This is a genomic window from Terriglobales bacterium, assembly GCA_035567895.1.
Classification (GTDB): Bacteria; Acidobacteriota; Terriglobia; order Terriglobales; family Acidobacteriaceae; genus Gp1-AA112.
This window is the reverse complement of record DATMPC010000011.1, coordinates 115344-173014: the sequence shown is the minus strand read 5'-3', so window position 1 is coordinate 173014 and position 57671 is coordinate 115344. Positions and strand designations below refer to the sequence as shown.

50 protein-coding genes and 1 other RNA gene (2 of these 51 cut by a window edge) are annotated in these 57671 nt (G+C 55.9%); 26 read left to right on the top strand and 25 right to left on the bottom strand.

Annotated elements, in window-relative coordinates; all coding sequences use genetic code 11:
• The 4 genes from VNX88_03235 to dprA form a co-directional block, all read right to left on the bottom strand.
• Positions 1-59 carry the 5' end (the start) of an aldehyde dehydrogenase family protein gene (locus VNX88_03235; GenBank protein ID HWY67649.1) on the bottom strand. It extends 1426 nt beyond the left edge of the window, so the window shows 59 of its 1485 coding nt (coding positions 1-59); it begins with the start codon at positions 57-59; the stop codon falls past the left edge of the window.
• A gap of 192 nt (positions 60-251) precedes the next feature.
• Positions 252-731: a hypothetical protein gene (locus tag VNX88_03230; protein HWY67648.1), complete on the bottom strand. Its 480-nt coding sequence runs from the start codon at positions 729-731 to the stop codon at positions 252-254.
• 124 nt (positions 732-855) lie between these two features.
• Complete coding sequence (gene topA / locus VNX88_03225; GenBank protein ID HWY67647.1) at positions 856-3432, bottom strand: type I DNA topoisomerase; 2577 nt, start codon at positions 3430-3432, stop codon at positions 856-858.
• A gap of 66 nt (positions 3433-3498) precedes the next feature.
• Entirely contained in the window at positions 3499-4671 is a 1173-nt protein-coding gene (dprA, locus tag VNX88_03220; GenBank protein HWY67646.1) for a DNA-processing protein DprA, read from the bottom strand.
• A 246-nt stretch (positions 4672-4917) separates the two neighbouring features.
• Between dprA and VNX88_03215 the strand changes: the two genes are divergently transcribed.
• Together VNX88_03215 and VNX88_03210 are read left to right on the top strand one after the other, a co-directional pair.
• On the top strand, positions 4918-5772 hold the full coding sequence (locus tag VNX88_03215) for a menaquinone biosynthesis protein (protein ID HWY67645.1): 855 nt from the start codon (positions 4918-4920) through the stop codon (positions 5770-5772).
• Between the two features lie 17 nt (positions 5773-5789).
• Positions 5790-6431 (top strand): VTT domain-containing protein, encoded by a 642-nt coding sequence (locus VNX88_03210; protein ID HWY67644.1) that lies wholly within the window; start codon positions 5790-5792, stop codon positions 6429-6431.
• Positions 6432-6439: 8 nt separating this feature from the next.
• On the opposite strand, the gene VNX88_03205 is transcribed toward VNX88_03210, so the two are convergent.
• Complete coding sequence (locus VNX88_03205) at positions 6440-7441, bottom strand: beta-ketoacyl-ACP synthase III (GenBank protein ID HWY67643.1); 1002 nt, start codon at positions 7439-7441, stop codon at positions 6440-6442.
• A 69-nt stretch (positions 7442-7510) separates the two neighbouring features.
• An RNA gene (gene ffs / locus VNX88_03200) (signal recognition particle sRNA small type) lies at positions 7511-7608 on the bottom strand.
• Between the two features lie 200 nt (positions 7609-7808).
• On the opposite strand from ffs, the gene VNX88_03195 reads away from it, so the two are divergent.
• From VNX88_03195 to VNX88_03150, 10 genes are all read left to right on the top strand, one after another.
• Complete coding sequence (locus VNX88_03195) at positions 7809-9989, top strand: DUF3488 and transglutaminase-like domain-containing protein (GenBank protein HWY67642.1); 2181 nt, start codon at positions 7809-7811, stop codon at positions 9987-9989.
• A 51-nt stretch (positions 9990-10040) separates the two neighbouring features.
• Positions 10041-11576, top strand: coding sequence for a 30S ribosomal protein S12 methylthiotransferase RimO (rimO, locus tag VNX88_03190; protein HWY67641.1), 1536 nt, complete (start codon positions 10041-10043; stop codon positions 11574-11576).
• Between the two features lie 126 nt (positions 11577-11702).
• Positions 11703-12299 (top strand): phosphatidylglycerophosphatase A, encoded by a 597-nt coding sequence (locus VNX88_03185; protein ID HWY67640.1) that lies wholly within the window; start codon positions 11703-11705, stop codon positions 12297-12299.
• Positions 12300-12345: 46 nt separating this feature from the next.
• On the top strand, positions 12346-13401 hold the full coding sequence (locus VNX88_03180) for an IPT/TIG domain-containing protein (protein ID HWY67639.1): 1056 nt from the start codon (positions 12346-12348) through the stop codon (positions 13399-13401).
• Between the two features lie 34 nt (positions 13402-13435).
• Positions 13436-14677 (top strand): competence/damage-inducible protein A, encoded by a 1242-nt coding sequence (locus VNX88_03175; protein HWY67638.1) that lies wholly within the window; start codon positions 13436-13438, stop codon positions 14675-14677.
• 7 nt (positions 14678-14684) lie between these two features.
• Positions 14685-15224, top strand: a complete 540-nt coding sequence (gene thpR / locus VNX88_03170; GenBank protein ID HWY67637.1) for an RNA 2',3'-cyclic phosphodiesterase — start codon at positions 14685-14687, stop codon at positions 15222-15224.
• Positions 15225-15241: 17 nt separating this feature from the next.
• Positions 15242-15871, top strand: coding sequence for a glycerol-3-phosphate 1-O-acyltransferase PlsY (gene plsY, locus VNX88_03165; protein ID HWY67636.1), 630 nt, complete (start codon positions 15242-15244; stop codon positions 15869-15871).
• A 37-nt stretch (positions 15872-15908) separates the two neighbouring features.
• On the top strand, positions 15909-16904 hold the full coding sequence (locus VNX88_03160; GenBank protein HWY67635.1) for an NAD(P)H-dependent glycerol-3-phosphate dehydrogenase: 996 nt from the start codon (positions 15909-15911) through the stop codon (positions 16902-16904).
• A 114-nt stretch (positions 16905-17018) separates the two neighbouring features.
• Positions 17019-18785: an HD domain-containing phosphohydrolase gene (locus VNX88_03155; protein ID HWY67634.1), complete on the top strand. Its 1767-nt coding sequence runs from the start codon at positions 17019-17021 to the stop codon at positions 18783-18785.
• 130 nt (positions 18786-18915) lie between these two features.
• Positions 18916-19716: an MIP/aquaporin family protein gene (locus VNX88_03150; protein ID HWY67633.1), complete on the top strand. Its 801-nt coding sequence runs from the start codon at positions 18916-18918 to the stop codon at positions 19714-19716.
• Here VNX88_03150 and VNX88_03145 read toward each other — a convergent pair.
• From VNX88_03145 to VNX88_03125, 5 genes are all read right to left on the bottom strand, one after another.
• Positions 19709-20056 carry a hypothetical protein gene (locus VNX88_03145; GenBank protein ID HWY67632.1) on the bottom strand — a complete coding sequence of 116 codons (348 nt, stop codon included), beginning with the start codon at positions 20054-20056 and terminating at the stop codon, positions 19709-19711. The two genes, VNX88_03150 and VNX88_03145, sit on opposite strands and share 8 nt — an antisense overlap.
• Positions 20057-20439: 383 nt before the next feature.
• Entirely contained in the window at positions 20440-20760 is a 321-nt protein-coding gene (locus VNX88_03140) for an MGMT family protein (protein HWY67631.1), read from the bottom strand.
• Positions 20761-20789: 29 nt separating this feature from the next.
• A complete protein-coding gene (locus tag VNX88_03135) occupies positions 20790-21605 on the bottom strand; it encodes an NIPSNAP family protein (GenBank protein HWY67630.1) in 816 nt (271 codons plus the stop codon).
• 231 nt (positions 21606-21836) lie between these two features.
• Positions 21837-22535, bottom strand: a complete 699-nt coding sequence (locus VNX88_03130; GenBank protein HWY67629.1) for a pyridoxamine 5'-phosphate oxidase family protein — start codon at positions 22533-22535, stop codon at positions 21837-21839.
• Positions 22487-22993, bottom strand: a complete 507-nt coding sequence (locus VNX88_03125) for a hypothetical protein (GenBank protein ID HWY67628.1) — start codon at positions 22991-22993, stop codon at positions 22487-22489. The genes VNX88_03130 and VNX88_03125 overlap by 49 nt, the downstream gene beginning before the upstream one ends.
• Before the next feature lie 86 nt (positions 22994-23079).
• Here VNX88_03125 and VNX88_03120 point away from each other — a divergent pair, with 86 nt between their 5' ends.
• The gene (locus VNX88_03120; protein ID HWY67627.1) at positions 23080-24510 is read left to right on the top strand and encodes a PLP-dependent aminotransferase family protein; all 1431 of its coding nucleotides are present in this window, start codon (positions 23080-23082) and stop codon (positions 24508-24510) included.
• 214 nt (positions 24511-24724) lie between these two features.
• Here VNX88_03120 and VNX88_03115 read toward each other — a convergent pair whose 3' ends face one another.
• Both VNX88_03115 and VNX88_03110 read right to left on the bottom strand, forming a co-directional pair.
• Positions 24725-25285, bottom strand: coding sequence for a class IV adenylate cyclase (locus VNX88_03115; protein ID HWY67626.1), 561 nt, complete (start codon positions 25283-25285; stop codon positions 24725-24727).
• A gap of 62 nt (positions 25286-25347) precedes the next feature.
• Complete coding sequence (locus VNX88_03110; protein HWY67625.1) at positions 25348-26247, bottom strand: hypothetical protein; 900 nt, start codon at positions 26245-26247, stop codon at positions 25348-25350.
• 239 nt (positions 26248-26486) lie between these two features.
• Between VNX88_03110 and VNX88_03105 the strand changes: the two genes are divergently transcribed.
• Together VNX88_03105 and VNX88_03100 are read left to right on the top strand one after the other, a co-directional pair.
• Positions 26487-28070, top strand: a complete 1584-nt coding sequence (locus tag VNX88_03105; protein HWY67624.1) for an OmpA family protein — start codon at positions 26487-26489, stop codon at positions 28068-28070.
• A 282-nt stretch (positions 28071-28352) separates the two neighbouring features.
• Positions 28353-30392, top strand: coding sequence for a YCF48-related protein (locus tag VNX88_03100; GenBank protein HWY67623.1), 2040 nt, complete (start codon positions 28353-28355; stop codon positions 30390-30392).
• Positions 30393-30424: 32 nt separating this feature from the next.
• Here the strand turns inward: VNX88_03100 and VNX88_03095 are convergent, their stop codons facing one another.
• On the bottom strand, positions 30425-31045 hold the full coding sequence (locus tag VNX88_03095) for a hypothetical protein (protein ID HWY67622.1): 621 nt from the start codon (positions 31043-31045) through the stop codon (positions 30425-30427).
• A gap of 313 nt (positions 31046-31358) precedes the next feature.
• Between VNX88_03095 and VNX88_03090 the strand changes: the two genes are divergently transcribed.
• Positions 31359-31760, top strand: a complete 402-nt coding sequence (locus tag VNX88_03090) for a helix-turn-helix transcriptional regulator (GenBank protein HWY67621.1) — start codon at positions 31359-31361, stop codon at positions 31758-31760.
• Between the two features lie 124 nt (positions 31761-31884).
• On the opposite strand, the gene VNX88_03085 is transcribed toward VNX88_03090, so the two are convergent.
• From VNX88_03085 to VNX88_03050, 8 genes are all read right to left on the bottom strand, one after another.
• Positions 31885-33597 (bottom strand): hypothetical protein, encoded by a 1713-nt coding sequence (locus VNX88_03085; GenBank protein HWY67620.1) that lies wholly within the window; start codon positions 33595-33597, stop codon positions 31885-31887.
• Between the two features lie 194 nt (positions 33598-33791).
• The gene (locus VNX88_03080; protein ID HWY67619.1) at positions 33792-33929 is read right to left on the bottom strand and encodes a hypothetical protein; all 138 of its coding nucleotides are present in this window, start codon (positions 33927-33929) and stop codon (positions 33792-33794) included.
• 7 nt (positions 33930-33936) lie between these two features.
• Entirely contained in the window at positions 33937-34779 is an 843-nt protein-coding gene (locus VNX88_03075; GenBank protein ID HWY67618.1) for a hypothetical protein, read from the bottom strand.
• 331 nt (positions 34780-35110) lie between these two features.
• Complete coding sequence (locus tag VNX88_03070) at positions 35111-35884, bottom strand: hypothetical protein (protein HWY67617.1); 774 nt, start codon at positions 35882-35884, stop codon at positions 35111-35113.
• A gap of 26 nt (positions 35885-35910) precedes the next feature.
• Positions 35911-36783: a metal ABC transporter permease gene (locus tag VNX88_03065; GenBank protein HWY67616.1), complete on the bottom strand. Its 873-nt coding sequence runs from the start codon at positions 36781-36783 to the stop codon at positions 35911-35913.
• 6 nt (positions 36784-36789) lie between these two features.
• The gene (locus tag VNX88_03060) at positions 36790-37710 is read right to left on the bottom strand and encodes a metal ABC transporter substrate-binding protein (GenBank protein ID HWY67615.1); all 921 of its coding nucleotides are present in this window, start codon (positions 37708-37710) and stop codon (positions 36790-36792) included.
• A 20-nt stretch (positions 37711-37730) separates the two neighbouring features.
• Positions 37731-39080 carry a hypothetical protein gene (locus tag VNX88_03055; GenBank protein ID HWY67614.1) on the bottom strand — a complete coding sequence of 450 codons (1350 nt, stop codon included), beginning with the start codon at positions 39078-39080 and terminating at the stop codon, positions 37731-37733.
• Positions 39081-39549: 469 nt separating this feature from the next.
• Complete coding sequence (locus tag VNX88_03050; GenBank protein HWY67613.1) at positions 39550-41463, bottom strand: cation-translocating P-type ATPase; 1914 nt, start codon at positions 41461-41463, stop codon at positions 39550-39552.
• Positions 41464-41548: 85 nt separating this feature from the next.
• On the opposite strand from VNX88_03050, the gene VNX88_03045 reads away from it, so the two are divergent.
• Positions 41549-41710, top strand: a complete 162-nt coding sequence (locus VNX88_03045; GenBank protein ID HWY67612.1) for a hypothetical protein — start codon at positions 41549-41551, stop codon at positions 41708-41710.
• A gap of 59 nt (positions 41711-41769) precedes the next feature.
• Here VNX88_03045 and VNX88_03040 read toward each other — a convergent pair whose 3' ends face one another.
• Entirely contained in the window at positions 41770-42039 is a 270-nt protein-coding gene (locus VNX88_03040; protein ID HWY67611.1) for a metal/formaldehyde-sensitive transcriptional repressor, read from the bottom strand.
• A gap of 526 nt (positions 42040-42565) precedes the next feature.
• Here VNX88_03040 and VNX88_03035 point away from each other — a divergent pair.
• Complete coding sequence (locus VNX88_03035) at positions 42566-45241, top strand: TonB-dependent receptor (GenBank protein ID HWY67610.1); 2676 nt, start codon at positions 42566-42568, stop codon at positions 45239-45241.
• Positions 45242-45340: 99 nt separating this feature from the next.
• Here VNX88_03035 and VNX88_03030 read toward each other — a convergent pair whose 3' ends face one another.
• Positions 45341-47776 carry an ABC transporter permease gene (locus VNX88_03030; GenBank protein ID HWY67609.1) on the bottom strand — a complete coding sequence of 812 codons (2436 nt, stop codon included), beginning with the start codon at positions 47774-47776 and terminating at the stop codon, positions 45341-45343.
• A gap of 389 nt (positions 47777-48165) precedes the next feature.
• Between VNX88_03030 and VNX88_03025 the strand changes: the two genes are divergently transcribed.
• Genes VNX88_03025 through VNX88_03000 form a run of 6 tightly spaced genes read left to right on the top strand, consistent with a single transcriptional unit; the run spans position 48166 to position 55119 of the window.
• Positions 48166-48765 carry a sigma-70 family RNA polymerase sigma factor gene (locus VNX88_03025; GenBank protein HWY67608.1) on the top strand — a complete coding sequence of 200 codons (600 nt, stop codon included), beginning with the start codon at positions 48166-48168 and terminating at the stop codon, positions 48763-48765.
• The gene (locus VNX88_03020; GenBank protein ID HWY67607.1) at positions 48762-51401 is read left to right on the top strand and encodes a FecR domain-containing protein; all 2640 of its coding nucleotides are present in this window, start codon (positions 48762-48764) and stop codon (positions 51399-51401) included. Before VNX88_03025 ends, VNX88_03020 begins: the two co-directional genes overlap by 4 nt.
• A gap of 8 nt (positions 51402-51409) precedes the next feature.
• Positions 51410-52348 carry an ABC transporter ATP-binding protein gene (locus VNX88_03015; GenBank protein ID HWY67606.1) on the top strand — a complete coding sequence of 313 codons (939 nt, stop codon included), beginning with the start codon at positions 51410-51412 and terminating at the stop codon, positions 52346-52348.
• Complete coding sequence (locus tag VNX88_03010; GenBank protein HWY67605.1) at positions 52335-53225, top strand: ABC transporter permease subunit; 891 nt, start codon at positions 52335-52337, stop codon at positions 53223-53225. The genes VNX88_03015 and VNX88_03010 overlap by 14 nt, the downstream gene beginning before the upstream one ends.
• On the top strand, positions 53222-54265 hold the full coding sequence (locus tag VNX88_03005) for an ABC transporter ATP-binding protein (GenBank protein ID HWY67604.1): 1044 nt from the start codon (positions 53222-53224) through the stop codon (positions 54263-54265). The genes VNX88_03010 and VNX88_03005 overlap by 4 nt, the downstream gene beginning before the upstream one ends.
• Positions 54262-55119, top strand: a complete 858-nt coding sequence (locus tag VNX88_03000; protein HWY67603.1) for an ABC transporter permease — start codon at positions 54262-54264, stop codon at positions 55117-55119. The genes VNX88_03005 and VNX88_03000 overlap by 4 nt, the downstream gene beginning before the upstream one ends.
• A gap of 177 nt (positions 55120-55296) precedes the next feature.
• Here VNX88_03000 and VNX88_02995 read toward each other — a convergent pair whose 3' ends face one another.
• Complete coding sequence (locus tag VNX88_02995; protein HWY67602.1) at positions 55297-55692, bottom strand: hypothetical protein; 396 nt, start codon at positions 55690-55692, stop codon at positions 55297-55299.
• 588 nt (positions 55693-56280) lie between these two features.
• Here VNX88_02995 and VNX88_02990 point away from each other — a divergent pair.
• The gene (locus VNX88_02990; GenBank protein ID HWY67601.1) at positions 56281-56844 is read left to right on the top strand and encodes an ECF-type sigma factor; all 564 of its coding nucleotides are present in this window, start codon (positions 56281-56283) and stop codon (positions 56842-56844) included.
• 302 nt (positions 56845-57146) lie between these two features.
• Positions 57147-57671, top strand: the 5' portion of a protein-coding gene (locus VNX88_02985; GenBank protein HWY67600.1) for an isoprenylcysteine carboxylmethyltransferase family protein. Its footprint extends 288 nt past the window's final position; only the first 525 of its 813 coding nucleotides appear in the window; it begins with the start codon at positions 57147-57149; its stop codon lies beyond the right edge, outside the window.

Here is a 57671-nt window from a genome sequence, read left to right as displayed (position 1 = left end):
GGGGTTGCTAAAAATTGACTGACTGCATCCTGCATCTGCAGCGGAGTTGCTGTTGCCATACTGCCTCCTCAGAAGTGAGGTTGGAAGGAACCTTGGATATTACCACCGGGAGGCGCCACGCGGGGAGGGCAGCCCTGAGAAGAGCGAACACGAAGGACACAAAGTGCTTACGAAAGGCACGAAGTAACGAGAGGTCAAAGTCGTGACCTCTCGCTTTCTGGCCTTCGTGACCTTCGTGTTGTCTTTTGGGGTCAGGCTGCGGCTGTGGCTTTCTTTCTTTGCTCGCGAACACGCTCAACGTTCCGCGTGATGTTCTCAACCTTCTGCTGCGCCTCGGGCGAGCTGGTTAGGAAATCTTCGATTCGTTTCCAGAACATCGGGCTGATGTTCTCGCGCAACGCCGGTAGAAACGGTTTTAGCTTCACGTAGTTGAAGATCATTTCGTTGCAGTTGTCCAGAAACAGATGTTGATCGAGCGCGCCCCGTGCAACGAAAGACATCGCCATGTCCCAATAGGAGGTCACCTGGCGGAAATAAGCGAATTCTTTTCCTCCGGCTGCGAACACTTTGCCGAGCTCTTCGAAACTGTTAGGCCAAAATTCGAATGTCATGAACTTGCGGGCGTCGCGCATCACCGGATCGCAACGCATTTGGTACAGGCGCAAGATAATGTCCACGTCGCCGTGCGTTGCCTTGTTGGTCATACCTGGAGAGAGAGTCTGATCAGCCATTGCGGAACTCCTTTGAAATGGATGGAGGCCGCTATCCTAACCGATTTCAGCTCCGCCGGATGCTCATCTTTGGACTTTTGACTGGTACAAAATTGCCCTAGAGGGCACCCAGACATGAGAAGAGCTATGCGACTGCCACCGGTTCTTTTGTAGCGATCTGCTTGGAGTAATCGCATTTCACTACTGGAGCCGCAGCGGTTTCAGCGGCAGCTTCGCCCTTGGCCTTTGTCGGCTTTTTCTTACGCTTGGGTTGAGGCTCTTCTTCCTCTGCGGCAGTGCGCTTGTTGTTTGGGCACACCAGGAAGGTGCCTGCTTTCAGATTCTTCTCCAGCAGATACGGGCTGCCGCACTCGGGACATTGCTCGGCGACAGGCTTGTACGCCGACGTGAACTCGCAGTTGGGATAGTTCGAGCAGCCGTAGAAGATGTTGCCGCGGCGACGGGCTTTCTTCTCCACCAACTCGCCGTCTTTGCGTCCTTCTGCGGCGCATAGCGGGCAGCTCACTCCAATGAAGTTCTGCTTCACGTACTTGCATTCGGGATATCCGCTGCAGGACACAAACTCGCCATAACGTCCATGACGCAGCACCATGTTGCGACCGCATTTTGGGCAGATCTCCTCGAGCGGAACATCCGGAACCTTCTTGCCCTGATCGAGGCGCCGCGTAGTTTTGCACTCTGGATATCCGGTGCAAGCCATGAATTGACCAAAACGGCCGCGCTTCAGGACCATTGTGCGTCCGCAGTTCTCGCAGTATTCCTCCTGCGTGGTTTCCTGCAGGTCGGCATTCTCGAGATCGGGCAAATCAATTACGTTCTCTTTGGTAAACGTGCAGCTATTGGGATCGTCCTTGTCGTAAGCGCTGCAAGCGAAGAATGACCCGAACTTGCCCCACTTGAGGACGAGCGGAGAGCCGCAGCGCTCGCACTTCTCGTCCGTGGGCTTCTCCATGCGCTTCACATTTTCCATGTGCTTTTGCGCGTACTTCAGGTCCTTCTGGAAGCGCTTGTAGAACTCCGACATCGCGTCGGTCCACTTTTCTTTGCCCTCTTCGATCTCGTCGAGTTCCTCTTCGAGGCGAGCCGTGTACGCCGGATCGAAGATTTCGGCGAAGTTCTTCACCAGCAGATCGGTAACAACCAGGCCGATCTCTGTTGGAATGAACTTGCCGCCAATCTTCTGAACGTACTGGCGCTCCTGGATCGTGCCAATAATCGCCGCATATGTCGATGGACGGCCGATACCACGCTCTTCCAGTTCCTTTACCAACGACGCTTCGTTGTAGCGCGGCGGGGGTTCCGTGAAATGCTGCTCCGGCTTCAATTCCTTCAGCGTAAGCTTCTGACCTTCTTCCAGCGGTGGCAGTTTGTGTTTGAGCGCCTCATCGTCTTCATCTTTGCCCTCTTTCGATTCCTCATAGACCTTGAGGAAGCCCTCGAACTTGAGCACAGAACCGGTTACGCGGAAGTTGTAAGTACGATCGGAGACGGCATCGATGTCAACCGATGTCTGATCGAAGACGGCAGGCAACATCTGTGATGCCACAAAACGCTGCCAAATAAGTTTGTAGACCTTGAACTCATCCTCTTGCAGATACTGCTTTACCGAATCGGGATGACGGAGTGCAGAGGTTGGACGAATCGCTTCGTGCGCTTCCTGCGCGTCCTTCTTCGATTTGTAAATGTTGGGCGACTCCGGGAGAAATTCCTTGCCAAAGTTCGAACCGATGAATTCGCGGACTTCGTCGAGCGCGTCCTGGGCAACACGCGTGGAATCGGTACGCATGTACGTGATCAGGCCCACCGATCCTTCGTCGCCGAGTTCCACGCCTTCATACAAACGTTGCGCAATCATCATGGCGCGCTTCACGCTAAAACGCAGCTTGCGCGAGGCGTCCTGCTGGAATTTGCTTGTAGTGAATGGCGGCGTCGCACTGCGACGGCGTTCCTTCTTCTCAACAGAACGCACGCTCCACTGCGCCTGACGCAGCGCGTTTGTGATCCTTTCGGACTCTTCCCCGTTCGGAACCTCGGTCTTCTCAGCGCCAATTCCGGTGAAGCGCGCATCGAAAGCCGGCGGCTTCGATAAGTGCGCGTCAATCGTCCAGTATTCCTTTTTCTCGAACGCCTTGATGTCGCGCTCGCGTTCCACGATGAGACGCAACGCGACGGTCTGCACGCGACCTGCTGAGAGCCCACGGCGAACCTTGTCCCACAGCAGCGGCGAGATCTGGTAGCCGACGATGCGATCCAACACGCGACGAGTCTGTTGCGCGTCTACTAAGTTCCAGTCGATCTCGCGGGGATGCTCAAACGCAGCCTTGACCGCCTTCGAAGTGATTTCGTTGAAGGTCACACGGTGAATTGGAATGCCGCCACCGCGCTTCTTCTTCGGCTTGGATTCGCCAAGTTCCTCATACAAATGCGCAGCGATGGCTTCGCCTTCTCGGTCAGGATCAGGAGCGAGATAGATCGCCGAGGCGGTTTTCGCCTTCTTCTTCAGGTTCGTCAGAACCTTTTCTTTACCGGGAATGACAATGTACTCGGCCTCGAAGTCGTTATCGAAATCGATACCGATTTTGCTCTTCGGCAGATCTTTAACGTGGCCGAGCGAGGCTTCGACGTCGAAATCCTTGCCGAGATATTTGTTGATCGTTTTCGCCTTGGCCGGCGACTCAACGATGACTAAAGCTTTGGACAATGTTCGTTCCCTTAACGCAAAGTCTGTTGCGAAACTATCACAAGCCGAAACGTACCGGCTAACCGGTCAAAATGTCTTAACGTAATTTTTGCCTGGAAGCGGCTTAATCTTTCCCGCCAGTTCTAGCTCAAACAGTGCGGAAAAAATCTCCGATGAGGAGATCTCTCCCTCCAGCTTTTCAATGATGACATCCAGCTGGGTGGCCTCGTCGGGCTTCAGCAGCGCGTAAATGCGCTTTTCGTGCGGCGACAGTTTCGAATCCGCGAATAGAGATGCTTCAGTAGGCTCGGGGGATTCAACCCGCCAATTTGCTTCGAGTTGCAGCTTCACGTCGGCAGGCAGCTCTTCCCAGACGTCCTCCCATGTCGCAGTGAGCTTAGCGCCTTGCTTTATCAAAGTGTTAGGCCCCCACGAGTTTCTATTGGTGACATTGCCTGGAACTGCAAAAATGTCTCGGCCCTGCTCCAAAGCGCAGCGAGCGGTTATGCGCGTCCCGCTGTATTCGCCAGCTTCTACTACAAGGACGCCCAGGGATAATCCGCTTATAATTCGATTCCGAATCGGGAAGTTCTGCGGTGCCGCGAACGTTCCAACTGGGAACTCAGAAACCAGAGTTCCTCCCGCAGCAACAATTCCCTCTGCGATTCGCCTGTTGTCGCGCGGATACGGAACGTCAATTCCCGTCCCCCAGACCGCGACGGTCTTACCTTTGCCGTTGAGAGCTCCACGATGGGCGTGAGTGTCCACCCCGCGAGCCATGCCGCTGACAATGACCAGCCCGCGCGACGCAAGATCGTTCGATAAACGCTCCGCCATACCCATTCCGTATGGTGTCGGATGACGGGTTCCAACTACGCCCAATCCCGATTCACTCAACAGCTCAGCATTTCCGCGTACGTACAGCACCAGAGGTGGATCGTAGATTTCCTTGAGCCGCGCTGGATAGCGGTGATCCTCGAACGAAATAAGCTCAGCGCTAGCGTCACGCGCCTTCATGAACTCTTCTTCGGCCAGTGAAGAGGACTTACCCAGTGCGATAGATTGCGCCGAAGCCGCTGGTAGTCCCGCCGCCTCAAGCTCAGTGAGAGAGGCAACAAAGACCCGTTCTACGCCGCCAAAGTGTTGGACAAGCCGGTGTCCCCGAATGGGACCCATCCCTGGCGTCAATACCAGCGCGAGCCATTGCAGCGTGGTGACGTCGGGTTGAATTGAGCGGGAGACGGCAGCGGAGTCAGTCATCTGAGCAAACTGGACGCGGAAGATACAGTGAGAAAGGCGCGAGTGTCAAGAAACCAACGGTCATCGGGCCATAAAGAGATCGGGTGATCTGGTCATCGGGTGATCGGGTGAAGTAACAAGCGCATCTCCTAGGTCTTCGCGAACCGTCAACAAGTCAGAAATCAAAATCAAATTCGCCTATCACTTCACCCGATGACCCGATGGCCAGATCACCCGATCCTTCTTTGCCTGTTAGTATTTTTATGAATGTCCTCGCTTCGCGTCTCTGCTATCGGTTACTTAAACACGGCTCCGCTGATGTGGAACTTCGAGCATGGTTCCGGATCACTTGAACTGCGCAAGGACTTCGAAATCGATTACACCATCCCCTCGCGGTGCGCGGAGATGCTGGACAAAGGCGCTGCGGACATCGGGATTATTCCCGTCGCAGCGTACACAGCCATTCCAGGGCTGCGAGTTATTCCCGACGTAGCCATCGCAAGCAGAGGGGCAGTCCGTTCCATCCTTCTGATCAGCCTGCGACCACTGAGCGAAATCCGGAGTGTAGCTCTGGACTCGTCTTCGCGTACTTCGGCTGCCCTGATTCAAGTCTTACTACGGATGCAGAATCGGGAAGTCACCTTTGCTCGCGCTGAACCGAAGCTGGATGCAATGCTAGAGAAACACGACGCGGCTTTGTTGATCGGAGATCCCGCACTACAGGTGGATCGGACGCGATATCAAACCTGGGACTTAGCCGAGGAGTGGCGGAATCTCACAGGAAAGCCTTTTGTCTTTGCGTTTTGGGCAGTCCGCGAGAATGCGGCTCCGGAAGAGGAACTCAGCCGAGTGGCAGACTTGTTCCGCGAATCGCGCGACGAAGGGTTGAAACACATCACGGAAATCGCAGATGAATGGTCATCCAGACTTTCGGTCTCCCAAGAAGCTGTCCGCAGCTATCTGAAAGAGAATATTCACTATTATCTTGACCCAGAGAGCATCTCTGGCATGAAGCTGTTCTTTGACCTTGCGGCCTCCTATGGGATTCTGCCCTCCGCGCCGGAATTGCGGCTGGTCCCAGAGCTCGCTTTCCGCAACTCCACTGGTCAAAGCCGCGTCTAACGAGACAGGTTACATGCGTGTTTTTTGAACTGATCGTCGCGGGAGGAGTGTGGGCAAAGCTGCGTGCGCTCGGTCCCATCGGCGAAATCCTGCTCGGCCTGGCGGATGCGTCTGTTGTTCCAACACCGGGAAGCTTGGATCTGCTGCTAATTCTTCTCGTAGGATCCGCACCGCACAACTGGTGGATTTATGTTCTGGCGGCAACGCTGGGTTCCTCACTCGGCGCTTACATCACTTATCGCATCGGAATCAAGAGCGGAAAAGAAGGCCTAGCGAAACGCATTCCCGAAAAGAAACTGGCGACTATTTACCGCTGGAGTGAGAAATACGGTGTCGGAGCCGTCGCTGTGCCCGCATTCCTGCCGCCACCATTCCCCCTTTCGCCTTTTTTGTTGGCTGCCGGCGTAATGAAAGTTCCCAGAGCTAAGTTCCTTGCCGCATATTCGTCGGGAAGGCTCGTGCGATACGGGGTTGTGGCATGGCTGGGTCGGAGATACGGTCAGTCGATTATTCACGCCATGCAGCAATATTCCCGACCGATCATCTGGACTCTGATCGGTCTTGCCGTGTTGGGAGGAATCGCGGTTGCGGGCTATCTATGGCGCCGGAAACAACAAGGATTACCCATGCTTCATTCGGTCGAAAAGAAAGCCGCGTAAGTCAGCGCCTAGTACGCCCAGCGCAGGAGCGTCGCTCCCACAGTAAATCCGGCTCCCACAGACGCCAGGAGGACAAGGTCACCCTTTTTCAGCTTGCCTTCCTCAAGCGCTGTCTGCATTGCCAAGGGAATTGTGCCTGCTGTCGTGTTGCCGTATTCGCCGATGTTGATGATCACGCGGTCTTCGGACATTCCCAACCGCTCAGCCGTCGCAGTAATAATGCGTTTGTTCGCCTGATGAGGAATGAAAGCGGCTAAGTCAGCCCCGGTGAATCCATTTCGCGTAAGGACTTTTTCCGAGAACTCCGCCATCTTGCGCACCGCGTACTTGAAGACGGCTCCTCCGTCCTGGTGCACGAAGTGCATCTTCTTATCTATAGTTTCGTGCGTTGCCGGATTGAGGCTTCCGCCTCCGGGCATATACAGCGAACATCCGCCAGCCCCATCAACCTCATGCAGAAAGTCGATCAGTCCAACATCCTCACCATCTTTGGCAGGTTCGAGAAGCACCGCGCCCGCGCCATCACCAAAGATCACACAAGTGGCGCGGTCGGTGTAATCGATGACCGCTGACATTACGTCGGCTCCGATCACCAATACCTTTTTATGCGCGCCAGTTTGAATCAGCTGCGCTCCGACCTGCAGCGCGTACACGAACCCGGAACACGCGGCAGACAGGTCGAATCCCCAAGCGCCCGGCGCTCCAAGCTTGTGCTGAATGAGGCAGGCCGTAGATGGAAACAGCATGTCCGGCGTCACTGTGCCGACAATAATGGCCTCAACTTTGGAGGGCGCGACTCCAGCATTGGCGAGCGCTTTCCGAGCAGCCTCGCAGGCGATGTCCGAAGTAGCGACGCCTTTGTCGACGAGATGGCGCTGGCGAATTCCAGTGCGCTCCTGAATCCATTGGTCGTTGGTTTCGACCATTTTTTCGAGGTCTGCGTTGGTCAGAAGTCGGGGAGGAACGTAGGTTCCAAGGGCACTGATCTTGGCCCGCTGAAGCTGTTTCAAACCATTCTCCGGGAGTGAGTCGGCCGCCACAACAGCCCTGACGGTCCGCAAAGCCACGTTAAGGAAGCCAGACACCGGGGAGCCCACTGCACATGCACTGGCCCATTACCGTTGCTTCCTTCCGGACCTGGCGGGGTTCACAGGATTACATCGCGCGGGACCCGGCATCTGACATTTCGATATTAACATCCACGTAAGTTCACATTCTGCACGGCTCTCAGCGCGAGAAGCGCCCTTAGATCACATGGGGAATGGTTGCAGAGATGGTGGAGTAATCGCAGAGTCGCGCAGGCGAGGGGACACAAGCAAACGACGTCCTTAAGGAACTACTTGTCTTGAAACTTCCGGGGTAAACTGAGCCAACCCGATGCCTTCCAACGCGCCAACCATCACGCGCGCAGCGCACCCCGTCATTCAGCGTTTCTTTGATATTTCGCTGTTCTTCCTGCTATTCACCGGCTTCGCCATCCTGGCAGGAACTGGCAAGCTTGATCTGTTATCGCTGCTCTTCGGCATCTCGGCACTTCTGGCAAAGGGTTACCTTCTTGTTCGGAAAATCGATGTAACTCTTCCCGAGCAGTGGACAACTTACTTCACGCTCATCTATCTCGTTTTCTTCGCGCTCGACTACTTCCTGATCTCGCAAACATTCATTGGTTCATTAATTCACATGGTGCTGTTCGCGGCGATGGTGAAGGTCTTTTCGATCCATCGTGACCGGGACTACGTGTACCTGGCTTTGCTGTCGTTTGGGATGGTTCTTGCCGCAGCTGTTCTGACGGTCGACTCTTTGTTCTTCGGCCTGTTCTGTGTCTTTGTGCTGCTTGCGGTGACAACCTTTGTCAGCATGGAAATGCGACGATCCTGGATTGGCGCTTCGGCATCGGCCCCCACCGAAGCGCGTGAACTGCGCGACCTGCGGCGTCTGCCAGGGTCAGTCGTGCGCGCGTGCCTTTTGCTGGTCATCAGTATTGTTTTGGGAACGATCGCACTTTTCTTCCTCATTCCCCGCAAGGCTTCTGCTGGATACCTGAGCGCATTGAGTTCTCGCGGCGATCTTTCTACCGGATTCAGCGAAGAAGTCAGGTTGGGAGAAATTGGACAACTCCAGCAGTCCAACGCAGTGATGATGCACGTTAAGTTCGCGCCCGGCGTGAGGGTTCCTAACGATCTCCGCTGGCGTGGTGTGGCATTCACCACATTCGACGGCAGGCGTTGGAGCACTCCGCATGAGAACATCACCCCAGAACCGATGAACCCCACCTGGGCTCTGGGGCTCGCGGCATCAAACCACCGTCTTTTCGCCGGCAGCGGACAGCGCGTGCGGTACAAGGTATCGCTGGAACCTTTTGGCTCGCGCGTCTTCTTCGTGCTTCCGCAAGCGGAGTCGATCAATGGCAGATATCAAGCGATTCGGATCGACTCTACCGGTTCGATCCTCAATGCCGACAATTCACGGTCAGTTAGTGACTATGTCGTGACATCGGAGATTGCCCCTCCGATGCCGGATCAACTGCCACCCACTCCCGAAGTGGGGCTGAGCGAGATTGTCTATCTGAAGACTCCATCGAATCTCGATCCGCGCATTAGGCAACTGGCCGAGCAGGTAGCGGCGGGTCAGGACACACCATTCCTCAGAGCGGTGGCGATTGAACGATATCTCGCGACCAGCTACAGGTACACGCTACAGCTGCCATCGACGTCGCCGAAGGATCCGGTTGCAAACTTTCTATTTGAACGTAAGGTGGGACATTGCGAGTACTTCGCTTCTTCGATGGCTGTGATGCTCCGCACGCTCGGTATTCCGGCGCGCACTGTGAATGGTTTTCGCGGTGGGGAGTACAACGATGTGACCGGAAGCTACATCGTGCGCGCCAAAGATGCGCATTCATGGGTTGAGGCCTACTTTTCTGGTTATGGCTGGTATACGTTCGATCCCACACCGGCCTCATCCTCTACTTCACCTGATTCCTGGAGCCGACTCTACCTCTACGCAGACGCGATGCGGGAGTTCTGGCACGACTGGGTGGTGAACTACGACCCTGGACACCAGAGTGTCGTGGGTTCGATGCTGGTTCGCCAAAGCCGTCTCCGCCTTGATTTGTTTCGCAACGGCATGCAGTCGCTTTATGAAGGTTCCGTGCGCCGTGCGCGCGCATTGCGAACTCACTTCCAGCAACACCAAGACGCCTGGACCCTGTGGCTCGCTTGTGGACTAACGCTCTCGATGCTTCTCCTAGTTGGGCCAAGAGCGCTGCGGCTAGTTCGCCGGTTGAGGATCACGCAAAAGCCAACACTGGAGCCACACACAGCGGCGACGATCTGGTACACGCGTCTGCTCAAGCTGTTGTCGCGCCGGGGCATACGAAAGCCTCCCTCGCAGACTCCGCAGGAGTTCCTGGAAGCCCTCCGTTCTCACCCTGCCCGCGAGCCGGCGGCGCGATTCACCGCGCATTACGAGCGCGCGAGATTCGGCCATTCTGCAGATGACGCAGAGAAGCTTCCGGAGCTGTACCGCGAAGTGGAAGCCGTCTCAAAGGAGAAGTGACGGGGGTGGCGTGTGGCCATGCAGCCCGGAATGGTAAAATAAAGAGATTGCATGCCAGTAGAAGTTTCCTCTGAGAACCCTCCGGCTATTTCAAATAGCTCCAACTCGAGTTCCTCTAAACCTGCGAAGAAGATCGGCTTTGTCAGCTTAGGCTGTCCGAAGAACCTGGTCGACAGCGAGGTGATGATGGGGCTCTTGAATCAGGCGGGAGCTGAGATTACCACTCGCGCCGACGAAGCCGACATCATCGTCGTAAACACGTGTTCGTTCATCGATTCTGCGAAACAGGAATCGGTGGACACCATTCTCGAGATGGCGCAACACAAAGCGTCCGGAAGAGCGCAAAAGCTGATCGTTGCGGGCTGCCTGGTAGAACGGTACCGCTCTGAGATCCAGAAGAACATTCCCGAGGTCGATGCAGTGGTTGGCACGGGAGAGCTTGAGCGGATCATCGAAGCCGCGGGCATCGCGCCTGCTCCGTTTGCCGAGACACAAGAGAACTCACTCTTCAAGATTCTGATCGATCGCGCCCCAAGTGCCGTCAAGGAGCATTCGCGGCCCGAAGGCACGGCTCGCCGGAGCAATGGACGCTTTTCACGTGCCGATTGGGACGGCGCGATCTCCGATCTTCCAAACTATCTGTACGACGACAGCACTCCCCGGCTCCTTGCGACCGGGAAGACATCGGCGTACCTGAAAATCGCTGAGGGTTGCGACCATCCGTGCAGCTTCTGCATTATTCCGCAGCTCCGCGGAATGTTTCGCTCGCGCCACTTCGAATCGGTGATCGCTGAGGCACGCCGCCTCACCGCCAACGGCGTGAGGGAATTGACTCTCATTGGGCAGGACACGACCTGCTACGGGGAAGATCTGGGAATAAAGGACGGTCTGGCACTGCTGCTGGCTCGTCTTGCAGAGATTGAGGAGCTTCGCTGGATTCGGTTCCTGTATGCGTATCCCAACAAAATCACAGGCAGGTTACTTGAAACCATCGCAGCTCACGAAAAGATTTGCTCCTACATGGACGTTCCTCTGCAACACGCTTCCGCCTCGACGCTAAAGCGCATGAAGCGAGGGGCCGGAGCCGATATCTTTTTAAAAAGCATCGAAAAGATGCGACGGATGATTCCCAATCTGACACTTAGAACTTCCTTTATCGTTGGATTCCCAGGCGAGACGGAGCCTGAGTTCGCGGAGCTGTGCGACTTTGTCCGAGCTGCAGAGTTTGACTGGATGGGAGTATTCGGCTACTCCGACGAGGATGGCGCTGCGGCTTTCAAATTGCACGATAAAGTTCCTGGCACGGAAATCGAGCGCCGCCGCAAGAAGCTGATGGGGATTCAGCAAAGCATCAGCAGGAAAAAGAAGAAGCAACTGATCGGCCGCGAATTCGATCTCCTGGTAGAAGGCGCTTCCGAGGAGACTGCCTTGCTCTGGGAGGGCCGAACTCCGATGCACGCTCCCGAGATTGATGGCAAGGTCTTCATCAACGACTTCGGATCTCATGAATCTCTCGCGCGCGGAGAGTTCTATCGCTGCGAGATCACTGAAGCCCACGACTATGACCTTGTGGCGCGCATAATATAAGTATGGCCGGCAAGAAAGCTCTCAGTCTGCGCTGCCCAACCTGTAAGAACGTCGTTCTGCGTTCAGACGAGTACTTTCCTTTCTGCAGCGATCGTTGTCGGCTGATCGATCTTGGTAAGTGGGCGAGTGGCGGCTACCGAATCAGCTCCCCTGTGCTCGATCCCGAGCTACTCGAAGAAGTCGAGCAACGGCCGCATTCCACGCAAGATCAAGATGAGCATAAGCGCCATTAGGCCGGAATCACTCACTGCGAGAACTAGATGGGCCTGGATCGCAGCCACTTTCTTCGGGATCGGGCGACTCCCTGGAGGCGCGGGCACATGGGCGTCAATAGCGACCGTACTCCTCTGGTGGACGTTGTCCGGTCTGATCTCGAACAGTCATCCATCCGTTATCGCGGCTGTCATCACATGCACAGTCACCGTGATCGGTATCCGTGCGAGCACTCTCGTCGCTCGAGAGAGCGGGATCAAAGATCCGGGCTTCGTTGTGATCGATGAAGTCGCCGGACAGATGATTCCGCTCATCATCGCGCCGCTGCGTTGGAAATATCTCCTAGCGAGCCTTATACTTTTTCGTTGCTTCGATATTTTGAAGCCGCCACCGTTGCGAGCACTTGAGCGCCTACCGGAGGGTATCGGTATCATGCTCGACGACGTTGGAGCCGGCATTTACGCGGCTCTGGTTTTAATTGCCTTAACGAAGTTCTGGCCAGCATTCTAAAAAGGGCGGTTCCGTTGAAGCACGCGATGGACCGGACTGTGCCACTATGGGAATCTCAGAGCGTTTGCGGGGAAAGCACAGCTTGAACGGGAAGCCGCATATTACATCTGTCACTCCAGAGTTCGCGCTTCCCGGAGGCGAAGTACGCATATCGGGAACCGGATTGCGTCCTCAAGAGATGCGTCGCCCCCGGGTACGCTTCGGTGACGAACCAGGCGGTGTGGTGATCTCGTCCGACGATTTTGTAGTCGCCAGGGTTCCCGACGGCGCCAACTCCGGCCCTGTAGTCGTAATTCCAGATGAGGCAACCAGCAACGGCTTCGATCTGAAGGTTGCTGTACCCATCGCGGAAAACCTTCATCCCGTGACTAATCCAGCGCTCGATCACGAAGGCAATCTCTTCGTGACCTTCTCCGGATCTCGCGGACAAAAAGTACCTGTCTCGATTTACAAGATCGACACCAGCTATCACGTAAAACCATTCCTCTCTGAGTTGATGAACGCGCATGGCGTTGCATTCGATCGCGAAGGACAGATGTACGTCTCGTCGCGGCAGAATGGCACCGTCTATCGTGTGGCTCCGAACGGAACGATGTCAGCCTATGCTGAAGGAATGGGAGTAGCGACCGGTATTGCTTTTGATCGCGAACAGAACCTGTATGTTGGCGACCGAAGCGGCACGATATTTAAGATCGCCCGCGATCGCCAGACATTCGTTTTTTCCACGCTGGAACCCAGCGTCTCCGCCTATCATCTGGCCTTTGGTCCAGATCAAAGCCTTTATGTCAGCGGCCCCACAACGTCGAGCTACGACGCAATTTATCGCATCGATCCCCACGGCGACAGCTCGGTGTTTTTCCGCGGCCTCGGACGTCCTCAGGGAATGGCTTTCGACGCCGCCGGAAACCTCTACGTCACAGGGTCATTCGCTGGTAAGCGCGGGATTGTGCGCATTACTCCGGACAAACAAGCAACCCTCTGCGTCTCGGGTCAGAATCTCGTTGGCTTGTGCTTCGCGCCTGGCCGCGCTGCCGTTCTTGCCACTACGTCAGCTGTGTTCCATCTGTCGTGGAACATCCAAGGGCTTCCTCTTCTGCCCTGATTGAGCCGGAACTTCCGAAAGCTATACTGCCAAAGTGAACGCTGAGATCGTAGCCGTTGGCTCGGAGTTACTGACTCCATTTCGCCAAGACACAAATTCTCTTTTTCTGACCGAAAGACTGAATGAACTCGGCGTGGAAGTTCGCTTCAAAACGGTGGTGGGCGACTCACGCGCCGATCTGGTTGCAGTCGCGCGCACTGCCATCGCTCGCGCGAGCATTGTGATCTTCATGGGAGGCCTTGGCCCCACCGAAGACGATCTCACCCGGGAGTCCGTTGCCGAGGCGCTTGGGATCGAGGTGCATCGTGATCCTCAAATCATCACTGAGCTGTATAAGCGGTTTGCGGAACGTCGTATGAAGATGCCGGAGAACAACACTCGGCAGGCAGATGTCTTGGATGGAGCTATTCTCCTGCGCAACGCGAATGGAACTGCGCCCGCACAATGGTTGCAGACTAACTGGGACGGTGACCGTCGCTACGTCATGCTTCTTCCTGGTCCACCACACGAACTCAAACCGCTTTTCGATACTCAGTGTTTCCCCAGACTGAAAGAAGTGCTTCCCCCGCAATTCATATCGAAGCGCGTTCTAAAAATTGCCATGGGTGAGTCGGCATGTGATGCTCGCATTGCACCCATCTATACAAAAGTTCCTGAGGTGCAGACCACAATCCTTGCCCATGGTGGCGAAGTCGAAGTTCACCTCCAGAGCCGCGCAGGTACGCAGGAGCAAGCTGAGCATCAGGTTGAAGAACTAGCCGACAAGCTCGAGGAAGAACTAGACGACTCTGTCATCTCCAGCGGCGGTGAGTCGATCGAACAGATTGTCGGCTATTTTCTGCAGATGCGCGGCGAGACACTCGCTGTGGCTGAGTCCTGTACCGGCGGGATGATGTCCGAACGCATCACATCAGTTCCGGGCAGCTCCCGCTACTTTCTCGGCGGAGCCGTCGTGTATTCGAACGAGTTGAAAACCAAGTTGGCCGGAGTTCCTGCAAAGTTGATCGCAGAACACGGCGCCGTGAGCCGTGAGGTCGCGCTCGCTTTAGCGGAAGGGATCCGCGAGCGAACCAAAGCGACTTTCGGAGTTGGAATAACCGGCATTGCAGGTCCAAGTGGTGGCACTCCCGAGAAGCCCGTCGGTCTCGTGTACATCGCGATTTCCGATGGCAAGGAGCACGAGGTAGTTGAGCGAAGACTGCCGGCAGACCGTGAACGCATCCGGCTCTGGGCAAGCTTCATCGGACTCGATCTCGTCCGCCGAAAGCTCATCTGAGATGCGCTTGTTTGTTGCAATCGAGATTTCCGCTGATATTCGGCGGCGCATCACTGAGTTCATGAACCGCACGCAGCCACAATTGACCAATGCTCGCTGGGTCCGGCCAGAAGGACTGCATATCACCCTGAAGTTTCTCGGCAATGTCGCCGACCAGCAAGGCGGCGCGATTGAAGCAGCGTTGCGGGGAATTGAGGCGCCGCAGTTCGAAGTATCTCTACAGAACATCGGTGTCTTTCCCAATCCGAGATCACCGCGTGTGTTGTGGGTCGGCATTGAGTCCGGCCCAGACTTGTGCAGCCTGGCGAGAACCGTGGATGACACATTAGCCCCTCTGGGCTTCGAGCGTGAGAAACGTGCCTTCGCTCCTCATGCGACGCTGGCGCGCTTCAAAGAAGGAAGCAGGACCCAAAATGTGAGCTCAGCACTGCCGGAGTCGAACCCGAGCTTCGGTACAATGAGCGCGACGGAATTTCACTTGTATGAAAGCAAACTTTCGCCGAAGGGTGCCTCTTACACCAAGTTAGCCAGGTTCGCGCTCATATAGAGTCGAGCTGACGCCGCATGAACACGCTCATCTATCTCGCCTTAGCCGTGATCGCTTACCTGTTAGGCTCAATACCATTCGGATTGATCATCGTCCGCATTGTGCGCGGTGAGGACGTGCGCATGACCGGCAGCGGCAACATTGGCGCGACGAACGTTGCCCGCTCGGGAGGTGCAAAGCTAGGCATCGCAACCCTCGTGCTCGATGCACTGAAAGGTTATTTCGCAGTCTTGATCGCTTCGCTGACGAGCCATCGGAATCCCGGAATCGATTTGGGATTGGCGACTTCCCTCGCCGCGCTATGCGCCATTTTGGGACACGTCTTTCCTGTTTGGTTGAAATTTCGCGGCGGCAAAGGCGTCGCGACGGCCGTTGGCGCATTCGTCGGGTTGGCACCGCGGGCGGTTCTCCTGGTTCTCGCCATCTTTCTTCTGATCGTGTTGATCTCCAGATATGTCTCGCTGGGATCTATCGTCGCCAGCGCAGTGTTCCCTCTGCTCGCCTTCTTTCTCTATCGGAGCGAGTCCTCGCCGGCCGCCTTTGCTGTGATGTTGAGCGCTTCGTTGCTTATCATTCTCAAGCACAAGGCCAACATCAGACGCTTACTGGATGGAACGGAAAATCGCTTGCAGTTCTACAAGAGCTAATGTCCAGATCCATCCGCCCGCAAGCAAGGAGTAGCGCGTGAGCCGCATCGCCGTGATCGGCGCCGGGGCATGGGGCACCGCGCTTTCGATAGTGTTTGCGCGCGGTGGTCGGCATCAGGTTCAACTCTGGGCCTTTGAGCGCGAAGTGCGCGAATCTATCGAGAGCACGCGCAGCAACAACTTATTCTTGCCCGGATGCAAGGTTCCCGAAGCGGTACAGGTTACCAACAACCTTCACGACGCTCTTAGCGGCGCAGAAACTATTCTCACGGTGATGCCCTCGCACCATGCGCGGCGTCTGTACGAGCAGATGAGGGGGTCGCTGTCTGGGGAGGTGGTCGTGGTTAGCGCAACCAAGGGAATCGAGAACGGAACCTACAAGCGTATGACCGAAGTTGCGGCCGATGCTGCCGGAGTGAGCCGAGTCGCCGCGCTCAGCGGGCCCACGTTTGCAAAAGAAGTAGCGCGTGGAGATCCAACAGCGCTTACGGTCGCCTCGACAGATGCAAATGTCTCGGCGACCATCCAGCGCGAATTCAGCGATCCAATGTTCCGCATTTACACGAACGACGACGTCGTTGGAGTGGAGCTCGGCGGCTCACTCAAGAATGTAATCGCGATCGCTGCGGGTGTCGTGGAAGGTCTCGGGTTTGGTCACAACACCGCGGCAGCGCTCATCACACGCGGCCTGGCCGAGATAACGCGCCTTGCGGTCGCTTGCGGGGCTCGCCCACAAACGCTTTCCGGCCTCGCCGGTATGGGTGATCTCGTTCTGACTTGCACAGGCGGACTTTCAAGAAATCGCACGGTCGGCGTGGAATTAGGGCGTGGACATAAGCTGAGTGACATCATGGCGGGTATGCACGGCATGGTTGCCGAGGGCGTGCTTACTACCGATGCGGCTTTAGGCTTGGCGGCACGCCACGGCATCGAGATGCCGATTACCGAGCAGATCCATGCCCTTCTGCATGAGGAAAAGTCTCCTAAAGATGCAATCCGCGAACTCATGAGTCGCCCAGGCCGAGAAGAGTGACGCCATGCGTGCTCCTAGGACCGAAGTAATCAGTAAAACGCCTGAGAACGTAGTTAGACATCCGGAGTTTCGGGATAATCGGGATAGAATTCCGTTCAATTCCCAAAACTTTCAATGCGCCTGCCCAACCGCATACCGCTGCTCTATCTGATTTCTGGTGTTTTGATCCTTGTAGGTGTGGTGCCGCTGTACTTTTACGGTACTCAAGTTGTTGCTGTCAATCGCGAACGCCTGAAAATCAACGAGCAGCTCCTGCAGAATACCGTTACGAAGTCCCTGAGCGATGACGTTGAACACCGCCAAGCTACCCTGCAAGCGTCCCTCGGAAATCTGTCAACCGCCGTCTTGGTTACAAGCGGGGGGAATCTCACCGGCGATCACGTAAACACGCCGGAATTGCGAGCTCTGGTTGAGAGATTTACCTCCTCGTCTGACATTCTCGCCTACGCCACACTCTTGAATGATGAAGGGAAGGGTGTCTCGGCAGGACGCATAGCTCCCGACGCATTTGTACAGCGCGAACTCGAGCATGCTTTTATGGCAGCTCGGGAAGGGCGTGTCTACAACGGTCAAGCTCTCACCGTTGGCTCCGGCAAAGAACAACATACAACCATGCTGGTAAGCACTCCCGTGCTCAGCGACGATCATTTTTTGGGAATGATTGGAGCCGTGGTTGATCTGCAATACCTCATCACCAGTCTGAAGACCGCAAGCCAGGGAGGCCTTGACACCTTTGTTGTTGACCATCAAGGCCGATTGGTGGCCGGTGCAAATAGTGAATATGCAACCGGTCAGGACATGACCGGGAACCAGTTAGTGAAGGCTTTTGTTGACCAGGGGACTCGCGCCAGACTCGTTGCCACTAGCTCATTTGGAATGAAGCGCGGAAAATATGTCGTCGACATGCTAGGCACCTTCAGCCCAGTCCCGTCCTTACGGTGGGCGGTTATTGCAGAGAAGACGCAGGCAGATGCATATCAAAGCGTCTTCGAGATGCAAACCAAGGCGAAACAGTTCGCGTTGCTGGCGATTCTGCTGAGTCTGGCTTTTGGAATCTCCGCCGCGCGTCAACTTGCCACCCCGCTACAGACGCTGACGGAATCAAGCCGAGCCATTGCCCGGGGCGATTTTTCTCAACGGGTCCAGGTTAAGAGCCGTACGGAAATTGGCGAACTTGCCGATACGTTCAACAGCATGACTTCGGATCTGGAGCGTTTCGTTCTGGATTTAAAGCGCGCTGCCGAAGAGAACCGCACGTTGTTTCTTAGTTCCATTCAGATGTTGGCGGGCGCCGTCGACGAAAAGGATCCGTACACTCGAGGCCATTCCGATCGCGTAACTCGCTATTCAATGCTCATAGCCAAAGAATTGGGTTTGCCTGAGGATGAAGTCGAGAAAATCCGCATCTCCGCTCAACTGCACGATGTGGGCAAGATAGGAATTGAGGATCGAATCCTGAAAAAACCCGGAGCCCTTACTCCCGACGAATACGAGATCATGAAGACGCACACAACTAAGGGTGCGGCAATCCTTCGTCCCGTAGAGATGCTCAAGGAGATGATTCCCGGAATTGAACTGCACCACGAGTCACTCGACGGTCGCGGTTATCCTCATGGTCTTAAGGGAGAGGAAATTCCGCTTACGCCGCGCATCATCATGGTCGCCGACTGCTTTGACGCGATGACGACGAACCGTCCTTATCAGGCCGCAATGGATCCGGAGTACGTAGTGCGCATCATCAACTCGCTGGTAAACACCAAATTCGATCCGCGCGTTGTAGCCGCGTTGAGCACGGTGTTCGAGCGAGGAGACTTCCGCCTTCGCCGCGCCGCAGCCGTAACTCCGGAAGCGCAGACGGCAGTGGCGGGCGAGAGCGTTTAAGGTTTCGCAAGAACCACATGCGAAAGTTTCGCGGCCCTTCTCTTGATGAGCACACACTCTCATTAGCACTCACTATCGGCTGACCTTGCTACACTACTTCGCCACCTTAACGTGACAAAGGAGCGGATCTTTGAGTCCGAAACCGACATTAGTAGCGCAGCTGATCGCGGAGTTTCTTGGAACTTTTGTCCTAATTCTGTTTGGCATCGGCGTAGTTGCAATGGTCGTACTGTTCCCAAGTAAGAATGCCGGGGAGCTCATTCATGGCGGATACACGAACATCACACTGGGTTGGGGACTGGCCGTTACGATGGGAATTTACATCGCGGGGAAGATCTCTGGCGCGCACTTAAATCCCGCCGTCACGGTGTCCCTGGCCGTTTTTCGAGGATTTCCCTGGCGACACGTGATCCCATATTCAGTTGCGCAGATTGCCGGCGCATTCTGTGCTGCCGCAGTGGTGTATCGCAATTACCTCCCAGCCTTCCGTCAGGTTGATCCGTCATTCGATCACACGGCAGGCGTCTTCACGACGTTTCCCACGTTCCCGGCATTGCCGGGAGCGGGATTTCTTGATCAGGTAATCGGCACTGGACTTCTTCTGTTGCTCATTCTGGCAATCACTGATGAATTCAACATGCCGCCTGGCGCGAACTTGGCACCTTTGATGATTGGACTCGTAGTCGTGGCTATCGGCATGAGTTTCGGCGGAATGCACGGGTACGCTATCAATCCAGCTCGCGATTTTGGACCACGTTTGTTCACCGTCGTCGCGGGCTTCCGCAACAACGGTCTCACCGATGGAAGCGGTGCGTGGCTCGTTCCGATCGCAGGGCCATTGTTGGGTGGTTTGCTGGGGTCAGCGCTGTACGACTTCGGTATCCGCCGTTTCCTGCGCCCCACGCAGCACATGTCTCAGACGGTCAGGTGATCTTGAACACCATAGCGCGTCCCTCGCGCTTTTTCAGTTTGCGCGCCTTGCCGAGAGCCACCATCACGTACAGAGCGTTGAGACGATCGAAGTACTCCTTAAACAGGTCAGGTCGATGGGCTCCAGACTTCAGGCTGTTCACGGTGATCTCTTTGCCCTTGAACTTGCGCGCAATCACATCGGGCGAGTCTGATTGAATGGCTGTGACGGAATAATTGTTGCGCCGTTGGGCAGTGGCAACCAGATAAGCGTTGGCAGTTCGATAGACGTAGTAACTTCGCTTATCGCCCTCTGCCTGGCCCACGAATTTTGCGTCGGTGAACAAGTTTTTGGCACTCATGTGTTCCTTCCTTTTCTGGGAAGTTTTCAATGCCAAGAGCAAGACTAACGTGGGAGTTTATAGGCACTCGGACGGCTGGGCAAGATTTGAATTTCGACACAGTTTCGCGTTCGGGTCAGGCCGAACTCCTCGCCCCTACTTGAAGTACTCTAGCCTCCCTTGTCCAGCGTATTGGCTCCAAACGTCCTACGCCGAAGGTCCAGGCCAGGGCACCGGTCAGCGAGAGGGCAGCAGTAATCGCGAATGCGGCCTGAAAATTACCCGTCCAATCGACGATGTATCCCGTGAGCGCCGGACCAAAAATTCTCTGTCGGCGGGCGATGGTTTGCAAGGCTGCGGGGAACTAATGTTCTGAGTGCATACCTAACTGGTGAAGGCTGGCGTCAGCCGATTCGCTTCGCTCGCGCAGGAGCAATACGCGGAAACTTGTATTCATGCTGCGACATATCCACGCGGCGACCGCGGAAGCGGACGCCTTCGGCTTCCAAGCGGAAGCGCTGCTCGAATGCGGAGTTTCCACGCAGCTTGATTGCTCCACCAAAGCCGAGGACCCGGTGCCACGGTAATCCGACTGCCGTGCGAAGGGCGGCGGCAGCTTGACGCGCTCCTCGGGGCAAACCTGCGGCGCACGCAACAGCTCCGTAGGTAGAAACCATGCCGCGTGGAATCTGGCGTATGGCAGCGACAATTTTGGTGCGGTTCATTGCTGCGCGGTTTTTGCTTTGCGACTTCTTCACTGCTGCCATTCAGACAACCAGCGTAAACGGGAGCGGTGCGCAGGGTCCATCACCACTAACTCCGTGGTGCCTCGCAGCAGGCCGCCCGCAGAAAGCGATTCAGCCGAGCGATTGGCGAGTGCCCGAAATCGGGTTTCGAGGGCTTTGTCGTCCTTGAGCACTCCCAGCCAGACAAGAAAAGGGCCATCGGTGCGGAAGGGGAGTTTGGGAAAATTATTTGGCACGTCGAGGGTGACCAGCACGCCTGCCTCGCGAGCTCCCGCGGACCGATATCCGTTAAACGCGGTTTCCGCCTGCCGCGTAAATGCTTCGATGCCGTTCGGCTTTACTGCGAATATCTGCGCTACTATCACGCCTTGAGCACCTTTGGGCTCATACACAGGATCGACTGCGGGAAGAACGGTAATTCCTCTTTCGGGACTTAACGGACGGAGCAGGAGCACATTGTCGCTATCGAGCATAAGGTGATTCATTGTGTCGCGATGTTCTCTCCACAGAGGCCCACCGTAGAGGGCGCCATTGGCGCTCGCGCGACCGTCCATGTCGTGGAAACCTCGAATCCAGGTAAATCTGGAAGGATCGGCGCGCTCAAAGAATTGGCCGACGGCGATTGCGCCAACTTGCTGAATGGCTTCCGGGAAGTAACTTTCGAAATACCGGGCAAAGTGTTCTCGCTCGCCTGCCTTGATGGTGTAACGGCGAAACTCGATGACAGGAAAGTCCTGCAGGTGAGCGGTGTGCTCGGTGGATTTGGTCTGCGCTTGGGTGAGTGTTGTAGCCATAGTCAGGAGTACAAATAAGAGTAGGTTCATTTGCAACTCGTGCCAGTCTGAAACTGTCATCCGGCCCTCTGTTGGCCGAAGGATCTCCCGGAATGTTTCGGACTGGAATCCACTGTCCCGGCTCTTCAGCCCAGGCTCTCGTGAAAGAGCCAGGACGAACCAAAGCAGACCGATGCATCGGGGAGATCCTTCGGCCAACAGAGGGCCTGAGGATGACATTCTAAGAATCAACGACTGGCAAGACACCGTCGCCCTTCAAAGCTAGGTTCTAATGCCATTACCGTAATGCCGAACGTACCCAGGCACTGCGGTTCCTTCCGAGAGTCTCGAATCAGGAATCGGCCTGTTTGGCGTCAATGTCAGAGGCAGCACTCCGGCCCACACTGGTAATGCGTAATCTTCTTCATCGTCCAATGGCGGGCCCGTGCGTACCTTGGCGGAAGCTTCCTCAATTGTGAACTCCAGCACCGCAGTTGCTTTGAGCTCTTTTTCGGTGGGAAGGCGAACCTCGTTCCAGCGGCCACGGATCACGTGTTCGGAAATCACTCGGAGTGCTTCAGTTTTCTGTTTGGGATCGTTGACTTTGCGCGCGGTTCCAAATGCCACTACGGAGCGGTAGTTCATGGAATGATGAAAAGCGGAGCGCGCCAGAACAAGGCCGTCGACAAGCGTGACATTCACGCAAGCAGGAATGCCACCATCCAACTCACGCAACATGCGGCTGGCTGCAGAGCCGTGCAGGTAAAGCGCCTCTCCTTCGCGTCCATACAGCGTTGGGATCACGAAAGGCTGACCATCCACATTGAAGCCGACGTGTGCGAGGAAGCCGGCGTCGAGGATCTGGCACACCGCCTCGACCTCATGCGACCCGCGGTTGGGAAGACGCCGGAGTTGCGTGCGCTCCGTAACGTTCATCGTTGTCTGTCCCGTGTGAAGGTCACCATCCAATTTGTTTCCCAAGTCTTGCCTCCGTCGGCGGAGAATGCCTGTTCCCATTTCGGTGCATCAGGGTTCGTGCGCGTCCAACGGAAGCGGCATAGTACTTTCTTGCCATCGACCTCTTCGTCTCCAAAGAATTCGCCGTGGTCACCGTGGAATTTGCCGACCATTGGCGGCTGCAGGATGCCGGCGCGCACATTGTCTGCCCAATAGAGCGACCACTCCTGAGTTGCGGGATTAAACAGCCGTAAAGTCGTGCCCAGGATGGTTCGTCCATTGCGGACAGCGGCATAACGATCGATATTGCCAAGGCCATTTAGCAGCGGCTCGGCCTCCAAGGTTCCATCGAAATCGATCCAGTCATCGGATCCGCGCAAGCGGCCGTTTAAGAAGTGGTTGTGACTCTTCCACGAACCAAAGAGGAAGTCGAAATCGAGCGATATCGCCGGATCTGTGTTCACTTGTGCCAAAGCAGACATTGTTGACACCACCAAGATGAGAATTAGCTGTTGCAGCACAGCTACAGGATGCAGCGCACAATGGTATTCTCAAAGCACCACTTTATATGGCTCTAGTAATACCACTATCTAGAGGAGCTGGGCCGATCTCACGCCAGGTATACCTGGCTCTTCGCGGCGCCATCGTGCAAGGAACATTTCGCCCTGGAGATCGGCTTCCGGCGACGCGCGATCTGGCGGAGCAGCTTGGGGTTTCACGGACGGTGGTTCTGCTGGCATACGATCAACTGCTGTCTGAAGGGTTCGTCGAAGGCCGTTCCGGATCGGGAACCTATGCCTCCAAAGTTTTCGGTGCGAGCCCAAGAGCGGCCGCCGATTCCGCCCAGCTGCGCCTGTCGCGGTTCGGGACTTCAGCCGCGACGGCTGCTTCGACCGTTGACTTTCCGCGACGACGGTCGGCAGCGCTGCGCTACGACTTCGCGTACCGGCGCAGCGGAGTGGACGAGTTTCCATTCGAAGTGTGGCGGCGGATATTAATGCGGCGCGCGCGGAAAGCGTCTGTGCGCCACTTCGACTATGGTCCAGCAGCGGGAAGCCTCGCCCTGCGCGAAGCGATCGCAGTTCACCTGCGGCGTTCCCGCGCTGCGGTTTGCGACGCGTCCCAGGTGATCATCGTGAACGGCTCGCAGCAGGCGCTGGATCTTGCAGCCCGCGTTCTCATGGAACGTGGCGATCGCGTTGTGGTGGAGGACCCGCAATATCAAGGTGCGAGAGAGGTGTTTCGAGCTGCAGGAGCACGGCTGCATCCGGTGCCTGTGGATCGTGAGGGTTTAAATCCTGCGAAGCTGCCGCGCGGCGCGCGCATTGCTTTTGTGACTCCGTCCCATCAATTTCCCACTGGAGCGATTTTGCCGTTGGCTCGGCGGTTGGCTCTGCTGGAGTGGGCGAAGAAGGAGGAGGCCGTGGTGATTGAAGACGATTACGACGGCGAGTTCCGTTATGAAGGACAGCCCGTCGAGTCGATGCAGGGGCTGGACACCGAAGGGCGTGTGATCTATTTAGGAACGTTCTCGCGCACGATTTTTCCCGCACTGCGAATCGGTTATCTAATCGCGCCGAAGTCACTGGTGCCAGCATTTACGTCAGGCAAATGGCTTTGTGATCGCCACACCGCTACTCTCGAGCAGGAGACGTTGGCGGAGTTCATTTCCAGCGGAGCCTATGAACGGCATCTGCGACGCACGCGACGCGCCAACGCGGTGCGTCGCGCTGCGTTGCTCGAAGCGATTCACAAGCAGCTACGAGGATTTGACGTGACGGGCGACGGCTCCGGAACTCACGTAGTGCTGTGGCCCGGCAAACCGGCTTCGGAGGAAGATCTGATCGCACGTGCAGCCTCGCAAGAGGTTGGCGTTTACGGCATCGCGAAATACTTTTTGAGGACGCCCGCAAGGGCGGGGCTCATGCTGGGATATTCGGGAATGAATGAGCAGCAGATTCGTGAAGGAATCCGGTGCCTCGGAAAGGCCATAGCCTAGATTTTTCAACCAAGCACAAACGGCCGCCGGGCGGCAGCCGTTTGTGTGTCGTTTCCCCTTAAGTTCCAGGAGACATTGCTGTGTCACAAGGAGGAGCCTTGTGGCGATGGAGACAACATCTCTCCAAACAACGCTCTAAACATATAGACGATATTTTCGACAAGAAGTTTCGGGTCTTGAAGAAAAATCATCGATGGCGGCTTCCACTCGCCAGCTACTTTGCCACTTCTTCCCAAGTCATATCGCGTGCTTTACTGCGCGTGCGCTCGCGCCAGGTGGTGAACATCTGGGCGTAGCTCTGAGTAATGTATTCCGACTCCTTGATTCCAAGACGGGCCGCCGTGCGGTCGATCCACTTTGGCGATCCTTCGAGTTCGGCAATGTTGCCGATGGGGGTCTCGTCGAGCACCACGTGTCCTTCGCCGTCGCTCCATTCGGCGCGGTACTTCTCGTAACGAAATGACGGAGCGAGTCCAATGGCGATGAAGATGTGCGCAAGAGCCTCGCCGTCGTCGACCTGAGTTTCAGTCTCAGAGCGCGACTTATGTTTCCCTGAATTGCCCTTAGTTTTGTGAGTGACGGTCCATTTGGACCCATACTTGCGAATCCGCAGAACCTCCCCGCGTGCGCGCAAGCGTCGATCGGGAAAGTCGTACAGCGTATTCATCTCGTGGGTGCGCGGAGTTACGAGCCTGAATTGGGATGCAGCGAGCTTGCCTTTAAGGGTTTCTAGATCATCCGCGCGCAGTTTGACTTCGACTTCCTCGGCCGGCATGGCTCGATTTTACGGCCTTACAAATAGAGGCGCAGCATGCTGTGCGTCTAGCTTAACCGCGATCAGTCAAAGTCGCGCTCGTTGATCGATACAGGTCCATTCACAGTCGACAAGCGAACCACTGGCGTGCCGCTTCCGAACTGAACGCTCTTGTTGTGGTCGTCGAAATCTTTGTGCGCCCCTTCGCAGCCGGAGCACGAGAACGGAGAGTACCCGCGCGCCTGTACGAGCACTCCCGAACGGTAGTTGTTTGGCAGCTTAAGCGCCATAGGACCATTCATTGACTCGGCGTCCAGGCCTTTGCCGCTCCAGGAAGTACCTATAAGCTTTATTGCGATAGGGCCGTTTTGGGCATGCAAGTGAATATCCCCGCTGTTGCCGGCATAGTCGATCGGTCCGTTCACGATTTCGGCATTGACCTCTCCCGCCGAATTCTTAATGGCAAACGGTCCATTGGTGCAATGGACGTCAACCTTACCTGCAAGATCTGAAATTGAGATGGGGCCATTCATTCCCGCCAGCGAGAGCGAACTGCTGCGAGGAGCATGAATGATGAGATACGACGTCCAGTCACTCTCGTCGGGACCACTTACCGTGAGGCGCCCGTCATCAAATGACATTTTTATCTGTTGTAGTTTGCGTTCCGCTGTTGTGCGCTCGTCGGATAGCGCTGCTTTGCAATTCAACACTCCGAAATCCTGACGATCCCAGCCGTACACATACATTCCGCCGTTGTCTGCGGCATTAATACGAACAGGAGAGGAGGTCTGCGGCAGCGTAAGCCGGTCTTCGGAGCGTGCGATTTCCCGATTGCCTGAACGAAATTGTAGTTGGTCACATGAGGTGACGTCGCGGTCATCGGTACTCACGCTGATTCCGTGATTATGGCCGTGATAGGCGTGGGCAAGGCTAGTGGCCGCAAAGAAACCTGCCAGAAGAAACAGTTGAAGCGTGTGTCGCATCGGACACTACTCCTGATCAGTCAGATAGACTGGTGGCCGAACTGGCGGTTAGCAGGACTTTTTCGGGAACTCGGAATGGGAAGCTGGCGTTCAGAGGCGTTCTATGACGGTAGCCTAACTTTTCAGCACCATAACTGATGCGATACAATCCTCGTCTGCTGTTCCGGCCTTAGACCCGTCTATCTGTACACCGTAGTTTTGTAGTTCTTGTGTTGTGTGGTTTCTCGGAGGAAACGCGCATGTCACCTCGCTTTGTAAGTTTTTTAGGTCGTGTGTTGCTGACGGTTGTAGCTGCGGCTATTTCCGTAATGGCACAAGCTGCACCACAGTCATCCTCGGCGGATGAAACCCAACCATCAAAGGTGGATGTCTTCGCCGGGTACTCGTATCTGAGTCCCAACGGCGCCATTAACGGTAATAAGGGGATTACCAAAGGTTTCACGGTAGCCTCTTCTTATTGGCTCAATAAGTACTTCGGTGGCGTCATCGAAACTGGCACCCATCTCGGAGACATCAACACCTTCAACACCCTGACTGCTGGCCCAACCTTCCGAATCCCGCTGGAAGGACTCACGCCATTTGGACTCGCCACATTCGGGATGAATCGCGAAGCTCCGGCTGGCATTAACTCCTCGACTGGCTTCGGCTTTGTGGGTGGTGGCGGTTTCGACTTGCATTTCCTAAAGCGAGTTGACATTCGTCTGATTGAAGCCGAGTACGAGTACGCACATCACAATTTCGGATTTATAGGCGGCTCCCCGGTCAGCGTTCGCGACAATATGGGCGGAGCCAAAATCAGCGGTGGTTTGGTTTTCAAGTTCGGCAGCGTTGGGCCACCTCCGGTTCCGCCGTCGGCTTCCTGCTCGGCTCAGCCTACGGACGTGTTTGCGGGTGAGCCTGTACAGGTCACGACGCAGCCTTCGAATTTCAATCCGAAGCGCACGCTAACCTATGCGTATACCGCTACGGGCGGGAAGGTGAACGGGACCGGACAGACGGTGAACGTCGATACCGCTGGCATGGCTCCGGGCTCGTATACCGTCAGTTCGAATGTGAGCGACGGCAAGAAGGGCGCGGCGACGTGCTCTGCGACATTTAATGTGAAGCAGCAGCGCGCACCTACAGTTACCTGCTCGGCCAATCCAACCACGGTGCGCCAGGGCGATACTGCCACTATCACTGCCGATGGAAAGAGCGAAGACAATCGTCCGCTGACTTACAAGTTCGACACGACAGCTGGAACGATGTCTCCCAACGGCGCACAGGCAACTCTGAGCACGCAAGGTGCACAGCCGGGTCCGATTACCGTAACCTGCACAGCGACCGACGATCGCAATCTGAGCGGAAACGGACAGACCACTGTGACGGTTGAGGCGCCACCACCTCCGCCGCCACCACCACCGCAAGCCAGCAAGATCAACCAGATCGAGTTCCCGAACCTGAAGAAGCCGTGGCGCGTGGACAACACCGCGAAAGCTGTGTTGGACGATGTCGCTCTGCGCCTGCAGCGTGAGCCCGACTCTCGACTGGTGATCGTTGGGTCGACAGATCCAAGTGAGAAGCGGCCGAACCTCTCGGCAGAACGTGCCGTGGATGCTAAGTTCTATCTCACCAACGATAAGGGCATCGATCCAAGCCGTATTGAGACTCGCTCGGGCGGAACCGGCGGTAAGATCGCCGAGTTCTGGATTGTTCCCCCTGGGGCTACTTACCAGGGTACTGAGCCAGTTGTGGATGAGACGAAGATCAAACCGATCCCGGATCATCCGGCTCCGAAGGCCCCGGCCCGCAGAAGGGCTGCGGCGCCAAAAAAGCCTAGCTAGCAGCGCCCACATCAACCCACTGGCCGAAGGGAAATTTCCTTCGGCCAGTTTTGTTTTCAGCTTCTAAGCTACTAAGGCTGACAGTTACGAGCTGCTGGTTTGCATCTAAACACATGATAGGGAGTCGCTTAGGGCTCCCTGACGTGCAAATCGAGATTCCCATGAATAACCAGGCCAAGCTCCCGGATAAAATCAGAAGGCGCTTTCCTCGCAGCTGGAGCCAGAAACGTGGATGTTTGGAAGCTCCAGCAGCCTAGCAGCTCTCTTCAGGTGATTCATCGAATGCGATTTCGTGCTTTGCTGACAGCGATTCTCATAATTGGCGTAACTCTCGCGCCTGCCCAGACCACCTCAACTGCGAGCCAGTCGTGGATCTCGGTTGGTCCCGACGGCGGTGATGTGCGTACTCTTTCCGCCGATCCCGCGAATGCTTCGCGAGTCCTGCTCGGGACGAGTGCCGGACAAATCTATCAGTCGGAAGACGGCGGCAAGATCTGGCAGCGTTTCGTGCGAATTGGTAAGGGCAATGACTACGTTGTCGATCACATCATCTTCGATCCGCAGCAACCTGGTGTGATCTACGTAGCGGCGTGGACGCTCGAGAGTGAAGGCGGTTCAGTCTTTAAGACCACCGACAATGGACATTCTTGGCAACCGCTTTCCTCCCTCGAAGGCAAGTCGGTGCGCTCGATGGCGATCGCAGCCTCTGATCCGAACGTTCTGGTCGCAGGCACACTTGATGGTGTCTACCGCACACGTAACGGAGGCCAGACCTGGCAGCATATCTCGCCAGAAACCAGCGGCGAGATCAAAAACATTGAATCCATCGCAATCGATCCCACTAACTCCGACGTAGTCTACGCAGGTACATGGCACCTGCCATGGAAGACCAGCGATGGCGGTAAGAGTTGGCACAACATCAAGAGCGGCATTGTCGACGACTCCGACGTTTTCTCCATCATCATCGATCCCAAGCGGCCAGACGTGGTCTATGCCAGCGCCTGCTCCGGCATTTATAAGAGCGAGAGCGCCGGAGAACTCTTCCACAAGATTCAAGGCATACCGTTTTCGGCGCGCCGCACTCGCGTACTGAAGCAGGATCCCAGCAACAGCAATGTCGTGTATGCGGGAACCACGGAAGGGTTGTGGAAGACGAGCGATTCGGGGAAGACGTGGCGACGGATAACGACTCCCGACGTGATCGTCAATGACGTGCTGGTGGATATTGGCAGACCAGAGCATGTTTTGCTGGCGACCGATCGCAGCGGAGTACTGGTGAGCAACAACGCTGGCGCGTCGTTCGAGTCCGCAAACACAGGCTTTGCCCATAGGCAGGTGGCGGCGCTTGCGGTTGATCCCGACGACCAGAACACGCTGTACGCTGGTCTTATCAACGACAAGCACTACGGCGGCGTCTTCGTCAGTCACAATCAAGGCGCCCACTGGAAGCAGATGAATGCGGGCCTGGAAGGCCGCGATGTTTTTTCCTTGCGCAAGATAGGAACCACTCTGCTAGCCGGTACCAGCAACGGAGTCTTTGTCCTGGGTGGAGACACACCAGCCAAGGGCATGCGAGCTGCCGGAGCAGGGCAATGGCGTCCCAGTGACCACATCGCCAACGAGACGATTGTGACGGTTGGCAAGGCGACAAAAACGCGGAAGGCACTTACCCGCAGGGTGATCAAGCCCGGCGTGCTAAAGGCTCGAGTGACCGACATCGAGGTAGATGGGAAGAAGTGGCTTGCTGCCAGCAGTCAAGGATTTTTCACCAGTTCGAATCTGGGACGCACGTGGCAGGGCGGTCCAGTGCTTGGGCATCCGAACATCAGCCTTGTGCGTGTATCCCCGAAGCTCGTCGTAGCTTCAGGGCTTAACTTCCTTCTCATATCCACAGATCGCGGCGAGACCTGGAGCGAAGCCAAGCTGCCGAAGGTGATTGCGTCGATTCGGGACATCGCTTTTTCTAGCGATAACAGCCTTTGGCTTGCGTGCCGCGAAGGCCTGTACCGCAGCATGGATGCTGGAGCAAACTGGGAACGCCTCCTCAAGTTGCCGGTTGTGAATCTCGCGTCGGTCTATTACGACGCGGACACTAAGCGAGTGCTAGTCACCGCAATGAACTCGACAGAGGTTTTCTCCAGCGACGATGATGGCCAGAGCTGGCAGCATCGCGACTCTGGCTGGCTTCTTCGCTCCATCACGCAGAATGCAGGCCACCTGCTTGCCTCAACCGCCTTTGATGGCATAGTGATCGAAAAAACAAGGACTGAGTCAGCGGAAGCTGGAACATCAGGCCGCCAAAACGTGTCGTCGGTACGCTGAATCGAGCGGAACAGGAAACTCGGTTCTGTAATTTAGCTGGCGTTCCCTGCCGCGCTCCCCGCAAGTCCTAACTCGCCCGCGATCTTCTGCATAGCCACGATGCAGAAGGCAATGTGTTCGTCGAGATCGACGCCGAGATCTGCCGCGCCGTTCACGATGTCGTCCCGCGAAACGCTGCGCGCGAATGCCTTGTCCTTCATTTTCTTGCGAATTGATTTTGCATCTACCTCCGCCAGCGACTTTGACGGCTTCACCAGAGCAGTGGCAGTGATGAATCCGGCAAGCTCGTCGCAGGCAAAGAGGACCTTCTCCATGTGCGTCTGCCGCTGAACACCGGTGTAGTCGGCGTGTGACAGGATGGCGCGGCGGATGTCTTCGGGATATCCGCGTTCTTCAAGGATCTTGTTGCCTACGTACGGATGCTGTTCCGGAGTGGGAAAGCGTTCGTAGTCGAAGTCGTGGAGGAGTCCGGTAACACTGTACTTCTGCTCCAGTTCGGCGGCTGCCGCAGGGCTCAATGCCTCCTGTCGCGCCAGTTTTTGTGCATAGGCTCGCACGCAGGCCTCTACTGCCCTAGCATGCTTCCGCAAACTCTCCGACTGGGTGTATTCAGTTAGTAAACCCCACGCCGACTCACGAGATTGTCCGATCATTTGCCTGTTTTCTCCCTTGTTTCTCCGGGGTTTCTTGCTAGTTATTCCCTGTTTTCTTACGGTTTTTGCTTGACTTCTCCCTCCAGAGTACCGCAGAGTAACCGTGGCTGAATTACGGAGACTCGTCCCGGTTCGGCTTCTGTTTGAGAGTGCCCCGCTCTGGCAACTCCCAAACTACATGGCAACGACGCTCGCACCCGTTGATTCCCGAGAGGTGGTGAGATGCGACCATTGTCACCTCGTCCAATTTCGGACCAATAACAATAATTGCCGTAAGTGCCGAACGTCACTCGACAACGAGCCTGAGCCCGTTGTGGTCGCGCCTGAAGTCATTCCGGCGGTAGACAGCAACAGCTCGCTTCCCCACATTCAGATTGCACTCGCGATTCGTTCGCTGCGCCGGCGCTCCGGGCTAAGCCAGCGTCAGCTTGCAGGACGGATGCAGGTGCCGCGCACATACGTATCGAAGATCGAGAATGAGAAGGCGACGCCAACGTTATCATCGCTCGCACGCCTGGCCAGGGCGCTGGAGGTCACGATTCCTGATTTGCTGCGCGGAGATGGACGCGCGCGCGAGGACGAAATCGCATCTCTCGCTACCGATCCATTCGTCGCTGAGGTTGCGCCATTCATCTTCACGCTCGATCCCATGCAGCGTTCGAGTCTGATGATGCAGATGCGCGATTTGGCTACGCGTCCACGGCGCAAGATTTAAACCGATATTCCTGCTCACGCTCGCGTAAGGGGCCGGTTCCATATGGGATCGGCCTTATTCTTTCAGTGCCAAAGAAAAGTCCCTCGACGGAATCGAGGGACCACCCTTCGTCGCCGGATCGATACTAGTCCTGGCGATCGTGCCCCCTGTCATCGTCATCGTCGCCCTGCTTCGGAGTAAAGGAGACGCCGCGCAGAACTTCACCAAAGCCCGCTGACCGCAGTGTCGAGAAGCTCTCGGAGCCTGCATCGGTGGCACCCACTTTGTCGGTAATAACAACAACTTTGTTTGGATCAGCTCCCTGATCGCCGTTTCCGCTCACGGTCGATGTTACGGCGTAGATCGTCGCCGTTCCATCATCGTTTACCCGTCCGGTGATGTTGCGGAGACCATCGGTAGCCGGAGCCCACGGCAGTGGCTTCTTGAGCGCCGTGTTGTTTCCTGTCGGGTAGCCCGTGATCGTGTATGGCGTTCCAAGATCGAGTCCAGCGCTCAAGGTATAAGCCAGCTTCCACTCTCCGGCAGTGGAATCAAAGATCCATTTTTGCAATCCCGCGATTGTCTGCGCCGCTGCTACGGAATATTTTCCGGCAGTCGTGTCGAATGTATTGTCGCCGTTTCCTTCCTGCGCGACGTAAAGCGTGTGTGCGTCGGCAAACCAGATGCCGAATGGAAAGAACGTGTTGGTGGAATCGAGCGTGGCCGGGAAGCCCTTCAGGATGCACATATTGAAGGGAACCACTCCCTGCGCCTGAATGGTCGCGGAGGTTTGGTCAAACATCAGCGGCGTGGTTGGAAGACTCGCTCCGCGCACGGGTAGTCCCACACCGGGAGTAGTGCTCGTCGCGGGGCAAGCCTGGCCAGTGGTATCGACGAAATAGACTGTATTCACGCCATTGCCGCCGCTGCCCTTGGTGAAATACACCACGTTGTCGAAGACTCTAAGGCCGCGAAAGTTCGTGTCTTTTCCGATCTTGTCATGTGGCAGCCCAAGTTGCGTGATGCTGAAGCTGCCCAGCGGCGAGGGAGGGCCGGGAGACTGCGCTGCTTCCTCTGCAATCGACGGGACCAGGAATTGCGCGCCGCCGCCGATGATAATCCCGTCCGGCTGAGGATTCCCTCCGTTGCCGGCGTTGCCCGCGAGGTAAAGTACATTTGCCCCGCGACGATTGTTCAGCAGCGCGGCACGTCCATTGTTTCCGCTGTAGGCGGTGGTTTCAGTGAAGTGAAACCTGCCCCATGCATCCACCTCGGCGACTCCACGAAAGTTACTCAACGGCACTGGATTTGTTGGATCGACGATGCCCGGAGTATTGGAGTTGGAGATGTCAATCGCGTCCACGGACGCAACATACCCCATGAAGGTGATCTTTTCGCGGTTCGTGGAAAGATTCAGCGCCAGTTCTGATTTCGAAGGAAAGCTCGTGACCAGATGATCCTTCTGCGGGTCGCTTGGCACCTCGAGCGAATTGATGAGCGTTCCATTTCGCGGATTGACCTGATCGAGAAAAATCTTCGAGGTAATGCCGAAACTGCTGTCTGCCTGATCGTTGTTCCACACGAACGGGTAGGTGCCGTCACTGATTGCAGCCTTGCATTTCGACACGCAGCCTGGAGGCAGGACCGCACCTACCGCAATGTTGGCCGGGTTATTGTCATACACGCTGCGGCTGATTACGAGATTGTGGGGCATAAAGTGCTTGTGTTGACGGTCGTCACGCCGATGATCGTCTTCGGCGAACGCGGTGAGCAAGCTTCCGCCGAGGAATGCAGTTACAACGCACAGACGGACCAGAGCGCACAGATGCGGCCGCAGTTGTGTAGGTGAATTTGTCATTTTTGATCTCCAGGAATCACACGAAGTGAAGGAAAGCAGAGTATTTGCAACGTGCAGGCAAACTAACATCGCGAATATTGCTGGCGGATTAGGATTCTGTGAGTTTTCGTAAAGACGCAGCCTGCTGCGTCTCTACCATGCAGCCAGGGAACCTGAAACCTCCCAATCTTGATTGATCCCATCATCTAAAGGACTTACACCGTGAGATCCCATCGCGATCCCATGATCCCCATGGGATCGATCCCATCAGCACATGGGATCGCGATGGGATATCCCACCAAACACGATGGGATCGCGATGGGATCAGGATGGGATTTCAGAATCAGCTCCATGGGATCTCTAGAGGGAATTTTCGTTCAGGGTTTTCTGCGCCAACCGAAGACCATCAAAGATGGCGCGCGCCGTCCTTTCTTCGATTTTGTTGTCGGCGAGGAGCGTGCAGACGCGCATGATCGCGAGCTGAAGGCCTTGTCGATCTTCCAGAATCGGCATCTCCGCGAGCTTCGCCGCTGCCTCGGCCGCGTCACGCATCTTTCGTGCTTCGCTATGGAAATAGCAGAACTGGTCTCGCTTCATCGCAGGCGAGCCACATGTCTCGCCGTTTGCCCGAACGTGCGCACAACGCGGCGCGCTATCGGCCCGCTCCAGGCCGGCGAGTCGCTTGGCCATTGTGGACGCTTCCTCACGTAGTGCACGGAGGTTCTCGATCTCCTCCATATCCTCCATGAGCTCTTCAATGCTTTCCGCGCACATTTCTTCAATATTGGCCACACGTTCCGCAACACTGTCAGGAAGATCGTAAGTGTCTGGATTCTCTGGTTGCGAGTCGCGCGACTGAGTCTCGACCTCTTGCGGTTGAACGCCTTCACCGTTCAGCAAAGGGATCGTCAAGGCTTCGCTAGAAGTGGGATCTACGAAGCTCTGATTTCTTGCCATCTGAAGCTCCTCCGTTTCTAAAGCCATTTCGTTGGCGGCGATTGCAATTTGTTGTGAATCGGCCTCCTTCTCAGCATCCGCCAGCAGCGGTGAGCCGTCAGCGTTGAACTCCTCGACTGAGCCATCGGGCCGAATGTAGCGGGCGATGGGAAGGCTGGAGTCCCAGTTTGCGCATTCTTCTTCGAGGCGCTGCTGATACTCCTCACCGTTCTTTTGCACGACCAGATGAACGACTCTTAAGCCCATGGCACACTCCTTCTATAGCGATCTCGCTACATAATCCTTGCTACTGCGATTCATTGATCTGGTCAAGACGTTCTCCTCCCACAATCCGTCGTTCTACTGTGGGAATGAGAGGTAGAAAAGAAAGGAGTTGCAGGACCGTCCAAAGCGGGGCGAGACGGCGATTTCGCAAGTCCTTCAATAGAGGCAGCTTGAAGTCACAATTTAGACCGACGGAATTCTATCCGTTGCTCTAAGAAAGTTGTGGAAAAGTCCCGAATCGGGCAAAAATGCGATCAAATCGACGGTAGAGCAGCTTGGGTGATTAGTGCAGGGGGTTCACCGGAACACTGGTTTACCAGAGCCGATGCGGTAGCACATAGGTGAAACCGGCGAAGGCTTCCCACCGCGTTGAAGTGCTGGTGAGGCCTCGATTGAATCCCACGTCCACCACCAGATTTTTCCGCACCGGGTAAGCAAAGCCCCATAAATTGCCGACGGCATGACCATGCAGAAACGGTTGTGTGAAGTGCCAGATCTCACCTGAAACTATAAGTTTCTTCACCGGATGAGAAATGGAAAGAGTTTGCCCGAATTGCGCTCTGCGTATTGGCTCTTCTACCAGCTCGTTGGCCAGCGCATTGGCGTCGAAGTGAAAACCGAACGCGTCGGTACTGAGCAGCACAATGGCGGAATTTCTGGGGCTGCCGAAATCTATCTCGGGAATTCCGGCTTCGCGAACTTTATGCGAGTAGCCGAAGGAGAGCGTAGCAGGGGAGCCCTCCCCGCCGATGGCTACTGCTTGAAAGCCGACAAAGGCGTCACCAAACACAGTCTGTTTCACGTCACTCTCGGTATGTGCGAGCGGCTCGGAAGCGAGCAGCAACTGTAGTCTCGGATGTACTGCGAGTTTTACAACCTCGCTTATGTTCACGCGTGAGGAGAAGTCGGGTGAATCGGTTCCTCCGAATACTCCCGTCTCGAACTGGAGATAGCCGACAGGAGTCAAAGTCGCCGGCGTGGAAACCGTTGGTCTTCCAGGATTAGCTTCTGGAACGATCGTCGCCGACTGGCCAAACAGCGCAGCAGTACGGACTATGAGTAAGAGCGACAGCAGCCATCGCTTCATCCGCAGATTCTAACAAGCGGCTCCAGTCATTTTGCCGCAATCGACGCGCGAAGGCGCGGCCGGGCATCTTGACTGCGACGCCGCAAGGCGAAGTGCGCGGTTCGGAGTAGTGCCATGGCGACGAGCACGGCGCCGAAGGTACATACGATGGTCGCTCCAGTCGGCAGATCCGCCCAAACCGAGACATAGCAGCCGAGCGCCGACACTAGCGTTCCCATCGTCCATCCAATCGCCAGGCGAGTCCCAATTCGGTCTGCAAACAACATGGCTCCAACCGACGGCACGATCAGATAGCAAAAAACCAGCAATACCCCGGCAATAGCCACTGACGACGTGACCACGAACCCGAACGACGCGTAAAAGAGAAAATCCCAGAGCTTTACATTGATGCCGCGGCCCCGAGCAGCATCCTCATTCATCGAGATCAGCAGAAACTTTCGTCGAAAGATGTAGTGAAATGTGCCGATCGCCCCGTAAAGAATCGCGGTCTTGATTACGTCCTGCTTTGAAACTGCGAGGATGTTTCCAACCAGCATGTCCTTCAGGTGCTCGGTTTCGCCCGTAGCTTTGCTCATCGCCAGGATGGCTCCTGCAGAAGCGACTGCGTAGGTAATTCCGATGATCGCCTCCAGCGGAATCCGCTTATGCCGGGAGCGCACCAGAGCAAAGATCGCGGCGCCCAGAAACGTAAATCCAAGACTGAACCAATAGGCTGCCGAGCCATGAGGGTCCATGCCGAACAGAATCGCGATGGTTGCACCCAGTGCCGCAATCTGTGCCAGCGCGAGATCGACGAAGATCACACCGCGCTCAACGACATGCACGCCGAGATAAGCGTGAATGCCGGTGAGAATCAAACTGGCGACGAACGGAAGCATCAAAAATTGAAGTATTTCCATGAGTTCTTATTTTGTCGAATCAAATGCCTGTTTGAGCAGGTTCAAATCGTAGTCGAACAGCTTAAAGTAGTCGTCAACACCTTTTTCTCCTCCAACAGAAGGCGTCATTACTAGGACCTTCGCGCCGGTTTGGCTCCCGACACTGTTCGGTGTTCGCAAGTCGAAGTAAGGCTCAATCAGCATGACCTTCACGTTCTCGCGCTTCATCAAGTTAATGAGATCAAGCGTATGCGACGGCGTTGGGGGAATTCCGGGGCGCGGTTCCACATAGCCGACTACATCAAGACCAAAATGCTTGGCGAAATTAGGCCAGGAGCGATGATAGGTCACGACTTTGCGTCCGCGATAGGGAGCCATTTCCGCATCCCAACGCTTCTCTGCTTCCGAGAGACGTTTGTCGAAGTCGGCAAAGCGTTGCTGAAAATAGCTTGAGTCGGCGGGATCGAGTTCGCTAAGTTTTCCCGCGATGCCCTTCGCCACGCGCCTGCCATTATCCGGATCCAGCCAGTAGTGCGGATTGCCCAGAGGATGCACGTCACCCTCGGCGCGCGTCACTGTGCCTTGCGGAATTTCGAGGATTTCGGCGAACTGCGAAGCGTCGAGATATCCGTTTGCTCCACGCTGAATTCGCCCGTTACCGGACTGCGTGATCAATGGCGGCAGCCAGCCAATCTCAAGGTCGAGGCCTACACTGACGAGCACGTCGGCATTCCTCAATTTCAGCAGGAAGCTCGGCTTGGCCTCGACGAAGTGTGGGTCCTGATATCCCTTTGCGATTGACTCCACATTGACTCGATCACCTCCGACTTCCTGGGTCAGAGCGGCCAGGTCGGTAGTGGAGGTGACTACAGTGAGCTTCTTGGCAAAGGCTAAGGACGGCAGCAGCAGTGTTGCCAGCAGTCCAAAAAATGTGAGTTGTTTCATCATCAATGAATAAGTCCTTTTAGTTAAAACGGATGCGCACCGTGGGCGCCCAGCGAGAATTGAATCTGCATCAGCAATTCGTTCGCGTCTTCTTTACCCGGAGGAGACAGAGTAGAAATCGGCGCTCCATAGCGCGTGAAGCGATATTGTCCCCGAACTTGCGCGAACTCGCTCGGCCAGTATGTAAGAACGACCGAGGTTCCGTTGTCCGTGATGCGTGAGTCCCGGGCCCGGCCTGAGCGGTCGAAGCGGCCTCCGACGAACCATCGGCGGGCGAACTGGTAATCCCCTGACGTATAAAACCCGAACGCGCGCTGGAAGTTGGGTGCCACACCGTCAAGACAGGTTCCAGGCAGACAAGCAGCCCCGCCAGGCTGCTGCCGCTGGCTCCAGATGAACTCACCACGGCCGACAAAGGACTTGTAGATGGCACGCCGCAGCGGTTTATACCTGAGCGTGGCGTCGATGCCGTAAAGATTTGTAACGAAAGAACTTCCCAAGTCGTTGTGACCTCGGGCGTACGAGACTCCGAGGTCGAGATTGGTGGATTCTGAGATGTCCCCATAGCCACGCAGATGCCCGACCACGCTGACATCGCTGCGTTGCGAGCTCTTGAATACATCTGCAGAATCGCCGCGAAACAATTGGCCGGTTCCTTCGAGGAACAATCCTTTGGGCGCCGGCAAAATGCGAGTGACGGAGAAACCGGCATCGTCGATCCCATCCTCCCCGCCGACAAGATTGCCGCTTACGATCGGACGATCAATCCATGGCAGCACGTGATTGTGCAGCGTATTTACCTTGCCGAAGGCAGAGCGCATCTTGCCAGCCTTCGCAACGATGCTTCCAGGCAAGGAGGTAAAGGTGATGTAGCCCTCTTCCAGGTTGACGCCCTCCTCCCCGAAGGACAGGAAGAAATCACCGCGCGCGTAGGGATCGATGATGGCCTGCACTCCCAGCTCCGACTCGTGCATCTCCATCACGGGCGCGGAAACCACCGGATTGTGCCCGGTAGTGGCGATGAAGTCGCCGATCATGCTGATGTCCGGATTCAGAGCCTTCGCCGCTGCAGTTCCAGCGCCTCCCAGGCGCACAGGCTCCTGAGGTGCGGCCTGAGCTACTGTTTCGGGGATTGGAGAAGGAGCTGCCGCCGCGGTGGCTGGCGGAGTGGAAGTGCCACCGGCTGGCACTGCACTGGCGGGCTGCGACTTAAGCATGCGCACCTGACCTTCGAGAGCAATGATCCGGTCCTCCAGATCCCTGATCCTTTGTTCAAACGCAGCATTCTCATTCGTTGATGCAGTGGGGGTTGTCCCCTGACCGAAAGCTGCAGGGGCTGCGAGCAGCACACACAGTGCAAGATGCTTCCTCATTCGGGAAACTCCTTCGACCAATTTTTCCGTTGCGAAGATTCCGGCGCAGAGCTTTAGCTGAATGCCGGAGGAGGCGGCCGGACCGAAAGGTTTGAGCCCTCAAGGAACTGGAAGCTGGTCTGTGGCTCGTCCACCTCGACGGCCCGCACGGGACGAGGAGTTGAAAGGATGCTGACGGTCAGAACAGGAAGTATTCCGGGAGCCACTTCACATAAGGTGCAACGAGTAGCTGAAGTGCTTTCGGTCGGGGAATGAAAGTGAAAGGTCTGGGCCGAGATTGCTGTTGCAACCAACAGCAGCAATAGAATTACAAAGATTTTGGAAACGCGACCTGCGGTGCCGTGCACCAGCATAGGTTCATGCTAATTCTTCAGCCAGTTCAGGAGCAAACAGGTGAGGGAAATAGGCAACTGACTGCCGCGTCTGCTAACTCGGCAGGGGCGAGATCCTGCGGTGTTCTGTAGCCGTCTCAGTCGCGCCCGGGCAGCATACGAGTTGAGTTCAGGATGAACACGAGCTCGGAGCTCACGTGGATGAATGCCGCGAGTAGAGGGTTGAGGAATCCGAAGGCTGCCAGAACTATACCTGCGGCATCGACAGTCAACGTGCCATAGAAGTTCTGCATAATGACTGAGCGACACTTGCGCGCAATGCGAAGAGACTCCACAAAGCGGGAGAGATCGTTACCGATCAGGACGACGTCGGCGCTCTCGCGCGCCACATCGGTGCCTGATCCCATCGCAATCCCGATGCTCGCCTCTGCAAGCGCCGGAGCATCATTGATCCCATCGCCCACCATGGCGACGGTTTTTTTGAGCTGAACTTCTTCACGAACTCGATGTAGTTTTTGCTCGGGCAGCAACTCGGCATACACACTAGTTACGCCGAGGGACTTAGCTACGGTGTTCGCCGTCGATTTCGCGTCTCCGGTCAGGAGCACAGTATCGATGCCCATCGCCTTCAGGTCTTTCATCGCTGTTTCGGCTTCCGGTCGCACCTTGTCGCTCACGACGATTGACCCCAGCAGGACGTTTCTTCGCGCAACGAACACCGACGATCCCACACTGGAATTTGTTGAAGCAGGCAGTTGCAGTCCACGATCTCTCATCATCGCGGCGCTTCCGACGGCGATCTCTGCACCTTCGACTGTTGCCCAAACTCCGCGACCCGGCTCATAGCCAAAGTTTGTGGGTTCGGGCACGGGAAGCTGTTGCTGCAGAGCGCGTTTCACAATGGCGCGACCGACTGGATGCTCCGAGCGCAGCTCAGCGATGGCCGCAGCCTGCAGAATGTCCTGCTTGCCCAGGCCATTGAACGGGTTGATCTCGACCACTTCGGGAACTCCGAAGGTGAGAGTGCCGGTCTTGTCGAGCATCACCGTGTCGACGGCGGCGAGAACCTCCAAATAAAGGCCACCCTTGATGATCGCTCCCTGCTTGGCTGCGCGTCCGACTGCGCCCAAAATGGCCAACGGTGTTCCAGCCGCGATGCCGCATGCTCCCGCCACGATGATTACGGAAATTGAAGAGCGCACGTTGTGGGTGATCAGAAAGGTGAGAACCGCAGATCCGAGCGCGAAGTAGACAAGATAACCCGCCAGCCGATCGGCTGTTCTCTGAATGGGCGCCTTCGAGCGTTCGGCTTGCTCAACGGCTTCGACGATCTTTCCGAAGCTGGTATCCCGTCCCACGCCTTCCACGCGGATATGTAAGGCGCCAGATTGATTGATTGTTCCGGCAAAGATCGCCTTGCCTGCGGACTTCGCCACTGGCATGGGCTCGCCGGTGATAGCGGATTCGTCAACAAAGGAGGTTCCATCCTCAACTTCTCCGTCTACTGGAATGCGCGCTCCGGGACGGACGAGAATCAAGTCGTCGCACTGAATATCCGAAATGGGAACATCAATTACCTGTCCTTCGCTCACTAGGCTGGCAGTCGAAGGCAGCAAGTCGAGAAGATTCCGGATGGCCGTACGGCCCCGCCGAACCGTGAGGCCCTCGAGCACTTCAGCGGCGAGTACAAAGGCGAGGATGACAAGGGCGGTGAATAATTCTCCGATTAGAAGCGCCGCGCAAAGGGCGATGAGCATGGAGAGCTCCATGGTCATCTTTCTTTCCAGAATATCGTCGAGAGCTTCGCGTGCAATCGGATAAATCCCGATTGCGACTCCCGCGGCGCCGATCAAGTTGAAGTAAGGAGCGCCAAACCAAACGGCAATCGCGGAGACAGCAACGAGGGCAATGCGAGCCAGATCCATCCACTTTACAGCTTCATCGTGATCCTTCTGCGCCCCTTGTGCGGGTGGAACCGATCTCAGACTTGCCTGATCGAATGAAACAGCTTTCTGCTCGGACTCTTTCTCCTGGAGGCTTGTCTTAGGCATGGAACGCTTCCTCGATCGTGTGAGTATATACCCACCCCCGGTATATCATTCTTCGGTGCATTCAGGGATTGAGGGGAGCTGATTTATGTGGCTGATCGCCGACCTTCAGCGACTATTCAAGAATGAATCCTGGCAAAATCGAATCGCCTACGCTTTCCTCCTGCTTCTGGCTGCGTTGTATCTGCTGAGTCAGATAGGGATGGCGATCGTCTGGCTGGCCACCGAAGCTCACTTGGATAACTTATGACGGACCGGTCGCTTTCCGTATTTGAACGAAGATGCGTTCCTTGGCGAAGTTGGAGCCACTTATTTCAGGTACGACCGAACCACGTCGATGACTTCCTCTACGTCCTTCTTTTTGGTGTTCGACCCATTGGTCCCAACATGGCACCGGATGTGATCTTCCAGTACTTCCGACATTAAGCCATTCATAGCTCCGCGCGCAGCCGAAATGGCATGCAGAACCTCGGAACATTCCTTTCCCCCCTCAAGCGCACGCTCGACCGCTTCGACCTGGCCGCGAATCCGGCGTATCCGCTTCAGCAACTTTTCCTTCTGGCGAATCGTATGTGACATAGCTCGGTCATACCCAGTAGGGTATGTTATTAGTGTCTCCTCATTTGTAAGCTGCTGGGTCCTCAGATATTCTACTGTTTTACGTTGTTCGATAAGGCAGGATGGACGATCAAGGTAAGAGATTGGCGATCCAAAAGCACAGAGCCTGGCTCGTTTGGCTTTGTCTCGTCCTCTTCACAGTATCCTGCGTAGCCGAGTCTGCTCACTGCCATCCTAATTCCGATCGCACGGGACAGCATTGCTCCATTTGCATTGCGGCTCATTCCGTTGCACGACCTGCACAAATCACCAGTCCGGTCGCGGCGCCGGTGCGCTGTTTCGATGCGGTGTTCGTGGGTGGTCTCCTGCTACCCGAGTCCCGGTCTATTCTCTCCTTTCATATCCGCCCTCCTCCGGCGTTGGGCTGACCGCGAAGCTTAGCCCGGATTTCCAATCATAATTCCGCCAAGCGGAGCGCCGTTCAATGACACAGCGCGTCGTTCAGTTTTCGCTTTGAGCGGCAGGACACCTGAGAGGAAGGATTGAAATGCATCAGAATTACGAAGCGATACAGGTCCCATCGCAGAGCGGCTTCTCTTTGCCTGCGATACGCATTTTTGCGGCCATGCTTTTCCTGGCATTCTGCCTTTTAACGAATGCCAACGCGCAGTCCAGGAGCTCTACGTCAGTAAGCGGCACGGTGGTTGATCCCTCGGGCGCGGTTGTGCCCGGCGCGACCGTCGAGATTCACAATCCAGTCAGTCAGTTTGAGAGGAGTGTAACCACAGACACTTCGGGAGCGTTCAGCATCCCCAATATTCCATTCAATCCTTACCACATGACGGTTACCGGCAGCGGATTTGCGCCTTACGTTCAAGACCTGGATCTTCGGTCGCCGGTTCCCGTGAACTTAAAGGTAAGCCTGCAACTCGGAACCGCAGTGCAGACAGTTACAGTCGAGAGCAATGGGGCGGATCTGATCGAGAACGATCCGACCTTCCATACCGACATCGACCGCAGCTTGTTTGACAAGATGCCGCTCGAAAGTGCGTCTTCTTCTCTAACGTCGCTGGTGACGCTCGCGAGTCCTGGAATCGCCGCAGACTCGAACGGTCTCATGCACGGATTAGGCGACCACGCGGAAAACTCTTTCTCGGTCGATGGTCAGCCGATTACAGATCAGCAAAGCAAGGTCTTTTCCAACCAGATTCCTCTAGATTCGGTCCAGTCGCTCGAAGTGATTTCGGGAGCGCCACCTGCCGAGTTTGGCGACAAGACCAGCGTAGTGGTCCAGGTGACCACTCGTTCCGGATTGGGAAGCAAGGAGCCGCACGGCGCCGTGACAGCATCGTACGGAACATTTGGCACTGCGACTGGCGGCTTCAATCTTGCCTATGGCGGCGATAAGGCGGGGAACTACATAGCGATAAACGGCCTGAATACAGGACGGTTCTTGGATCCTCCCGAATTCACGGTGATGCATGCGAAGGGCAACGAGCAGAATATCTTTGACCGCATCGACTTCAAATTGTCGAATGCTGATACGGCGCAGTTGAATCTGGGTTTCACTCGCTCATGGTTCCAGAGCCCGAATTCATTTGACGATCTAAACATCGGCGCCACCGATCCCTCGGGAAATCCTGTGGGAGCTGCAGACCAGCGCTCCCAAATCAAGACATTCAACATCGCCCCGTCCTGGACCCACATACTCAGCCCGAACTCCGTGTTCACGTTGGGAGCATTTGTACGGCGCGATCAGTTCAATTACTACCCGAGTAAAAATCCCTTTGCGGACTTCAGCCCGATTCAGTCTTTGACAATTGCGCAGGATCGAAACCTCACGAATGCGGGACTGCGATCAGATGTCAATTACACAAAGGGCATCCACAATCTGAAGCTTGGAGCCACCTACCAGCAAACGTTTCTTAATGAAAAAGACACGCTGGGCATCGTCGACCCAAATTTTGTCGGCAGCCTTACCGATGCGAACGGTGCCAGTTGCCTGGATACAACGGGCAATCCTGTCCCCGGTACTCCTTGTGCAGCCGTGGCGCCCTTCGATCTAACCACTGGTGGAACGCTTTTCCGCTTTAAGGGGCACACAGACGTCAAGGAACTTGCGCTGTACGCGCAGGATGCAATCAGCAAAGGGAATTGGACACTCAACCTGGGGATTCGTGGCGATTTCTACAACGGGCTCACCACCCACAATGAAGTCGAGCCTCGGATCGGCATCGCCTACAACATCAAACAAACCAACACCGTGCTTCGCGCTTCCTATGCCCGGCTGTTGGAAACTCCGTTCAACGAAAATCTGATCGTGTCCAGCGTGGGGTGTGCCAACGAAGTATTGAATCCACTTCTGGGATGCTCTTCAAACGATCTAACGCCATTAAGGACGGGCTGGCGCAACGAGTTTCATGTTGGCCTGGAACAGGCTTTCGGCAAGTATCTCGTCGCCTCAGGCGAGTACATCACCAAATATACGCACAACGCGTACGACTTCAGCGTCCTCGGCAACTCGCCGATTTTCTTTCCCATTGGATGGCAAAGGTCGAAGATTCCCGGATTCGCCGGACGCGTGAGTGTTCCAAATTTCCATGGGTTCTCGGCACTGGTAGTGATGTCGAGCGTTGCGGCCCGTTTCTTCACGCCGCAGGTCAGCGGCGCGGGCGCTACCCCTTCGGCCCCGGCGGGGGTCTTCCGCATCGATCACGACGAAAGATTCAACGAGACCACTCATCTCCAGTATCAAATTGGGAAGACCGGACCGTGGCTTGGCTTTAATTGGCGGTACGATAGCGGACTGGTGGCCGGGGCGGTGCCATTCGCGACGGACACGACCACTCCGGTGGATCTGACGGGCTTCAGCGCCGATCAGCAGTTCCAGGCTGGTCTTTTCTGCGGAAGCCAGCGCGCGACGCTTAGTGCGCCCCTAACCACGTGTGCTCCGTCGCAGTTCGGGTCGACTTTGATTTCGATTCCCGCACCGGGCACTCAGAACGACGATAAGAATCCCGCGCGCGTTGCTCCGAGACATCTCTTCGACCTGTCGGTCGGGGAAGATAACTTGTTTCGCGGTGATAAATACAAGGTGAGCCTGCAACTCACCGCGATCAACATTACCAACAACTATGCGCTGTACAACTTCCTCTCAACGTTTAGCGGTACGCACTACGTGACTCCGCGTGCGTTTACGGCTCAGGTCGGATTCCATTTCTAACGGGGTGTCCTGGATACTGCAAACGGCATCGTAGAGACGCAGCATGCTGCGTCTCTACGACGCCGATGGGCACTGCTTGATGCGAACAATCGAAACCGCCTACTCGTAGCGCAAAGCGACCAGTGGGTCTACTTGCGTTGCCCTGCGTGCTGGCACCAGGCATGCCGAAACTCCCACGGTAATTAGAACCGCGAGAACCGCGGCGAATGTTATCGGATCGTGTGCAGAGACTCCCCAGATCTGGCTCTGAATCACACGCGTAAGCAGCAGGCTTGCGACTTCACCGACGACGATCCCAACCGCGATGATGACTAATCCTTTACGCAGGATCATTTTGAGGACTGTACTTTGTTGGGCACCCAGTGCCATGCGAATGCCGATCTCGTGAGTCTGGAGAGAAACTGAATAAGCCATCACGCTAAAGATGCCGATTGCTACAAGCGCGATTCCGATGGTTGCGAATACCCCGAACAGAATCAGCCCAAAACGTGGCTGTGAATAAGAGAATTGCTGCAAGTAACCTTCTAGCGTTCCGGTTAGAGTAAGCGCGACTCCACGATCGACAGACCAAATCTCGCGGCGCACGTTCAATAGCATGGACATTGGCTCGACCGCAGTTCTCACCAGGACACCGCGCTCGAAAGCGCCCGAGACGCTATAGGGCATGAATGCTTCAGGCTGCGGACTTTCCTGTAGCCCACGATTCTTCACATCGGCCACGACGCCGATAATCTCAAAGTAAGCATCTTTCGGTGACTCTGGCGCCGTATCCAGCAGATTGAACTTGATCGATCTGCCGATCGGATCTTCTTTGCCAAAGAAGTTGCGGACGAGAGTTTGGTTGACGACGATCACGTGCCGGGCAGCTTCGACGTCGCTTTCGCTAAGTAATCGGCCGCGCTCTAATCGGATCCCAAGTGTTGGGAAATAGCCTTCACTGCAGAGTTGAAAAATCGAATGCCATGTTTCGGCATGCGTCGTACCCGGAACGGTAACCTCGCTGGGAATGCCGCCGTACGGAGGCAAGGTGCTCGTCTCAGTTGCCGCCACCACTCCGGGCAGCCCCGAGACCTTCTGCAAGACTTGGCGGAAGAAAATACGCTTCTGCTCCGCGGTTTCATAACGGCCTTTCGGCAACGGAGTGCGCGCTACCAGGATGTGGTCCGGCTTGAGTCCAAGATCGACGTTCTGAAGCGCGAACAAGCTGCGCATCATAAGCCCGGCTCCTACGAGAAGCACGATAGACAGCGCTACTTGCGAGACTACGAGGCTGGAACGGAAGCGGCCATGGCGGAATCCTGTTTGCGTTCCCTTTCCAGCGTCTTTCAGACGATTATGAAGTTCACCGCGAACCGCATGGAAAGCTGGAGCCAGACCGCAAAGCAGGGTTGTGATCAGAGTTACGCCAACGGAGAAGGCCAACACGCGCATGTTGAGCGTGATGACCGTCTCCGCAGGAATGAGGTCGGGAGGCAGAGCGGCGAGCACTCCCTTGATACCAGCGTAGGCGAACAGACATCCGGCCAGACAGCCCACCGTCGCAAGGATGAAACTTTCAACCATGAGCTGCAGGATCAGCCGTGAGCGGCTCGCGCCCAGGGATGCGCGAATGGCGATCTCTTTCTCGCGTACCGTAGCGCGCGCAAGCAGCAGGTTGGCAACATTGCTGCACGCAATTAACAGAAGCATGCTCACAGCTCCCATCAGCGCGAAGAGCATGATGCGGAATTGTCCTACAACCTGGTCCGCTAGCGTCATGGTCTTGATGCTGAAGTTAGCGGGATACTCCTTGGGATACACCTTGGACAATCGACGAGCTACAACGTCGAGATCCGACGCCGCTGCCTGCAGGCTGACACCGGGCTTCAAGCGAGACAGAGTCCACACGCCATGAAATGGAAGCGTATCGCCGCGATCGAGAGTCAGCGGCAGCCAGAAGTCCTGGTTCCCGAATAGAAACCGGGGAGGCATCACGCCAACCAGCGTTACCTGCTTTCCGTTAAGCGTGAGAACGCTGCCAACGATCGAAGGATCGGCATTGAAGTCCTTCTGCCAAATGCGATGGCTCATCACGACAACCGGAGGAGCGCCGGCTCTCCCGTCGTCTGGAACTAGGCCCCGACCCAGCAGTGCCTTGATGCCCAGAAATTCAAATGCGTCTGCAGTGGTCTCGCCTCCTCGGAACTGCTTTGTGCCTTCCTTATCGGTGTAAAGCACGTCCAGGTTCCGGTTGCCGATTATGTTTTCGAAGACGTGATTCTGGTCTTTGAAATCTAGATACTCGGCAATCGAGAACACGCCGCGACCTTCTTGATCTGCATGCGAGTTGTCATGAATAAAGAGACCGGCCAGCCGATTGGAATCTTTATAAGGAAAAGGCTCCAGTAATACGTTATCCAGAACACTGAAAATTACCGTGGTGGCGCCAATTCCCAAAGCGAGCGCAAACATCGCCAGCAGGGAAAAGCCTCGATCCTTGCGTAAGGATCTCGCTCCATAGCGCAGGTCTTGCCAGAACCAACTCATGCTTTCCATCGATTACTCTCCCAGTTCCTCATGGCTACGAGCTATAGACGGTGAAACGATGAGAAAGTGTCCTGAGTTTCATGAACTTTGATCTTTGGGGTGAGGTGTGCCGATGGAGGGTTGAACGGTTGGAGACGAAAACACGCCACTTGTCTAAAAAGCTCCGAGGAGCGCCGCTCGCACACGGCTCGAATTTTGGGGACAACCCGGTAAATGGGATGGCGCTATTTCAAGGCTTTCAGTTGAAAACACTGGCTAAATGAACGAAAACCAGCAAGAATCCGTAGCTATTGTTCAAGAGCTGTTAATGAATTCCTTTTCTTCCCGTCTTCTGAATGCACGGAAACCTGCTTGCCGACTCAAGGGCGGCATGCGGGACCGGCAGAGGAGAAGGGCACGTGGAGGCAGTATTGCCAGCGGCAGTTGATAGAAGCGTGACCGGCGCGCGGCCTGCGCAAGCGGACCCGAGTGTGTTGGAGCGTGTGTCGCTCGAGCGCGTGTTTGTGGAGCATAAAGAGCGCGTGTTTCGGGCGGCATATCGCGTTACCGGCAGCGTCAGCGATTCTGAAGATGTGGTTCAAAGCGTCTTCCTGAAGCTCGCGCGGCGCGAACTTGGCGAGGTCGGAGACGACATCCAGAACATCGGCGGATATCTGCATCGAGCTGCGGTAAACGCCGCGCTAGACATGATTCGCCAGCGCCGCGATGCGCAGAACATGCCACTGGAAGACGCGGAGGTATCGAGTCCTCTGGAGCTGGCGTCGCGCGGCGAAGGTGAATACAGTCCGCTCGAGCTGCGGCGATGGCTGCGTCAGGCAATGCCTAAATTGGGAACACGATCGGCTGAGATGTTCGTCCTGCGTTACATCGAAGGACGCGACAACAGCGAGATCGCCAAGATTCTCAAGACGTCCAGGGCAACCGTTGCAGTCACCCTCCACCGTACCCGATCTCTGCTGAAGAAAGACTTCCGTGCCTATATGGAAGGCAACAAATGAAGGGCAATCATAACAATCCGGATTTCATTCTTGAGAGGGCGATCGCCGCAGTTCGCGACGATCAGCCCGATACTCAGACTATTAATACTGCGACCGCGAACGCATGGCAGAGGATCAGCCAGGCTGTCGGCATCGAGGCCACGGTTGCTCCACTCAATCGGATCGAAGGCTGTGCCGACGTCCAAAGCCTGCTCGCTGACTTCGAAGCACATCGGCTGAGTCCGGCACGCGCCATGCTGGTTGCAGATCATCTGCGCGAGTGCGCTACGTGCCGTGTGCATGCCAAGACAAACAAGAGCGCGGAGAGCGTCCTGCCGTGGCGTGCAAATTCGGTAATGCGTCCCAGGCATTGGAGCTTTGGTCAGTACGCGCTGGCCGCTAGCGTGCTGATTGCGGCAGTGCTGGGCGTTGTCATCGGACGAAGCGGAGTTCTCGCACCCTCGGGATACCGCGCTGCGCTTGAGTCCGTCAATGGAGTTCTGTATCGGGTAGATGCCACCGGCGAGCACCAGGCTAAAGCCGGAGATCAGTTTGCCGAAGGTGAGATCGTGCGTACCTCGTCCGGCTCCCGGGCGATGCTGCGCTTGCGCGATGGTTCGCTCGTCGAGATGAATGGGCGCAGTGAACTGTATGTCACCTTGGGCTGGAGAAATACCACCGTCAATCTTGGCCGGGGCATCGTGATTGTGCAGGCGGCGAAACGCCGCACCGGACATCTTTATGTGAAGACTGCAGACGCTCGTGTCGCGGTTACGGGCACGATCTTCTCGGTGAACTCGGGCATCAAGGGTTCTCGGGTCTCCGTCATTGAAGGAACTGTGCATGTCGCGCAGGCTGCGGGAGATGCGGTGCTCCAGGCTGGCGATCAGGTTACGACCAGCACGAGCATGGGAGAGGTCCCGGTGAAGGACGAGATCGCCTGGAGTCAGGATCGCGACAGATATCTCGCCTTACTCGCCGAGTTCGTGAAACTAGAGAAGAAGCTGCAGAGCATCAAGCTGCCCGATCTTCGGTACGAATCTCATCTTATCAACTTTGTTGCTGATGGCGCCGTAGTCTATGCCGGTGTTCCCAATTACGGAGAAGCGCTGCAGCAGGCCAATCAACTGTTCCAGCAGCAGCTCTCGCAGAGTGCTTTGCTGCGGGAGTGGTGGGAGCAACGTGGTCCGGGTGCGTCCCAGAATGGTCCCGATTTCAACCAGGTAATTGACCTGATTCACGGACTGAGCACTTATGTGGGCGATGAGATTGTTTTCAGCGTGTCGTCCGGTTCAGAGCAGCGGTGCAACCTAGTCGTGATGGCGGAAATCGCGAAGTCTGGATTGCGAGATTACCTCACGGGCCAGATCTCCAGGGGCGATTCGCCGAATAATATGCATCTGCTTTCGCCGGAAGATCTCGGCGCTGCAACTCAAGGGAGCGACCGCGACTTCTATGTCCTGATCACTCCGAAGTTCGTGGCAGCATCGCCGGATGTCTCCATGCTGGCGGATCTGAACAGGCGCTGGTCTGCCGGAGAGGCTTCAAGCTTCGCCCAGAGCGATTTCGGGAAGCGTATCGCATCGGAATATTCCTCAGGCGCAGGCCTGTTGATTGCGGTCAATCTGGAGCAGATGAGGGCCGATCATGCTGTAGCGGCACAAGCGGATCGTCATGAGGGAATGCTGGAGAGCAGCGGCTTTGCCAACGCGAAGTATTTAATCGCGCAACGCAAGGATTATGAGGGCAAGGCTTCCAACACAGCGGAGCTGAGCTTTACCGGCCCACGTACTGGAGTAGCTTCGTGGCTGGCGGCTCCGGCGCCGATTGGAGCACTCGACTTCATCACGCCCAATGCGTCAGCAGTGGGAGCGTTCGTCTCGAAGAGTCCGGCATTGATGGTGGACGATCTGCTGCAGGTCATCACCAAGGCAGATCCGCAAGCGGGAGCCTCATGGGAGCAACATCAGGCGGAACTGAACCTTGATATTCGCAACGACCTCGCCGCCTCACTTGGAGGAGAAGGTGCATTGGCACTGGACGGTCCGCTGCTCCCGACTCCTTCATGGAAGTTGGTTGTCGAGGTCTACGATCCGAGCAAGCTTCAGTACAGCCTCGGTCGACTTGTCGAGGACTTCAACCGCGAGGCAGCGAAGAACAATCGGCAGGGCCTGAAGCTCGAGGAACATCAGTCAGGTCAGCGAACCTATTATTCGGTCCGGTCGCTCGACGCAGTGTTTCCGGTGGAGGTCCACTACGCGTTCGCCGACGGTTATGTCGTAGCCGGTCCAAGCGAGGAGTTGGTTGCAGAGGCAATTCGCACCCGGGCACATCGAGACAGCAACAGCATCGCGCACTCCGAGAAGTTCCGCGCGCTCTTCCCGGCAGATCAACACGTGAACGTCTCGGGTTTGATCTACCAGAACCTAGCTCCGGTGACTGGAAAGATCGCGAAGCAGCTCTCGCCCTCGCAGTTGCAGTCCATACAAGCTCTCGTGCAGAACACCGAACCGTCAGTGATCTGCGCGTATGGAGACGAGAGCCAGATCGAATTCACCAGCAACAGCAAGAGTCTCGGACTCGATCTGAAGTCGCTGGCGATCTCCTCCTTGCTGCAGCAGCTCAAATCGGGAACTCCGAGAGGCGTAACTCCGTAAAGGACACCATGGCTCCAGTTATAGAACTCGATGGCCTGGAAGTTCGCTTCGGCTCGCGCTCCGTTCTGAAGCAGCTCAAAGGGCAACTTCACGGACGCTGCATCGGCTTGCTCGGTCCTAACGGATCGGGCAAGTCGACGCTGCTGAACACGCTGCTCGGGTTCTATCCTCCGGCACGAGGTACTGCGCGGATTTTTGGGAAGGACATCGGTGAGCATAGCCGGGAGCTGCGTGGACTCATCGGCTACATGCCGGAGAGCGACGCCTTCATCTCCAATCTGACTGGAGTGCGCTTTGTGCGTTACATGGCCGAGCTGTCGGGCCTGCCTTCGACCCATGCTCTCGAACGCGCACACGAAGCATTGTTCTACGTTGGGCTGGGCGAGGTACGCTATCGCAAACTCGGCACGTATTCGCTCGGCATGAAGCAGCTTGCGAAGCTTGCGCAGGCTATCGCGCATGGTCCGCGACTGGTGTTTCTCGATGAGCCGACAAACGGACTCGATCCGCCGGCCCGCAATCGCATGATCCAGCTCATCCGCGAGATCCGCGATGCCGGCAACATGCATGTCGTGATCTCCTCACATCTTTTGCGCGATGTGGACGAATGCTGCGACGAGGTAATCATCCTGCGCGATGGGAACATCGCAGGGATTTGCAATCTCGAAGAGGAACGGCGGCTAAATCGCAAGTTTCTCGAGCTTGAAACCCATGGCGAAGACCATTCCTTTGCCGACGCCGTACAACAACTCGGCTGCGAGTGTGCCCTATTCGGGAAGGGGAGAATGAAGGTAGTCTTGCCCGAGACAATTGAGATTCGCGAACTGTATCAGATCGCCGCGCAACGCGACGTGCAGATTCGGCGCATGAACTATCGTCGCGATTCGCTTGAAGATATCTTCCTCAAAGCGATGCAGGAAGTGGGAGCACGCAATGGCAGTTTATAAGCGCAGCTACAAGCCATATGAGGGCGGCACTACTTCAGAACGCTGGCGCTTTTTGGTGCTCACGCGCTACGGTTTCTCCGGATTGTTTGATTCGCGCCCGTTTACCGGAGCCTTTGTCCTCAGCTTTGTTCCATTTCTTATCGGCGTTGCGATGATCTATTTCGCCCACAGCGCCACCTTGCGTGCTTTGCTGCAAGTGCGTGGTCCCGGACCGGATACGGGACAAATCAATAATTACTTCTTTCTCGCTTTCCTCGCGATACAGTCCTGGTTTTCGTTCCTGCTGATCACATGGCAAGGTCCGCAGCTGATCGCGGCAGATTTAGCGAACAATGCACTTCCGTTGATTCTGGGTCGTCCGATCTCGCGCACTGAATACGTTCTCGGAAAGTTCCTGGTGATCGCGAGTCTGGTTTCGGTTCTCACCTGGATTCCTACGCTCCTTCTCTTCTTTCTGAACGCTGGAATGGAAGGGAATGGCTGGATCTGGTCACATTTCTGGATGCTCGGCTCGATCCTGCTCGCCTCGTGGATGTGGATCGCCATCGTTGGTCTAGTTGCGCTCGCCGCATCTGCCTGGCTCAAGTGGCGCGTTGCTGCGAGCGCTTTGATGCTTGCCTTCTTCTTCGTGGGCCCCGGTTTCGGGGCCGCTATTAATGTCACTTTGGGAACGAATTGGGGACACATGCTTGATGTCCTCTATGCCGTCAAGCTGATATGGGTCGGATTGTTTCGGGTGCCCGTGTCAACGGCTCAGGCTCTCAATATGCTGGGAATTCCACTGTGGGCAGCATGGTGCTCCGTGGCCGGGACGTGCGCACTATCGTTATTCCTGCTGAATCGGCGGCTGAAGGCGCGAGAGGTGGTACGAGGATGAGCGCTACTACAGGGGACAGGGTACGGGTGACAGGGAACAGGGAAGACAGAACCCCGAGTATCGTTCCCGCATCGCGCGCGCAGCAATCAAGCGGCGATGGACGTGATCGCATCATTCTCGAGAACGTCTCCAAGTTCTATGGCGAGGTCCTCGGCGTAAATCGAGTCAATCTGTCGATCCCGACCGGCGTCACCGGTCTGGTCGGTCCGAATGGCTCGGGCAAGACAACGTTGATGAACCTGATGACCGGGCTTATCCACCCGACGGAAGGCCGTGTCAGCGTGCTTGGAATTTCTCCGACTCGACCGGAAGAGTTGTTTCGCCGGGTTGGATATTGTGCGCAGTTCGATTCGTTCCCGAAAGGGGCCACAGGATTCTCGTTCATCTACAACACGCTGCGGCTTCATGGACTCGACGATCGTGAGGCGGTTCGCCTTACGCACGAAGCTCTGGAGCGCGTGGGCATGACTGAGCCTGCGTTAAGAAAAGTGGCGGGATACAGCAAGGGCATGCGCCAGAGAATTCGGCTTGCGCAGGCCATTGCACACCACCCCACGGTGCTCGTGCTCGATGAACCTCTGAACGGGCTCGACCCGATGGCGCGCGCCGAGTCGCTGGAGCTGTTCCAGGCGCTGGGCAAGGAAGGGTTGCACGTAATCATCTCCAGTCACATCTTGCATGAAGTGGACAAGATGTCCGATCAAGTTATCTTGATGAGCAGTGGGTACGTTGTGGCCGAAGGTCAGATTCACACCGTGCGAACGGAGGTGAAAGAGCATCCGATGCAAATTCTAATTCGCTGCTCCGATCCGAATCTCCTCGCCTCGCGGGTCTTCGCCCAGGATCACGTCGTAGAGGCCAAACTAATCGACGATGGCAAAGGAGTGCTCGTCCGCACCCGGGACGCAGATGCTTTCTATCTATTGCTGAACCAGTTGGTAGTGAAGGACAAGCTCGCTCTCGAGACGGTAGCGCCTGCCGATGACGATGTGAATTCGGTGTACCAGTATCTGATCGGCTCGGAGAACAAGACGATATGACACGCTTGGCTGAACTGCGCACCACTCTTGCCGAACAGCCCTGGGAGTTGTGGACGCGGCAAATCGCCGCAGTTCTTCGCATGGACCTGCGCAAGAATTTCTTGTCCCGTCGAGGGATTTGGATTTACTTGCTGGCGTTTGCTCCGGTTGTAATCATTACGCTTCACGCCATCATCGACCGGCACTCTGGCTCCATGCGGGAAGATACAGAAGTGCTTGCCGGCATCTTTCAGTTCTTCTATCTACGGCTCGGAATCTTTTTTGGGTGCCTGGGGATCTTCACCTGGCTATTCCGCGGCGAGATTATTGAGAAGAGCCTGCACTATTACTTCCTTGCACCTGTAAAGCGCGAGGTACTGCTGCTCGGCAAGTTCGTCGGAGGACTGATCACGTCGGTGACGCTGTTCGGGCTGGGAGTCTTTGCTTCCTTCGCGATGATGTATCTCCGCTTTGGAGACGCGGGCCAATATTATGTGTTCAATGGTCCCGGAATGGGACAACTGCTGGCGTATCTCGGTGTCACCGTTCTGGCGTGCATCGGATATGGATCGGTGTTTCTCGCGCTCAGTTTGCTATTCAAGAATCCCGTGGTTCCTGCGATTCTCGTTCTTGGATGGGAGACCTTCACTCCAGTATTACCTTCTCTCGTGCAACGCTTCAGTATCACCTATTACCTGAAGCAACTCTGCCCAGTCTCGATTCCCGGAGAGGGTTTGCTGGCTCTGTTCACCGTTGTGAGCGAGCCTGTGGGCACGATCGCTGCCGTCTTAGGTCCTATTGTTCTTGCAGCGCTCGTTCTGGTGCTTGCATGCAAGTTAGTTCGCAAGCTCGAGATCAGTTATGCAGCTGAGTAAAGTTCGAATTTTCGTCATTATGTAGAGACGGATGGCGGGGCGAGGAGTCTGTACTCTCATTGACCCTGGATTCGCTGCAGGAGCAAGCGCTCTACCTCCAGACAGGGCATCTGGAGTTGTCAAACAGAGCGCCCTCCTTGGTGAAGAGCGCCTGTTCGACCAACTGGGAAGCCGAAATTAATAACCAGCCGCTATCGTGATTAATTGTTCATCTGCAGCCAGAGCTCGTTGCGAGTCCTTTTTGGAGGTTGCAAAGTGCAGCGTGCCGCGGAGCGTCACTACATCGCGCAGAAAGTATTCACCGTCAACTCGACGAAACACCAACTTGGTTCCAGTGAAGTGGTCATCAATGTCGATCGCCCTGGCCAGAACGCCCTGCTTATCGCCAATAAAGGCGAGACCCGTGTTGTCATTCGGAAGCGATTCCCGAATTGTGTAGGTTGCGGCCGGCAGTGTTTTTCCACCGACGACAAAATCAAACGGGACATCCACCCTCAGTGCCTGAGCATTTGCCGTCGACGTCATGCAAAGCGTAACTCCCGCAAAAAACAGCAGTGCAAACAGTTTTCTCATTACAACTCTCTCCTTGAGCGCGTTCTAAATCTGCGCACACATATGGACGCCGCCGCGTCCTCAAGGATTCTTGGAAACTGTCGGTTTGCCGCAGTGAGGACATAATTCGTGGGAGGAAGTATCAGTTCGGGACAAATTGCCGATGAGTTGGGATTAACTTACGCGTGAGTGTTGGGATGCGCGCACGGCAGGCTTCTAAGAGGAGATACGCACCATGCGTAGATTGCGCTTGGCGGAGCAATGGCCCCGCTCTTCGAAATACCAGTATGAAGATGCGTGCGGCTCTTTGCTCGACGCAGAATGCAATCTTGTCCTGGTAGTCGTTCTCGAACCATCCCCGCTTTCGTCCCACGCTTTTTGCGTTTCGTTGAAATATCTGTAACCGATCACTAATCCCAGACATCTTCGGTTGCTGCTGCACTCCGCAGATCATCAGGCCTGTCAAGACATCCATTCGTAAGAGTGCAGAAAGGGAACAGCTCTCAGCGGTGTTAATTTACAAACCCTAGACACTCTCATGACACCGATGCAGGGCCCCTGGGCTACGCTGTGACACTTTAAAAACTGAACACTTTAGGAGGACTGCGCGTGGGCTCAACTATTGCCTCGGTCGTTGGCGCTCCCGAACACAGCTATTGTTTGGCGGATGCGTTATTCAGCAGTTTGTACTCTGAACTACATCGGCTGGCCAAGCGGGAACTGGCACGACAAGGCGCCAGAGGAAGCCTGAGTGTGACTACGCTTTTGCACGAAGCATATCTCGACATATCCGGACGAGACGGTACTTCCTTTCCCGATCAGGCACGCTTCATGGGATATGCGTCCCGCGTGATGCGCGGACTCATCATCGATCATGCCCGAAGCCGTTCTGCCATCAAGCGCGGCAGTGAATTCGAAATTACGTCGCTTCAAATCGATGTGGCTGAGAATCCTGTACATACGAGCGAACTCGAATCAATCAGCGATTCGCTCGATCAGCTGGCAAAGATTGAGCCAGACCTCGCAGAGATCGTCGACTTAAAATTCTTTTGCGGGATGTCATTTGCCGAGATCGCGGCCCTGCATAAGCTCTCGGAGCGTACCGTTCAAAGAAAGTGGGACAAGGCTCGCATTTATCTTCGGCGTAGCCTGAGTGCAGAGTCGTCGCTGTGATGCCAACTCTCCTTCGAAGCCTTTTGGCGCCACACGTGGAGACGCAGCATGCTGCGTCTCCGCCATGCGGCTTGGGCTGCTCGGTCGCTCGTTCAGCCGACATGCATCGCAAAGATACAGCATGCTGCGTCTCTACCTAACCACCCACGTGCAGCGGCATGCAGAACTCCTGCACTAGCCATGTCGTCTTTTTCCCACCGATTTCGATATCACAAGTAGAGCCCCCTTATCCCAGATTTGAAACGAGCCTTGCGGGAGAGGCAGGGCGGAGTGGCTCACAACGATGAATGTGGAGTGAAACGATGAAACGGATTTTTGCACTGACCTACGGAATGCTTGCGTACTCGTTTTTCTTGGGAACCTTCTTATACGCCATCCTCTTTGTAGGCAACATGTGGGTGAGCAAGACGATCGACGGCGGGCCAGAGGCTCCGCTTGCAACAACGATAGCCATCGATCTGGCAGTGCTCGGCGTATTTGCCGTGCAGCACAGCGTAATGGCGCGCAAGGGCTTCAAGCGCGTGTGGACACGCATCGTACCCGAACCGGTAGAGCGAGCGACGTATGTAGTGGCGGCAACCTCCGCCTTGGCGCTGATTCTCTGGCAGTGGAAGCCGATTGCACGCGTGGTGTGGGATCTGAGTGGCAGTGCCGCGGAGCCTGTGGTCCAGACATTGTTCTGGATCGGCTGGGGCGTTCTGCTACTAAGCACGTTCCTGGTAAATCACTTTGAACTGTTTGGACTGGCTCAGGTTTGGGCCTACGCCGCAAACCGCAAGCCGTTGGCGCCCACTTTCAAGACACCTGCGTTGTATCGGGTAGTTCGC

What these genes read in the sequence shown, in the direction of transcription:
- VNX88_03135 (HWY67630.1), bottom strand. Translation starts at nt 21,605, where the DNA reads ATGAACCTACTCTTATTTGTACTCCTGACTATGGCTACAACACTCACC.
- VNX88_03040 (HWY67611.1), bottom strand. Translation starts at nt 42,039, where the DNA reads ATGTCACATACGATTCGCCAGAAGGAAAAGTTGCTGAAGCGGATACGC.
- VNX88_03045 (HWY67612.1), top strand. Translation starts at nt 41,549, where the DNA reads ATGTGGCTGATCGCCGACCTTCAGCGACTATTCAAGAATGAATCCTGG.
- VNX88_03005 (HWY67604.1), top strand. Translation starts at nt 53,222, where the DNA reads ATGAGCGCTACTACAGGGGACAGGGTACGGGTGACAGGGAACAGGGAA.
- VNX88_03060 (HWY67615.1), bottom strand. Translation starts at nt 37,710, where the DNA reads ATGATGAAACAACTCACATTTTTTGGACTGCTGGCAACACTGCTGCTG.
- VNX88_03050 (HWY67613.1), bottom strand. Translation starts at nt 41,463, where the DNA reads ATGCCTAAGACAAGCCTCCAGGAGAAAGAGTCCGAGCAGAAAGCTGTT.
- VNX88_03155 (HWY67634.1), top strand. Translation starts at nt 17,019, where the DNA reads ATGCGCCTGCCCAACCGCATACCGCTGCTCTATCTGATTTCTGGTGTT.
- VNX88_03180 (HWY67639.1), top strand. Translation starts at nt 12,346, where the DNA reads ATGGGAATCTCAGAGCGTTTGCGGGGAAAGCACAGCTTGAACGGGAAG.
- VNX88_03230 (HWY67648.1), bottom strand. Translation starts at nt 731, where the DNA reads ATGGCTGATCAGACTCTCTCTCCAGGTATGACCAACAAGGCAACGCAC.
- VNX88_03100 (HWY67623.1), top strand. Translation starts at nt 28,353, where the DNA reads ATGCGATTTCGTGCTTTGCTGACAGCGATTCTCATAATTGGCGTAACT.
- VNX88_03055 (HWY67614.1), bottom strand. Translation starts at nt 39,080, where the DNA reads ATGAGGAAGCATCTTGCACTGTGTGTGCTGCTCGCAGCCCCTGCAGCT.
- VNX88_03015 (HWY67606.1), top strand. Translation starts at nt 51,410, where the DNA reads ATGGCTCCAGTTATAGAACTCGATGGCCTGGAAGTTCGCTTCGGCTCG.
- VNX88_03085 (HWY67620.1), bottom strand. Translation starts at nt 33,597, where the DNA reads ATGACAAATTCACCTACACAACTGCGGCCGCATCTGTGCGCTCTGGTC.
- VNX88_03030 (HWY67609.1), bottom strand. Translation starts at nt 47,776, where the DNA reads ATGGAAAGCATGAGTTGGTTCTGGCAAGACCTGCGCTATGGAGCGAGA.
- rimO (HWY67641.1), top strand. Translation starts at nt 10,041, where the DNA reads ATGCCAGTAGAAGTTTCCTCTGAGAACCCTCCGGCTATTTCAAATAGC.
- VNX88_03140 (HWY67631.1), bottom strand. Translation starts at nt 20,760, where the DNA reads ATGAACCGCACCAAAATTGTCGCTGCCATACGCCAGATTCCACGCGGC.
- VNX88_03095 (HWY67622.1), bottom strand. Translation starts at nt 31,045, where the DNA reads ATGATCGGACAATCTCGTGAGTCGGCGTGGGGTTTACTAACTGAATAC.
- VNX88_03215 (HWY67645.1), top strand. Translation starts at nt 4,918, where the DNA reads ATGTCCTCGCTTCGCGTCTCTGCTATCGGTTACTTAAACACGGCTCCG.
- dprA (HWY67646.1), bottom strand. Translation starts at nt 4,671, where the DNA reads ATGACTGACTCCGCTGCCGTCTCCCGCTCAATTCAACCCGACGTCACC.
- VNX88_03110 (HWY67625.1), bottom strand. Translation starts at nt 26,247, where the DNA reads ATGCGACACACGCTTCAACTGTTTCTTCTGGCAGGTTTCTTTGCGGCC.
- VNX88_03080 (HWY67619.1), bottom strand. Translation starts at nt 33,929, where the DNA reads ATGGAGCTGATTCTGAAATCCCATCCTGATCCCATCGCGATCCCATCG.
- VNX88_03115 (HWY67626.1), bottom strand. Translation starts at nt 25,285, where the DNA reads ATGCCGGCCGAGGAAGTCGAAGTCAAACTGCGCGCGGATGATCTAGAA.
- VNX88_03195 (HWY67642.1), top strand. Translation starts at nt 7,809, where the DNA reads ATGCCTTCCAACGCGCCAACCATCACGCGCGCAGCGCACCCCGTCATT.
- VNX88_03145 (HWY67632.1), bottom strand. Translation starts at nt 20,056, where the DNA reads ATGAGTGCCAAAAACTTGTTCACCGACGCAAAATTCGTGGGCCAGGCA.
- VNX88_03070 (HWY67617.1), bottom strand. Translation starts at nt 35,884, where the DNA reads ATGAAGCGATGGCTGCTGTCGCTCTTACTCATAGTCCGTACTGCTGCG.
- VNX88_03035 (HWY67610.1), top strand. Translation starts at nt 42,566, where the DNA reads ATGCATCAGAATTACGAAGCGATACAGGTCCCATCGCAGAGCGGCTTC.
- VNX88_03010 (HWY67605.1), top strand. Translation starts at nt 52,335, where the DNA reads ATGGCAGTTTATAAGCGCAGCTACAAGCCATATGAGGGCGGCACTACT.
- VNX88_02995 (HWY67602.1), bottom strand. Translation starts at nt 55,692, where the DNA reads ATGAGAAAACTGTTTGCACTGCTGTTTTTTGCGGGAGTTACGCTTTGC.
- VNX88_03120 (HWY67627.1), top strand. Translation starts at nt 23,080, where the DNA reads ATGGCTCTAGTAATACCACTATCTAGAGGAGCTGGGCCGATCTCACGC.
- VNX88_03125 (HWY67628.1), bottom strand. Translation starts at nt 22,993, where the DNA reads ATGTCTGCTTTGGCACAAGTGAACACAGATCCGGCGATATCGCTCGAT.
- VNX88_03065 (HWY67616.1), bottom strand. Translation starts at nt 36,783, where the DNA reads ATGGAAATACTTCAATTTTTGATGCTTCCGTTCGTCGCCAGTTTGATT.
- VNX88_03075 (HWY67618.1), bottom strand. Translation starts at nt 34,779, where the DNA reads ATGGGCTTAAGAGTCGTTCATCTGGTCGTGCAAAAGAACGGTGAGGAG.
- VNX88_03105 (HWY67624.1), top strand. Translation starts at nt 26,487, where the DNA reads ATGTCACCTCGCTTTGTAAGTTTTTTAGGTCGTGTGTTGCTGACGGTT.
- VNX88_03020 (HWY67607.1), top strand. Translation starts at nt 48,762, where the DNA reads ATGAAGGGCAATCATAACAATCCGGATTTCATTCTTGAGAGGGCGATC.
- VNX88_03000 (HWY67603.1), top strand. Translation starts at nt 54,262, where the DNA reads ATGACACGCTTGGCTGAACTGCGCACCACTCTTGCCGAACAGCCCTGG.
- plsY (HWY67636.1), top strand. Translation starts at nt 15,242, where the DNA reads ATGAACACGCTCATCTATCTCGCCTTAGCCGTGATCGCTTACCTGTTA.